Raw genomic sequence first — 57,671 nt, forward strand, 5'->3', positions numbered from 1 at the left:
GCACCCCCCTCCATGCCGCTCTCCCCTGGCGGGCCGCCCGCCGTATCGCCGAGCGGGCCGGGTGGACCCGGGCCGTGCACGTCGAGCGGGTGGGGCTCGGGGGTGCGCTCGGGCGGGTGCTCGGTGCACCGCTGGCCGCGCTCACGGACCTGCCGCCCTTCGACACCTCGGCCATGGACGGCTGGGCCGTCGCCGGACCGGGGCCCTGGAACATCCGCGGGGACGACGGCATCCTCGCCGGGCACGGCGCCTGCGCCCCGCTGCCCGACGGTGCGGCCGTCCGTATCGCCACGGGCGCCCGCGTTCCGGCCGAGGTCACCGCCGTCATCCGCAGCGAACACGCGCACGCCGACGAGACCAAGGGGCTGCTGTACGCGCAGCGGCCCGTGAGCCAGGGGCAGGACATCCGGCCGCGCGGCCAGGAATGCCGGTCGGGGGAGCAACTGCTTCCGGCCGGAACGGTCGTGACCCCCGCCGTGCTCGGGCTGGCCGCCGCTGCCGGGTACGACGAGCTGCCTGTCCGCCCCCGGCCGCGCGTCGACATCCTGGTGCTGGGCGACGAGCTGCTGACCGCCGGGCTGCCGCGCGACGGGCTGATCCGTGACGCGCTGGGGCCCATGGTCGGGCCCTGGCTGCACGCGCTGGGCGCCGAGGTCTCGCCACCGCGCCGGCTCGGCGACGACGCGGAGGCGCTGTGGAAGGCGCTCACCGGCTCCGAGGCCGACCTGATCATCACGACCGGCGGCACCGCGGCGGGGCCCGTCGACCATGTCCACCGCGTTCTGGACCGGATCGGGGCGGAGCTGCTGGTCGACGGTGTCGCCGTACGCCCCGGCCATCCGATGCTGCTGGCCCGGCTCGGTTCCGCCGGGCCCTGTCTCGTCGGGCTGCCCGGAAACCCGCTGGCCGCCGTCTCCGGACTGCTCACGCTGGCCGGGCCGCTCCTCGGCGGGCTGGCCGGGCGCACCCCCGACGACCCGTACCGGGTAGCCGTGCGCGACGATGTGCAGGGGCATCCGCATGACACCCGGCTGGTGCCCGTGGTCCATCGCGCGGCCGGAGAACCCGGAACCGCAGGCGGGGCGGAGCACGTCGTACCACTGCATTACAACGGTCCCGCCATGCTGCGCGGGATCGCCGCCGCAGACGGGTTGGCCGTCGTGGAGCCGGGCGGGGTACGGTCCGGCACCGAGGTGGAGATCCTCGATCTACCGTGGGCCTCGGCGACGCCGTGGACTGAAGGGTGTTTCACGTGAAACTTCCCGGCCATGACGCGATGGCCAGGCGAGCCGATGAACAGGTCGTCCCCACCCGGGTGATGCTTCCGCGCCGGGTCGTGGACGGACCGGCGCGCCAGGTGGCCAAGAGGCTGATGATGGCTCTGATGGTGCTGGCCATCACCGTGTTCATCGTCTGGATCGACCGCGACGGCTACCACGACGCGGCGGACGGCAAGGTCGATCTGCTGGACGCGGTGTACTACGCGACGGTCACCCTCTCCACCACCGGGTACGGCGACATCACCCCGTACAGCGACGGGGCCCGGCTCATCAATGTGGTGCTCGTGACACCGCTGCGCGTGCTCTTCCTCATCATCCTGGTCGGCACCACCCTTGAGGTCCTCACGGAGCGGACCCGGGAGGACTTCCGGCTGAAGCGTTGGAGAACCAACTTGCGTGACCACACTGTCGTCGTCGGCTTCGGTACGAAGGGCCGCTCGGCCATCCAGACCCTGTGCGCCACCGGGCTGAGCAAGGAACAGATCGTCATCGTCGACCCGGCGTCCAAGGTGATAGAGATCGCCAACGCCGAGGGCTTCACCGGAGTGGTCGGGGACGCCACGCGCAGCGATGTGCTCCTGCGCGCCGAGCTCCAGAAGGCACGTCAGGTCATCATCGCCACCCAGCGCGACGACACCGCGGTGCTGGTCGCGCTGACCGCCCGCCAGCTCAACCGGGGCGCGAAGATCGTGGCCGCGGTGCGCGAGGAGGAGAACGCCCCGCTGCTGCGGCAGTCCGGTGCGGACGCCGTCATCACCAGCGCCAGCGCGGCGGGCCGGCTGCTCGGTCTCTCGGTGCTGAGCCCCAGCGCGGGCACGGTCATGGAAGACCTCATCCAGCAGGGCAGCGGCCTCGACCTCATCGAACGGCCGGTCATAAAGAGCGAGGTCGGAAAGAACGTACGGGAGACCGAGGACCTTGTCGTCAACGTGCTGCGGGGCCACCGGCTCCTCGGTTACGACGACCCGGCGGCGAGCCCCCTGCAGCTGACGGACCGCCTGATCACCATCGTCCGTGCCTCCAACGAGCCGCCCGCGTACCCGCCGCACCAGGGCATCCCGCGTTCCTGAGACCGCCCGGCCCACGGAGTAGCCTCGCGGCCATGCATGCGATCACGATCCCCGAACCCGGTGGCCCCGAGGCGCTCGTCTGGGCCGAGGTGCCCGATCCCGTACCCGGCGAAGGCGAGGTCCTCGTCGACGTCGTGTCCAGCGCGGTCAACCGGGCCGATGTGCTCCAGCGGCAGGGCTTCTACAACCCGCCGCCGGGAGCGTCCCCGTACCCGGGCCTGGAGTGCGCGGGCCGGATCTCGGCGCTCGGCCCCGGGGTCACGGGCTGGGCCGTGGGCGACGAGGTGTGCGCGCTGCTCGCGGGCGGCGGGTACGCGGAGAAGGTCGCCGTCCCGTCGGGCCAGCTGCTGCCCGTACCCAAGGGGCTGGACCTCACCCTGGCGGCGGCGCTGCCCGAGGTGACGGCCACGGTCTGGTCCAACGTGTTCATGGTGGCCCATCTGCGGCCCGCCGAGACCCTGTTGGTGCACGGCGGATCCAGCGGCATCGGCACGATGGCGATCCAGCTCGCCAAGGCCGTCGGCGCGCGGGTCGCCGTGACGGCCGGCAGCCCCGAGAAGCTGGCGCGCTGCGCGGAGCTGGGCGCGGACATCCTGATCGACTACCGCGAGCAGGACTTCGTCGAGGAGATCCGCGAGACCACGGCCGGGGCGGGCGCCGACGTCATCCTCGACCTCATGGGCGCGAAGTACGTCGACCGGAACGTGCAGGCGCTCGCCGTCAACGGCCGGCTCGCGATCATCGGTCTCCAGGGCGGCGCCAAGGGTGAACTCAACCTCGGCATGCTGCTGAACAAGCGGGCCGCCGTCACGGCGACCTCGCTGCGCGGGCGCCCGCTCGCGGAGAAGGCGGCGATCGTCGCGGCCGTCCGCGAGCACGTCTGGCCGCTGATCGCCGAGGGCGTCGTGAAGCCGGTCGTCGACCGCACGGTGCCCATGCAGGACGCGGCTGAGGGCCATCGCGTCATGGAGTCCAGCACCCACATCGGCAAGGTGCTGCTCCAGCCGCCCACGGCCGCCTGAGCCACGACGTCCGGACACCCCGGGCCCCGCACACGAACATCCGGCCACCGCGAGGCCCCTCGCACGCGAACGCCCGGACACCCCGAGGGCCCCGCACACGACGGTGTGCGGGGCCCTCGGGCATGTCGGATGGGCCGTGCGGGGTCCTACAGGTACGGGCCCGAGCGGACCGGGCCGTGCGGGTCGATTCCGCCGTCCTCGTCCGGGCCGCTGCCGGGCGGCAGGGCACGGCGCATCTGCTCCAGCTGGGCGCGGGCCGCCATCTGCTGGGCGAACAGAGCGGTCTGGATGCCGTGGAAGAGGCCCTCCAGCCAGCCCACGAGCTGCGCCTGCGCGATCCGCAGCTCCGCCTCGGAGGGGACGGACTCCTCGGTGAACGGCAGGGAGAGCCGCTCCAGCTCCTCCACCAGCTCCGGCGCGAGGCCGTCCTCCAGCTCCTTGACCGAACTCGCGTGGATCTCCTTGAGACGCACCCGGCTGGCCTCGTCGAGAGGAGCGGCCCTGACCTCCTCCAGGAGCTGCTTGATCATGCTGCCGATGCGCATGACCTTCGCGGGCTGCTCGACCATCTCCGTCACCGGGACCTCCCGCGACTCGTCGTCCGTGCCACCGCCGCCGATCGCCATGCCGTCCTGTCCCACTACGAGGACCTGGGGGTGCTCCTGCGACCGTTCATTCCTCGGCATCTCCATGCGGCCATTGTCTCGCACACACGGCGTTCACCACTGTGGTGCCCCCGGTAACGGTTGATCCACCGTCCCGAGGGCACCGAACAGCCCAGCCGCTCAGCCCGCGCGCCGGGCCAGGGCCAGCCGCGAGCGGGTGAACGCCGCCGCCAGGACGCCCGCCAGCAGCGGAACCACCACGGCCAGCAGCCCGATGGTCGCCCAGGGCAGCACGATCGGCGTGTAGGCCGACTCCATGGGATCGATCCGCATCTGCTCCATCGCCTGACGCAGATCGACGAGGCGCAGGGCCACCGCGGGCACCAGTCCCGCCGCCGTCCCGAGCAGGACCCCGGTCAGCGCCACCACCAGGCACTGGAAGCCGGAGAGCGTCCGCCGCACGCGCGGGGGCGCGCCCACCGCGCTCAGCGTGGTGAGGTCGGCCTCCGCGTCCGCCTTGGCCAGGCCGGTCGTGATCGCGGCGGCGCCCACGGTCACCACCCCGGCGAACAGGGTGAGGATCAGCAGGATGGTGCTGCCGCGGTCGTTGGACCCCTGGTTGCTCTGCACCCAGAGACCGCCGCCGGCCTGGTCGATCGCGGCGGAGGTCCGCTGTTCCTCGGCGTCCGTGGGCCGGCGGTCGACGGCGTACACACTGCCCTGCGGCTGGGTGTGCAGGCCGAGGCGCTCGGCGGTCCGCTGCGGAAGGATCATGCGGATGCCGGGTGTGGTGGCGTACTCGGGCTTCGCCACGTACACCTTCAGCCGGTCCGTGGTCTTCCGCGCCGGGCCGGGGTGCGCCTTGCGGTTCTGCTTGTCCTTGGGGCTGTACGTGTGGACGGCCTTGAGGGTGACCTCGCCGTGCTGCGCATACGCCTCGTTGAGCAGGACCGGCGTTCCGGCCTTCAGGGCGGCGGCAGCCGCCGGGTCGTCGAGCTTCACATACGTGTCGAGCAGGGCGGCGTCGCCGACGACGATGTTGTTGGAGTCCATGCTGAACGTGCCCGTGGAGGTGTGCACGTCCACGCATGCGGGGGTCCGCATCATCGCGCGGTGCTCATCGGCGGACAGCCGGGCCGCGAGCTCCTTGGCGCCGTCGGTGTCGAGCGGGCAGGTGTGGCCCTTGCCGGCGGGCTTGACCAGCTCCAGGGTGCCGCAGTCGTTCTCCTCCTCGTAGTAGACGTTGCAGTCGCTGCCCGCCCAGGCCCGGGAGATGTCGGCGCGGCCACCGGTCACCGCCATGTTGTGCTCGACGGCGGACCGGGCCGCCGGCAGCCGTCCGGCGGCCTCGGCGTCACTGGCCGACAGGAAGATCGTGCCTGTGGTCAGCGAGGGCATGTAGGCGTAGTCGGACTCCGCCAGGCTGCTGGACATGTACGTGGCGATGGCGACCGAGCCCGCGACGGCGGCCATCACGGCGGCCACCGCCGGGGCGGTGCGGCCCCGGTTGCGGGCCGCGTCGCGCAGCGCCATCCGGGGCGAGAGCGGCAGCCTGCGGCCGAGCCGGCCCAGCAGCCCGACGATCACCGGGATGCAGGCGAGCAGGCCCAGTTCGGCGACGACCGAGCCACCGGCGACCAGGACGGAGCTGCCGCTGGTGCCCCCGTAGACGGCGATGAGGACGCCGAGCGCGAGCACGCAGGCGCCCGTGACGGGCAGCACTCGGGAGCTGCGGCGCACCCCGCGCCGGCCGGTGAGCGATTCCAGCACCGACTGCCGGCCGGCCACGATCGCCGGGGCGAACGCCGCCAGCAGCCCGGTGACCAGGCCGAGCACGGCGATGACCAGGAGTTCGGCGGGGCGCAGCGCCAGGGAACCGAAGCGGTGCCCGGCCCAGTTCTCGATCATCGGGCGGAACGCCACCGTCAGCAGCAGCCCGACCGTGACACCGGCGACCGCTCCGACGCCGCCGAGGACGAGACCGCCCCCGAGGACGACCGCGCGGACCTGGCCGCGGTCGCCGCCGCACGTGCCCAGCAGGCCCAGCTGACGCCGCGAACGGCGGGCACCGACGGCGAACGCGGGTCCGGCCAGCAGCACGACCTCCAGGAGCGCCATCGCGACGACGGTGATCAGGGCGGTGCTGGTCTCGCCGGATTCGTAGGTCCTGGACTCGGCGTACTGCGGGTTCGTCCGGAGCAGCGGGACTTCGGAGTCCGGCGGCGGGTTCTCGAAGACCTGGCGCGAGTCGACGACGGCGCCGGCCTTGTTGGCCGCCAGCACGTCCTTCCAGACGATGCCGCCCTGCCCCGCCGCCTCGACCAGCCACCGCGCCGGGCCCGGATGGGGCGCCGGCACCTTCTTGTCGCGCGCGGCCAGGGCCTGCCAGGGGGCGATCACCGCACCCGGGTCGGCGTACAGCTGCTTCGCCTCCAGATCGGCGGGCAGTTCCACGGCACCGGAGATCGTGTACTTCCTGCCCGAGGTCGTCACCGTGATCCCGGAGCCCACGTGCAGGCCCGCCGACTTCAGGAACGGCTCGGTCGCCACCAGCTCGTCCGTGCCGCGCGGGAACGCGCCCTCGACGAGGTCGATCCGCTTCCGGGCCATCCGGTCCGAGGTCTTGAACTCCACGATCTCGGTGCTCGCGATCCCGTACGAGGTCGAGACGGTGGCCGACACGGACTGCTCGCTGATCGCCCGCGCGCCCCGGGGAAAGACGGGGCGCATGTCGATCGGCGGTACCTCGCCGGTGGGCTGCTTCACGCTGTCGTACATGTCGCCGCCGGGCATCTGCCGGACCGGCCCCATGCCCGCGTCGGTGTACAGCGCGTCGGCCGAGCCGATCCGGGCCGTCAGCTGCTCCGCCGGTGTCATGTCCGCACTGCGGTACGTGATGTCGGCGGCCGTCACCCCGAGGACGGGCAGTGCGATCATCGCTACCACCAGGGCGCTGCGGCCCTTGGCCCGCAGGGCGTCGCGGCGGGCTATCCGGAGGGCGGCGCGCCACCCCGTGAAGACGCTCACTCGGCTCCCCCGGCGGCCAGCAGCGAGTCGGCCCCGGCCGTCAGCGTCTGGTCGACGATCGAACCGTCCCGGAGGAAGACGACCCGGTCCGCCCAGGCCGCGTACCGCGGTTCGTGCGTGACCATGACGCCGGCCGCGCCCTGGTCGCAGCGGTTGCGCAGGAGCGCGAGGACGGCCTCGCCGGTCTCGGAGTCGAGCGCCCCGGTCGGTTCGTCGGCGAGGACCAGGCGCCGGTCCCCGACCAGCGCGCGGGCGATGGCGACGCGCTGCTGCTGGCCGCCGGACATCTCGTCCGGGAAGCGGTCCGCGATCTCCAGGAGGTTCATCTCCTCCAGCGCGGCACGGGCCTCCTTGCGGGCCTTGCGGACCGAGACGCCGTCGAGCTCGCGCGGCAGGGCGATGTTCTCGGCGGCGGTCAGCGCGGGGATCAGGTTGTAGTCCTGGAAGACGTAGCCCACGCTGCGGCGGCGCAGGGCGGCGAGGCCCTTGCGGCCGAGCACGGAGATGTCCTGGCCCTCGATGATCACCTGGCCGCCGCTCGCGGTGTCGAGGCCGCCGGCGAGGGTCAGCAGGGTGGACTTGCCGGAGCCGGACGGGCCCATCACGGCGACGAGTTCACCGGCGTGCACCGACAGGCTGATGCCGCGCAGCGCGTGCACCTCGGCGATGCCGGTGCCGTGGGTGCGGGTGAGCGCGCGGAGTTCGAGGACCGGTGCGTCCACCGTCAGGGGCGGTGCGGCTGGGGACGGGACGTGCAGGGACATGGTTCCCCCTCGGAACGGGTGGATGTTCGGGGCGCCGGAGTCAGCGGCGCGTGCGGGTCCGGCCGGTGGGCCGGGTGGCGGTGCGGGAGGCGGGGCCCGGGGACGGGCTCTGCTCCGGCTCCGTGGCGGCGGCCTCGGCGAGGCGGGTCAGCCGGGCCTCGCAGTGGTCCAGCCAGCGGGCCTCGGCCTCGGCCTGGAAGATCAGCTGCTCCACGACGAGCAGCCAGGCCACCTCGTCGCGGTTGGCGGGGGCCTGGGCGAGGGACTGCGCCTTGAGGCGGGTGTAGTCCTGCATCGCCTTCACGGTGTGGTGGCGCTGGGCCTGGATGACGGCCCGGATGTCGACGCCGGGCGCCCCCACCGCCATGGCGAGCTTGATGGCCAGCTCGTCACGGGGCGGGCTGCTGCGGTCGACCGGCGTCTCGAACCAGGAGCGCAGCTCGGTGCGCCCGGCGTCGCTGATCGAGTAGAGGGCGTGGCCCTGGTCGTCCTCGCCGTCCTGGGCGACCAGGCCGTCACGCTCCAGCCTGCTCAGCGTCGTGTACACCTGCCCGACGTTGAGCGGCCAGGTGGAGCCGGTGCGCGACTCGAATTCGGTGCGGAGCTGGGAGCCGTAACGCGGCCCGCGCTCCAGGAGGGCGAGGAGCCCGTGACGGATCGACATACTGAGTATGTATACCGAGTATGTTGATCACCGCAAGTCTTCGAGGAGGCGTTTCGGAAGGGCGCCGTACGGTCAGCGGGCGCGGCGCATCCGCAGCGCGAGGAAGCCGAGACCCATCCCGACCAGGGCGATGCCCGCACCGAGGGACACCTGCTGCACCCGCTCGACGGTCGCCCCGTTCAGCGCCTGGCGCCCCATGGGCAGAGGATCGTGGAAGTCGTCCGGGTCCGGCGTGAAGGAGGGCACGGCGGCCGGCTCGGACGCCTCGGGGCGCTGTTCGCGGTCCTCCAGCGCGTCCTGCCGGGCCACCTCGGCGGCCGACCGGCCGGGCCGCTGCCGCCCGGCCCCGGCGGGCCACCCGGCGAAGGGCGACTGCATGTCCCCGGCGTGCGGCGAACCGCTGGAGGAGGCCGAGGGAGAGGGGGAGGACGCCCCGGAGGCATCTGCAGCCGCCGCCCCCAGGGCCGCGGCCGCCGTCAGCGACAGGCAGACCACGCCCCGGGAGCAGCGCGCGCGGAGCGGTCCCGAAGCCATGCGGCCACCGTCACACGCACCGGCGCGACCGGCACCTCGGGTGCGGCGTACGGATGGCTGCCGCCCGCCCGGGGAGAGAACTACGCGGGGTCGCCCGTGGCGATCTCCAGCTCGAAGTGGGCGCCGGTCTTCGGGATCGCGGCCCCGGACGACGGGAACTGGTTGATGACCTGGTCCTCCGCGTACGCGTTGCCCGGGACCTTCTTCACCTTGAGCGTCCAGCCCGCCGCGTCCGCGCAGGCGCGTACCGAGAGGATGTCCTTGTACATGAAGCTCGGGGCGTCGACCTTCTGCGGGTCGTCGGTGTCCTCGTATGCGTCCGTGCACTTCTCGGAGTCGATCGTCCGGTTGCGTTCCGGATCACGGTGCTCGCCGGACGCGGGGGACTCGCTGGCCTTGCCCTCTGCGCCGCCCTTGTCGTCGCCGTTGAGCGCGATGACCGTGATCAGGCCGCCGATCGCGACCAGCGCGACGACGATCGAGCCGATGATCACCGGCATGTTCCGCTTGGAGCCGCCGCCCGACGCCGGGCTCGACGTCGTCTGAGGGGAGATCGTGTACGGCGCCGGCGTCTGGTGGTGCAGCGGCGCGGGGTTCGCGTAGGCCGGGGCCGCCGTCTGCGGGTAGCCGTAGGACGGGTTGGTGGCCGGGGCCGGAGTGGCCGGACCGTAAGGGCCGTGCTGGGACTGGTACGGCCCCGGCTGGTACGGCGTCTGGACGCTCTGCGGGGAGGGCGCGGACTGGTCGACCGGCGGGAAGACCGCCGAACCGACACCGGAGCCGCTGTTCGCCGGGGCACCGGCGTTCCCGACGATCACCGGGGCACCGGTGTGGCCACTGGCGCTCAGCACACGAGCGATCTCGTCCTGCATGGCCGCCGCGCTCGGGAAGCGCTCGTTCGGGTTCTTCTTCAGCGCGCGGGCGACGAGGGCGTCCATCGCCGGGGTCAGCGAGCGGTTGATCGTCGACGGGGCGACGGGCTCCTCCTGCACATGCGCGTACGCGATGGCGAGCGGGGAGTCCGCGTCGAAGGGGATGCGGCCGGTCAGCAGCTGGAAGAGCATGATGCCGACCGAGTACAGGTCGGAGCGCGCGTCCACCCCGCGGCCCAGGGCCTGTTCGGGGGAGAGGTACTGCGGGGTGCCGACGACCATGCCGGTCTGCGTCATCGACGTGACGCCCGACTGCATGGCGCGGGCGATGCCGAAGTCCATGACCTTCACGACGCCGCGCTTGGTCACCATGACGTTGCCCGGCTTGATGTCGCGGTGCACCAGGCCCATTTCGTGGCTGGTGTCCAGCGCGGCCAGCACGTCCGAGGTGACCTTGAGCGCCTTGTCGGCCGGCATCGCGCCCTGGGCGCGGATGTCCGCCGCCAGGACGGAGCCGAGCGGCTGGCCCTCGACGTACTCCATGACGATGTACGGCATCAGCGCGCCGCCGAGCTCGTCCTCGCCCGTGTCGAACACCGAGACGATGTTGGTGTGCTGGAGCTTGGCGACGGCCTGCGCCTCGCGGCGGAAGCGCTCGCGGAAGGACTGCTCACGGCCCAGCTCGGTGTGCAGGGTCTTGATCGCGACCTGCCGGTCGAGCGCGGAGTCGTACGCCAGATATACGGACGCCATTCCGCCTTCGCCGAGCAGATCACGCAGCTGGTAGCGGCCGCCGGCGACCGAACCGCCCGCGTAGCGACCCTGTGTACCGTGTGCGCCGTCCTGGCTCATGACTTGCTTCCCCCTCGGCGCGCGACTCACGCGAACTCGGCGCGCGACTCACGCGATGATCCGTATTACTGGCCAAGTCTGCCCGAGGGGTACGACACGTCAAGCCGGGTGCCCGTTCCGTGACCGTACGCGCTGGAAGCGTCTCGGAAGCGTTACAGGATCAGCATGGAATTTGCGCCGGTGGCGCGCCAGCCGATTGGATGGCCGGTCCGGCGCCGGATCGGCCTGTCCGACAGAGGCTGTAGCGTGACGGGGCAATGCGACCGGCAGCGCGGCCGGCACCGCAGCAAGGCACCGTGAGACCCCCGCGGACGCGCGCGTACACGCGGATCGAGCGGACAGAAACGACGGCGAGGACTGATGGCACCCGAACCCGAAGCAAACGGCGGCGGCGTTCCGGATGGCACCGAATCCTGGGGCATCGGCGGCGTCGTCGGAGACGGACGCTACCGGCTGACCCACCGGCTCGGCCGGGGCGGTATGGCCGAGGTGTTCGCGGCGGAGGACGTCCGGCTGGGACGCACCGTCGCGGTGAAGCTGCTGCGCTCCGATCTCGCCGAGGACCCCGTCTCCAAGGCGCGGTTCACGCGTGAGGCGCAGTCGGTCGCCGGGCTCAACCACCACGCGGTGGTGGCGGTGTACGACTCCGGCGAGGACACCGTCGCCGGCCAGACCGTCCCGTACATCGTGATGGAGCTGGTCGAGGGCCGCACGATCCGCGATCTGCTGATCAACGCCGAGGCCCCGCCGCCGGAGCAGGCCCTGATCATCGTCTCCGGGGTGCTGGAGGCGCTCGCCTACTCGCACCAGCACGGCATCGTGCACCGTGACATCAAGCCCGCCAACGTGATCATCACCCACTCCGGCGCGGTCAAGGTGATGGACTTCGGCATCGCCCGCGCGCTGCACGGCGCGCAGTCCACGATGACGCAGACCGGCATGGTCATGGGCACGCCGCAGTACCTCTCCCCCGAGCAGGCGCTGGGCAAGGCCGTCGACCACCGCTCCGACCTGTACGCCACCGGCTGCCTGCTGTACGAACTGCTGGCGCTGCGGCCCCCGTTCACGGGTGAGACGCCGCTGTCCGTGGTGTACCAGCACGTGCAGGACACCCCGGTCCCGCCGTCGCAGATCCTGGAGTCGGTGCCGCCGGAGCTGGACGGGCTCGTCATGCGCTCGCTGGCGAAGGACCCGGACGACCGCTTCCAGAGCGCCGAGGAGATGCGCGGGCTGGTCCAGTACGGCCTGCAGATGCTCCAGGTGCAGGGCGGCCACACCGGTACGTGGAACACCGGCCCGGTCCTCCTGAACGAGGGCGCCGGCACCCCGCCCCGGGGCATGACCGGCGCCACCCGCGCCATGGGCGGCTACCCGCAGCACGGGGACACCTCGCAGGCCCCGATCCTGCCGCCGATGAACCCGGACGACGGCGGCTACGACGGCGGCAGCACCCGGCAGGGCGGCGGCGGTCGCGGCAAGCTGTGGCTGTTCGTCGTGCTCGCCCTGATCGCGATCGGCGCGGGCGTGGCCATCGCGCTCAACGCGGCGGGCGACGGCGGGCAGAAGCACGAGAAGCAGCCGACGGAGACCTCCAGTTCGCCGAAGCCGACGGAGGAGTCGCCCACGCCGACGCCGGAGGACACCGAGGACACCGAGCAGCCGGGCGGCAACACGGGCGGCGGCTGGGACGACGACACCCCGGAGCCGTCGGACACGCCGAGCCAGACGTCCGAGTCCCCCTCGGCCACCACGCCCGACCCGGGCACGGGAGGCACGGAGGACGGCGGCACCGACACCGGCGGCAACAGCAGCACGGGGACCAACGGGAACAGCAGCAACGGCTCCGGCAACGGCAGCACGGGGACCAACGGCAACACCGGTACCAGCGAGGGCGGCAACACCGGTACCAGCGACGGCGGCAACACGGGGACCACCGACGGCGGCAACACCGGTACCACCGAGGGCACGACCGAGGGCACGGACGGAGCCGCCGGGGGTGCCGCCGAAGGCGCGTCCGCGGGAACGGCAGCGGGCGCGGCGGGCTCGGCCACCGGCTGACCCTCCGCTCACCCCGTGAACGCCGCGCGCACCGCCTCGTACTCGCGCGTCCACCAGACCGCCAGGGCCGACACCGCGGGGAACTGCGGGTCGGCCCTCCGGTCGTCCAGGCAGTAGCGCCAGCGCAGTATCCAGAAGTCGTTGAGCCGTTCCCACCACACCCGGTGCACGGCCGCCGCCAGTTCGGCGGCGTCCGCCCCGGCCGCCCGCCGGTAGGCCCGCGCGTAGACGCGCACCTTCGCCAGGTCCAGCGCGCCGGCCGGCTGGACGAAGAAGATCGCCGCCGCCCGTACCGCCTCCTCCGCCCGGGGCTGGACGGCCAGCCGGTCCCAGTCGAGGATCGCGACCGGGTCCGCGCCCCGGTAGAGCACGTTCAGCGGGTGGAAGTCGCCGTGCACCCAGCCGGTGGCGGGCGCCCCCGGATCGGGCGGCCGGCGGTCGGCGTACCGTTCCAGCAGAACGCGCCGCTCCCGCAGCCGGTGCTCGGCCAGCTCGTCGAAGGCGTCCCGGCGCCCGCGCCCGCGCGCGGCGGCGAGCAGGTCGCCGATCAGCGCGAAGGTGTCGGCCGCCTCCGGACTCGCGTAACCGGGCGGACGCCCGCCGCAGGACTCCGTCGCCGTGTCCCGCTCGGCCCCCATGACCTGTGCGAGACCCGTGTGTACGGCTCCGAGGAGCGTCCCGAGACGCGTGGACTGGGCGAGGGTGAGCTGCGCGCCGCCCCGGTGCAGCCCGTCGACCCAGGGGTGCAGCGCGTAGCGGCGGCCGGCGATCTCGGTGACGGTCTCGCCGTCGCGGGCCCCCAGCGGCGGGGCGACGGGCACTCCGAGTGACTGGAGGCGCCGGGTCGCGCGGTGCTGGCGGTCGATGGTGGCGCGGTCGCGGGTGGCATCGTCCGAGTGGTGCTTGAGGAAGTACGAGCCCCGGGTGGTGGACACGCGGTAACCGTGGTTGAGCAGGCCCTGGGAGAGCGGGGTGCAGGTGAGCGGCTCACCGGCGTCCGGGTAACGGCGAAGCACCTCGCCGACCGGCGGAACCGGTGGGGAGGCAACAGATGAGCGCGACACGCGTCAGATGTTAGATCACGCTGCGTTGCGGATCTGCCGGCTTGCGTGGAAGTCCAGAGTGTGCACCGTGACGAAGTGCGGTTCGAGCCGGAGGTACGAGGGGGCGAACGGCTCGCCGTTGACCTCGACGGGGGCGGGCCCGAAGCGCTCGCGCTGGGCCGGGGTCGGCTCGACGATCCGGGCGGGCCCGGTGAACTGCACGGACCACAGGTCCTCGGTGCCGACGGGGGCCGTGTTGAAGTTGTCCGCGCCGTAGGCCACGACCGCGCCGTCGCAGGCGCCGTGATGGCCGAGACCGCTGTGCATGCGCAGCACGACGCGGCCGTCGATCACGATGTGCCGGGCCACCGTCAGCATCGGGAGGGCCCGCATGCTGGTCGCCAGCCGGCCGTAGGGGACCCGGCCGAGCAGGTCGATCGCGTGGAGTTCCTCGTGGGACATGCCTTCCACTGTCGGCCACGGTGTGAGGGCCGGATAAGAGGCCGGGGCCCCCGTTTCGCCGGGACCAAAGTCCCTCCCGGCTCCCTCTCAGCGCTTCTCCGCCTGGAGCCGTGCCACGTACGCGGCGGCCTGCGAGCGGCGCTCCATGCCCAGCTTGGACAGCAGACTGGAGACATAGTTCTTGATGGTCTTCTCGGCGAGGTGCAGCCGTTCGCCGATCACCCGGTTGGTCAGGCCCTCGCCGATCAGGTCGAGGATCTTGCGCTCCTGGTCCGTGAGGCTCTCCAGCTTCTCGTCGTTCTGCCCCCGCTTCCCCTCGCGCAGCCGCTCCAGCACGCGGGCGGTGGCGACCGGGTCGAGCAGCGACTTGCCGGCCGCCACGTCCCGTACGGCCGTCAGCAGCTCGTTGCCGCGGATGGCCTTGAGCACATAGCCGGCGGCGCCCGCCATGATCGCGTCGAACAGCGCCTCGTCATCGGCGTACGAGGTCAGCATCAGGCAGTTGATGGAGTCGTCCTGGGAGCGGATCTCGCGGCAGACCTCCACCCCGCTGCCGTCCGGCAGCCGCACGTCGAGCACGGCCACATCGGGGCGGACCGCCGGAATCCGCGCCAGCGCGTCCGCCGCCGTCCCGGCCTCGCCGACCACCTCGATGTCGTCCTCCATCGAGAGCAGCTCGTGGACCCCGCGCCGGACGACTTCATGATCGTCGAGCAGAAATACGGTGATTTTTCCTTCTTCGCGCACAATCGCAGTCTCACACACTCACCCCTTCCCTGCCGCTGCCGCGCGGGATAACGTGCCGTTGTTCCGGCGGCCTGCGAGGCTGTGATCAGTGCTGTGACCAGCGAGACTCCCCGAATTCTTCGATTTACTTGGATATCCAAGCAAAATCGCAGGTCAGGAAGGGTTTCGCAGTTACGGGACCCACTGGGTAACGTGCCTTGGACAGGGCGCTCGCCGGGGCACCTGTCACGCCTGTTTCCCGGACCGAGCGGCACCCACCCCGTGCACGGGTACGGACACAGGCGAGCCGCACTGGTCTCCCGGCAGACCCCGGGGGCCGGACCGACGGAGGAGCACGCACGTGACCGTGGAGAGCACTGCTGCCGCGCGTAAACCGCGACGCAGCAGCAAGCGGACCAGCGCCGCGAAAACGCCCGCGAAGACGCCGGAGGGTTCCACGCCCGAGCTCGTACAGCTGCTGACGCCCGAGGGCGAGCGGGTCGAGCACCCGGACTACTCGATCGACCTGAGCGCGGACGAGCTGCGCGCCCTGTACCGGGACATGGTCCTCACCCGCCGCTTCGACGCCGAGGCCACCGCCCTCCAGCGCCAGGGCGAGCTGGGGCTGTGGGCCTCGCTGCTGGGCCAGGAGGCCGCCCAGATCGGCTCCGGCCGGGCCCTGCGCGACGACGACTACGTCTTCCCGACCTACCGTGAGCACGGTGTGGCCTGGTGCCGGGGCGTCGACCCGACGAACCTGCTCGGGATGTTCCGCGGTGTGAACCACGGCGGCTGGGACCCGAACACCAACAACTTCCACCTGTACACGATCGTCATCGGCTCGCAGACCCTGCACGCCACCGGTTACGCCATGGGCGTGGCCAAGGACGGCGCGGACTCGGCCGTGATCGCGTACTTCGGGGACGGCGCCTCCAGCCAGGGCGACGTCGCGGAGGCCTTCACCTTCTCCGCCGTCTACAACGCCCCGGTCGTGTTCTTCTGCCAGAACAACCAGTGGGCGATCTCCGAGCCCACCGAGAAGCAGACCCGGGTGCCGCTCTACCAGCGCGCCCAGGGCTTCGGCTTCCCCGGCGTCCGGGTCGACGGCAACGACGTCCTGGCCTGCCTGGCCGTCACCCGCTCCGCCCTGGAGCGCGCCCGGCGCGGCGAGGGCCCGACCCTGGTCGAGGCGTTCACGTACCGCATGGGCGCGCACACCACCTCCGACGACCCGACGAAGTACCGGGCCGACGAGGAGCGCGCGTCCTGGGAGGCCAAGGACCCGATCCTGCGCCTGCGCACGTATCTGGAGCGGGAGGGTGCGGCCGACGAGGCGTTCTTCACCGCCCTCGACGAGGAGAGCGAGGCCCTCGGCAAGCGCGTCCGCGAGGCCGTACGGGCGATGCCCGACCCGGACCGGATGGCGATCTTCGACCACGCCTACGCCGACGGCAACCCGCTCGTCGACGAGGAGCGCGCCGAATTCGCCGCCTACCAGGCTTCGTTCGCCGAGGAGGGCAAGTAACCATGGCCGTGGAAAAGATGTCCCTCGCCAAGGCGCTCAACGAGTCCCTGCGCAAGGCCCTCGACACCGACCCCAAGGTCCTCATCATGGGTGAGGACGTCGGCAAGCTCGGCGGCGTCTTCCGGATCACCGACGGCCTGCAGAAGGACTTCGGCGAGGACCGCGTCATCGACACCCCGCTCGCCGAGTCGGGCATCGTCGGTACGGCGATCGGCCTGGCCCTGCGCGGCTACCGGCCCGTCGTCGAGATCCAGTTCGACGGCTTCGTCTTCCCCGCGTACGACCAGATCGTCACGCAGCTCGCGAAGATGCACGCCCGCGCGCTCGGCAAGATCAAGCTCCCCGTCGTCGTGCGGATTCCGTACGGCGGTGGCATCGGCGCCGTCGAGCACCACAGCGAGTCGCCCGAGGCTCTGTTCGCGCACGTCGCGGGCCTCAAGGTGGTCTCCCCGTCCAACGCGTCCGACGCGTACTGGATGATGCAGCAGGCCGTCCAGAGCGACGACCCGGTCATCTTCTTCGAGCCGAAGCGGCGCTACTGGGACAAGGGCGAGGTCGACACCGAGTCCATCCCCGGCGCTCTGCACGCCGCAGCCGTCGCCCGCACGGGCACGGACCTCACACTCGCCGCGTACGGCCCGATGGTGAAGGTCTGCCTGGAGGCCGCCGCGGCCGCCCAGGAGGAGGGCAAGTCGATCGAGGTCGTGGACCTGCGCTCGATGTCCCCCATCGACTTCGACACCATCCAGGCGTCCGTCGAAAAGACCCGCCGCCTGGTCGTCGTCCACGAGGCGCCGGTCTTCTACGGCTCCGGGGCCGAGATCGCCGCCCGCATCACGGAGCGGTGCTTCTACCACCTGGAGGCGCCCGTGCTGCGGGTCGGCGGCTACCACGCCCCGTACCCGCCGGCGCGCCTGGAGGAGGAGTACCTGCCGGGCCTGGACCGGGTGCTCGACGCCGTCGACCGCTCGCTGGCGTACTGAGGAGAGGAGCGTGACCACGATGACCGACACTTCCAACGCTGCTCGCTTCCGTGAGTTCAAGATGCCCGACGTGGGCGAGGGACTGACCGAGGCCGAGATCCTCAAGTGGTACGTCCAGCCCGGCGACACCGTCACCGACGGCCAGGTCGTCTGCGAGGTCGAGACCGCCAAGGCCGCCGTCGAGCTGCCGATCCCCTTCGACGGCGTCGTCCACGAACTGCGCTTCCCCGAGGGCACCACGGTCGACGTGGGCCAGGTGATCATCGCGGTGGACGTGGCGCCGGGTTCGGGCCCCGCCGCCGCGGAGCCCGAGGCCCCCGCTCCGACCCCCGAGGCCGAGGCACCGAAGGGCCGCCAGCCCGTGCTGGTGGGCTACGGCGTGGCCGAGTCCTCCACGAAGCGCCGGGCCCGCAAGGGCGCCGAGACCGCGCCCCCGGCCGCCGCCCCCGCGGCGGTCCAGGCCGAGCTGAACGGCCAGGGCACGGCAGCGGTTCCGGAGGCCCGTCCGCTGGCCAAGCCGCCGGTCCGCAAGCTCGCGAAGGACCTGGGCATCGACCTGGCGACGGTCACCCCGACCGGCGCGGGCGGTGTGATCACGCGCGAGGACGTGCACGCGGCGGCGACGCCGTCGGAGCCGGTGGCTCCTGCGGCGCCCGCGGTGGAGCCCGTGGTTCCGGTCGCCGAGCCCGTTCCGGCCGGCGCCCGCGAGACGCGTATCCCGGTCAAGGGTGTGCGCAAGGCCATCGCCCAGGCGATGGTCGGCAGCGCGTTCACGGCTCCGCACGTCACCGAGTTCGTGACCGTCGACGTCACGCGCACGATGAAGCTGGTCGCGGAGCTGAAGGAGGACAAGGACATGGCGGGGGTGCGGGTCAATCCGCTCCTCGTCATCGCCAAGGCCCTCCTCGTCGCGATCAAGCGGAACCCCGGGGTCAACGCCGTCTGGGACGAGGCGAACCAGGAGATCGTCCAGAAGCACTACGTGAACCTGGGCATCGCCGCCGCCACCCCGCGCGGGCTGATCGTCCCGAACATCAAGGACGCCCAGGAGCAGACGCTGCCGCAGCTGGCCGCGTCCCTGGGCGAGCTGGTCGCCACGGCACGGGACGGCAGGACGTCCCCGGCCGCGATGGCGGGCGGCACGGTGACCATCACCAACGTGGGCGTCTTCGGCGTCGACACCGGTACGCCGATCCTCAACCCGGGCGAGTCCGCGATCCTCGCGGTCGGCGCGATCAAGCTCCAGCCGTGGGTCCACAAGGGCAAGGTGAAGCCCCGTCAGGTGACCACGCTGGCGCTGTCGTTCGACCACCGTCTCATCGACGGTGAGCTGGGCTCCAAGTTCCTGGCGGACATCGCCGCGGTCCTGGAGCAGCCCAAGCGGCTGATCACCTGGGCGTAACTGCCGTACGAGGGGCCCGCGCGAGGTTCGCGCGGGCCCCTTTTTCATGCCCCTCGGAGCCCACGCCGAGGGACATGGCACGGTCCTCCTCCGGCTGTGTAACAGGGGTGTATTAGCGACCGGTTGGGCGCAACGCGCCCCCGGCCCGGACGGTTCTTGCTGATCACAAGCGTTCGCTCAACGGATACCGAGGACGAAACGATGCGCGCTCACAAGATCACCTTCGCCGCCCTGGCCGTCGCCGCGGGCCTCTCGCTCACGGCCTGCCAGAACGACGACGACGCAGCGGCGCAGACCGATCCGTCGTCCGTGGCGACCGCCTCCCCGTCCGGCGACGCTCCGGGCTCCGGCGGCTCGGACCCGGCGTCCGCAGGGGCGAGTTCCGGTGGGAAGGACTCCACCGGCGGGGCGAGTTCTGGTGAAAAGGGCTCCGCCGCCGGGGCCGGGTCCGACCAGCAGGCCAAGACCGCCAAGTGCCGTACCGACGGCCTGAAGATCACGGCGATCGACAACTTCATCGACGGCGACCCGCAGGGGACCGTCGCGGTGGAGATGAAGAACACCAGCGGCCAGGACTGCGTGATCGCGGGGTTCGCGGGCGTCGACCTGAAGACCAATGCGGGCACGCTGTCCGCCGAGCGCAAGGGGGAGCCCGGAGACCCGTACGTCCTCAAGGCCGGGAAGTCGATCGCCTTCTCCGTCACCTACCCGCTCAACGAGACGGGCGGCACCGGCGTCCGCATCACCGGCCTGGTGGTGACCCCGCCCAACGAGACGAAGTCGGTCACGCTCGCCTGGCCGGGCAAGCCCTCGCTGCCCGTCACGGACGGGTCCGGCGAGCCGGTGAGGGTCGGTCCGATCGGCACTTGGCGGTCTTGGCCTGCTGGTCGGACCCGGCCCCGGCGGCGGAGCCCTTTTCACCAGAACTCGCCCCGTCCCCCCGCCCGCGAAGCAGCCCCCGGCCGCCGAGCGCGTCTACACCCACGTCAAGGACGCGGTCCTGGACCGCCGCTACGAAGGCGGCACGCTGCTGACCGAAGGCGGCCTCGCCGAGGCCGTGGGGGTCTCGCGCACACCCGTGCGCGAGGCGCTGCTGCGCCTGGAGGTCGAGGGGCTGCTCAAGCTCTACCCCAAGAAGGGCGCCCTGGTGCTCGCCGTCTCCGCCCAGGAGATCGCGGACGTGGTGGAGACCCGGCTGCTCGTCGAGGAGTTCGCCGCCCGCAAGGCCGTGCCCGCGTCCCCGCAGCTGATCAGCCGGCTGGAAGCGCTCCTGGAGGAGCAGCGCCGGTTCTCCGAGGCCGGTGACCTGGCCACCGTCTCCGTGAAGGACCGCTGCTTCCACGCGGAGATCGTCCGCCACGCGGGCAACGAGATCCTGTCCCGCCTCTACGACCAGCTCCGCGACCGACAGCTGCGCATGGGCGTCGCCGTGATGGAGGCCCACCCCGACCGGATCGCCGCCAACATCACGGAGCACGGCGAGCTGCTGGAGGCGATCAGGGCCGGTGACGCGGAAGGCGCCGCGCAGGTCGTGCGCCGCCACGTCGGCCGGGTCAAGGTGCTGGTCCGGGGTGAGGACCGGTGAGTTCCGCCGCCGCGCCCACCCTGTCCCTGCCCGGTGACCCGCCCGGCGGCCGGCGTGCCGTATGGGTCTGGGGGATCGGCGTCGCCGTCTACTTCGTCGCCATCATCTTCCGCACCAGCCTCGGCGTCGCCGGACTCGACGCCGCCGACCGGTTCGACGTCAACGCCTCGGCGCTCTCCACCTTCTCCATCCTCCAGCTGCTCGTCTACGCGGGCATGCAGATACCCGTCGGCCTGATGGTCGACCGGCTCGGCACCAAGCGCGTCCTCACCCTCGGGGCCGTCCTGTTCACGCTCGGCCAGCTAGGCTTCGCGCTCTCCCCCTCGTACGGCACGGCGCTCGCCTCCCGCGCGCTGCTGGGCTGCGGCGACGCGATGACGTTCATCAGCGTGCTGCGGCTGGGCACGCGCTGGTTCCCCGCCCGGCGCGGCCCGCTCATCAGCCAGATCGCCGCCCTCTTCGGCATGGCGGGCAACCTGATCTCCACGCTCGTCATCGCCCGCGCCCTGCACGGCTTCGGCTGGACGACCACCTTCGTCGGCAGCTCCCTGGCCGGGGTCGTGGTGCTGGTGCTGCTCCTGCTCTTCCTGAAGGACCACCCGGAGGGGTACGAGCCGCCGCCCGCGCAGCACGCGGGCGGGGCGTACGTACGCAAGCAGATCGCCGCCTCCTGGCGGGAGCCCGGCACCCGGCTCGGGATGTGGGTGCACTTCACGACGCAGTTCCCGGCCATGGTGTTCCTGCTGCTGTGGGGCATGCCGTTCCTGGTCGAGGACCAGGGGCTCGGCCGGGGGACCGCCGGTGAGCTGCTGACCCTGGTGGTCCTCTCCAACATGACGCTGGGGCTCGTCTACGGGCAGGTGATCGCCCGTCACCACGCGGCCCGCGTCCCGCTCGCGCTCGGCACCGTCGGCACGACGGCCACGCTGTGGGCGGCGGCGATCTTCCACCCCGGGGACCACGCGCCCATGTGGCTGCTGGTCGTCCTGTGCGTGGTGCTCGGCGCGTGCGGACCCGCCTCGATGATCGGCTTCGACTTCTCCCGCCCGGCCAACCCGCCGGAGCGCCAGGGCACCGCCTCCGGCATCGTCAACATGGGCGGCTTCATCGCCTCGATGACCACGCTGCTGGCCGTCGGTGTGCTGCTGGACGCGACCGGCGACAACTACCGCGTCGCGTTCTCCTCCGTGTTCTTCCTGGAGGCGCTGGGGATCGCGCAGATCCTGCGGCTGCGTGCGAAGGCGGCGCGCCGCGAGCGCGAATACCACGTGGTCAGCCGGGTGGAGGCCGTGCACGTGCCCGTGTGACCGGCCCGGCAACGGCGGCGCGCCCGTCCCCCTCGGTGGGGGCGGGCGCCGCTGTGTGCCGGGGTGCCGTCCCCGCTACGGGGTGACGGCGAAGTGCTGGAGGATCGCGTCGGCCAGCTCCTGGTCGCCCTCGGTCTTGATCCGGTCGGCGACCGCGGCGGGCCGCACCCGGCCGCAGGCCAGCCGTACGTACGTCTCCCAGTCCATCGACAGCGTCGCGGCCGGGCCCAGCGACGGGGCGACGTCCAGCGAACCCCGGCCCTCGGCGTCGACCCGTACGGTGCGCATGAACTCCAGCGGCCCGTGCACGTCCAGTACCACCGCCGAGTTGGCCGGCGCGCCCGCGCTCTTGGCCACCACCTTCGGCAGGCCCAGCAGCAGGATGTCGCGGGCCACCACGGCACCGGGGGAGTCCAGGTTGCCGGGCTTGCCCAGGGTCGTCCGCAGATCCTGCTCATGCACCCAGACGTCGAACGCGCGCATCCGCAGCGCGGTCTCCAGGGTCTGTTCGGCGCCCAGCGGCGCCCGCACCATCGTCTCCGGGGCGCGCGTCTCGTTGCGCAGCTGCCGGGAGCGGCGAATGATCGTGTACTCCAGCTCGGAGGTCATCTCCGGTGCGGTGTGGTGGCGCCGGACGTCGACCTGCATCTCCATGTAGCGGGCGAAGTCGCTCTGTACGTGGAAGAGATCGCGCGGCAGGGTGTGGATCGGACGCGGGTCGCCGAGCTGTTCGCACTCCATACCGATGATGTGCGACACGATGTCGCGCACGGACCAGTTGGGGCAGGGCGTGCGGCCGTTCCACTCCCCCTCGGCGAGCGGGCTCACCAGCTCGGCTATCGACTCGATGGAGTGGGTCCAGGCATCGGCGTAGGTCTGGAGGCTGGGATGGACGGTCACGGGACCCCTCGTGCAGTTCTGCGGTGCATGGGCAACTGGGCGCGGACGGTCGGGCTGCGGGCTGCGGGCGGCGATGAGGTTCGGTGGCTAAGTTACGCTGCGAGCAGGCACCCCGGCAGTGCTTTCGTGTGACGATCGTAGGCCCGTGTTGACGGCTCGAATGCCAGGACGGTGGTAGTGTGCGCGCCTCCCTCATCCAGATCGCAGTAGACCCGGACGAACCCGTCGATTCCCGCAGGGAGCGTGCCGCTTCCCTGGTCGTGGCCCAGCGGGGCGCGGATCTGGTGGTGCTCCCGGAGCTGTGGCCGGTGGGAGCCTTCGCGTACAAGGCGTTCGAGGACGAGGCCGAGCCGCTGACGGGCCCGACGCACGAGGTGATGGCCAAGGCCGCGGCGGAGGCAGGGGTCTGGCTGCACGCCGGCTCCTTCGTCGAGCGGGCCGCCGACGGCACCCTCTACAACACGACGCTCGTCTTCTCGCCCGAGGGCGAACGGGCCGCCGCCTACCGCAAGATCCACCGCTTCGGCTTCGACCAGGGCGAGGCGGTCATGATGGGCGCCGGCGAGGACCTGGTGACCGTTTCCCTCCCGGAGAGCACGCTCGGCCTCGCCACCTGCTACGACCTGCGCTTCCCCGAGCTGTTCCGGGGCCTGGTCGACGCCGGTGCCGAGACCCTGGTCGTCGCCGCCGGCTGGCCGGAGCGCCGCCGCGCCCACTGGACCCTGCTCGCGCAGGCCCGCGCCGTCGAGAACCAGGCGTATGTGCTGGCCGTCGGTTCCGCCGGTACCCATGCGGGCATCCAGCAGGCCGGGCACTCCCTCGTCGTCGACCCCTGGGGCGAGGTGCTCGCGGAGGCGGGCGCGGACGAGGAGGTGCTGACCGTGGAGTTCGACCCGGCCAAGGTCCCCGCGACACGGGAGCAGTTCCCGGCGCTGAAGGACCGGCGACTGGGACTGGCCGCACCGAAGATCTGAAGCGTGAAGGGCCCCTCGTCTCACGGTTTCACGTGAAACAAGGGGCCCTTTGTACTGCGGGGCGCGGTCAGTCGTCGTGGTCCTTCTCCGCCAGCACGATCACGCACACCGCGACCGCGATCAGCAGTGAGGCGTCCGCATCGTCCCGCACGATGTCGATGCCGTACGTGTCCCGGATGGACAGCCAGCGACGGGAGATCTGGGCCAGCAGCTCGCCGTCGTAGTCCACGGCGAACTCGCGGTCCAGGATCTTGCCGCTGACGTCCAGCTCGGTGCCGTCCGCCAGGGTCACGCGGTAGTGGTTGCGCAGCAGCGAGAAGTGCTTCTTCTTGACCTTGGCGAGCTGCTCGCCGTCCCGCTCGATCAGCATGGTGTCGCGCAGGCTGATCAGTTTCTGGCGGATCTCGACGAGAATCCGGCCCTGCGCGTCCTTCAGCTCGAAGGTGTCGCGCACTCGCATGGCCTTGCCGTCGACCAGGAAGACCTTGCGGCCGTCCGTGTCCTCGATCCAGTAGTCGTCGCCGATGCTGAACAGGCGCTCACGCACGAGAAGTCTCATGGCTCACAGGTTCCCCGAGCCTCCTGTGGAATGCGGGGAGGTCGCGGTGATGTTGACTGGTCTCATGGCAACACGTGCGCGCGTCAGGGCCCCCGAACTCATCGGCAAGGGCGGCTGGCTCAATACAGGCGACCGGCAGTACACCCTCGCTGAGCTGCGAGGACGCATTGTGATCCTCGATTTCTGGACCTTCTGCTGTGTGAACTGCCTGCATGTCCTCGACGAGCTGCGCGAGCTGGAGGAGAAACACCGCGACACCGTCGTGATCATCGGCGTGCACTCGCCGAAGTTCGTCCACGAGGCCGAGCACCAGGCCGTCGTCGACGCGGTGGAGCGGTACGAGGTCCACCACCCGGTGCTCGACGACCCCGAGCTGGCCACCTGGAAGCAGTACGCCGTACGCGCCTGGCCCACGCTCGTCGTCATCGACCCCGAGGGCTATGTCGTCGCCCAGCACGCCGGTGAGGGGCACGCCCACGCCATCGAGAAGCTGGTCGAGGAGCTGGAGGCGGAGCACGCGGCGAAGGGCACCCTGCGGCGCGGGGACGGGCCGTACGTGGCGCCGGATCCGGTGGCCACGCATCTGCGGTTCCCCGGCAAGGCGCTGCTCCTCGCCGACGGCGGCTTCCTGGTCTCCGACACCACCCGGCACCGGCTGGTCGAGCTGGACCCGGACGGCGAGACCGTGCGCCGGCACTTCGGGACGGGCGAGCGCGGGTTCGCCGACGGAGGGCCCGACGAGGTCCGGTTCAGCGAGCCCCAGGGGCTCGCCCCACTGCCCGACGGGCGGATCGCGGTCGCCGACACGGTCAACCACGCCCTGCGCGCGCTCGACCTCACGACCGGGACCACGACCACCCTCGCCGGTACCGGCAGCCAGTGGTGGCAGGGGGCGCCCACGAGCGGCCCGGCCCGCGAGGTGGACCTGTCCTCGCCGTGGGACGTCGCCTGGTTCGACGGCCGGCTCTGGATCGCCATGGCCGGGGTGCACCAGCTGTGGACGTACGACCCCGAGGACGACGCCGTACGGGTCGCGGCCGGGACCACGAACGAGGGCCTGGTCGACGGGCCCGGCGAGGAGGCGTGGTTCGCCCAGCCGTCCGGCCTCGCGGCGACCGAGGACCGCCTCTGGGTCGCGGACTCCGAGACGTCCGCGCTCCGCTGGGTCGACCGTGAGGGCGCCGTGCACACCGCCGTCGGCACCGGCCTCTTCGACTTCGGACACCGGGACGGGGCCGCGGAGCAGGCCCTGCTCCAGCACCCGTTGGGCGTCACCGCCCTGCCCGACGGCTCCGTCGCCGTCTGCGACACCTACAACCACGCCCTGCGCCGCTACGACCCGGCGAGCGGCGAGGTCAGCACGCTGGCCACGGATCTGCGGGAGCCCAGCGACGCCGTGCTGGTGGACGGCGACCTCGTCGTCATCGAGTCCGCCCGGCACCGGCTGACCCGGCTGCGGCTGCCCGAGGAGGCGGTGCGCGTCGCGGAGCAGGCCCACCGCACCCAGCGGGCGGCCACCGAGGTCGCCCCCGGAGCCCTCCGGCTCGACGTCGTCTTCCAGGCCCCGGCCGGGCAGAAGCTCGACACCCGCTACGGGCCCTCGACCCGCCTGCTGGTCTCCTCGACCCCGCCCGAGCTGCTGGCCGAGGGCGAGGGTGCGGGCACCGACCTCTTCCGCGACCTGGTCCTCGCGGACGGCGTCACCGAGGGCGTCCTGCACGTCTCCGCGATGGCCGCGTCCTGCGACGACGACCCGGCGAACGAGTACCCGGCCTGCCACGTGCACCAGCAGGACTGGGGCGTCCCGGTCCGCGTCACCGCGGACGGAGCGGCCCGGCTGCCGCTGGTGCTCGCGGGCATGGACGAGGGCGGAAACGACGCGGCGAGCACGGAGGGCTGAGCCGGCGGGGGCGCCGCAAGGGCGCCCCGGCGGGCCGGGTCAGGTGTCGGCTGCCGGGCCGGGACCTGATCCGGACGGGCGTCAGGTGTCGGCTGCCAGGCGGCGGGCCGCCTCGTCGCGGCGGCGTACGTAGTCCGTGCCCGCCGTCACCCGGAGCAGCGCCTCCAGGGCCCGCACCGTGCCCTCGTCGTATCCGGCCCGCTCCGCCTCCGCCGCCGCCTGGTCCAGGAGGCGGATGCCCTCCTCCTCCGCACCCAGGGCGAGACGGGCCTCGCCGCTGACGGACAGCAGCAGCACCCGGCGGGGCGCCTCCTCGTGTTCGGGGCCCAGGTCGAACGCGGTCCGGGCGGAGTCCAGGGCGTCCTGGGGGCGGCCCGCCGTGAGCTGCATCCGGGCCAGGTGCTGGAGCGCGAGCATCTCGGTGTGGGCGTCGGGCTCCTTCCGCGCCAGTTCGAGGGCCCGCTCGCAGCCCTCCATCGCCTCGTCCAGCCCGCCCTGTTCGGCCTGCACGATGGCCAGGTTGATCAGCGCGGTCGCCTCACCGAGCCGGTCCCCGGCCCGCCGGGCGAGACCGGGCGAGGCATCGAGCAGCGCGACGGCCTCGCTCGTCCTGCCCTCCTCCGTCAGCACCCAGCCGAGCAGATTGCGGACCCGGGACTCGGCGTACGGGTCGTCGAGGGCGACCGCCGCCGCCAGGGCCAGTTCGAGCATCGGGGCCCAGCCGTCCCGCACCCGCCACACCACGTGCGGCCACTGGAGCAGGATGATCCGCCAGGCCCGGTCGTCGAGTCCCGCGCTCCGGGCGGCCGCAGCAGCCAGGGTCAGGTCCTCCCGCTCGGCGGCCAGCCAGCTCATGGCCGTTTCGCGGTCCGTGAAGTCGCGGGTCGCGGCCGGCCTGCGGAAGTCGTCGGGCAGCACGAAGCAGGGCTCGCCGCCCGGTTCGGCCGTGTCGGCGGCGGCGAGAGCGGTGGCGATGTAGTGGTCGAGCACCCCGATGAGCGCGTCCGGCCCGGCCGCCGGGTCGAGCCCTCGCGCGTACAGCCGCACCAGATCGTGCAGTATCCAGCGCCCCGGCCCGGCCTCGGTGACCAGATGGGCGGCGGCGAGCCGTTCCAGCGCGGCCCCGGCGGTGACCGGGTCGCTGCCGGCGAGCGCCGCCGCCGTGTACGGGTCGAAGTGGCTGCCCGGGTGGTGGCCGAGCCGGCCGAGGTGGTGGACGGCGTCCGGCGGCAGCTGCTGCACGGTGAGCCGCAGCGCGGCGGAGACGCCGGTGTCCTCCACGTCCAGATAGGACAGCCGGCTGCGCTCGTCCGCGAGTTCGTCGGCCGTGGCGGCCAGCGTCCGCTGCGGACGGCCCGCCAGCCGGGCCGCCGTGACCCGCAGGGCGAGCGGCAGCCCTCCGCAGAGTTCGGCGAGCCGCCGCGCCGCCACCGGTTCGGCGAGGACCCGTTCCTCGCCCAGGACTCCGGCCAGCAGCGCGGTGCCGTCCGGCGGTTCGAGTATGTCCAGCGGGACCGGGACGGCGGCGTCCGAGGCGATGAGCCCTTCGAGCCGGCGCCGGCTGGTCACCAGCGTGACGCAGTCGGCGCCGCCCGGCAGCAGCGGCCTGACCTGCGCGGAGTCGCGGGCGTTGTCGAGGACGACGAGAAGGCTGCGCCGGTCGGTCAGCGAGCGGAACAGGGCCGCCGCGCCGGCCACGGACTCCGGCACCCGGCGGGGCGCGACGCCCAGCGCGAGCAGGAACTCCCGCAGCACTTCGAGCGGGGTCGGCTCGGCCGTGTCCCCGAACCCGCGCAGATCCGCGAAGAGCCGCCCGTCCGGAAAGGCGGCGGGGGACCGGCGCGCCCAGTGCAGGGCCAGCGCGGTCTTCCCGACCCCCGCCGGTCCGGTGACCAGGCAGACCGGGGCCTCTCCGGCCGCCGCCCGGGAGAGCGCGGTCAACTCGGCCCCGCGCCCGTGGAAGCCGCGCGGCGCCCGCGGCAGCAGATCGACGGCGTGCGGGGCGCTTCCGGCGTACGGTGCGCTTCCGGCGTACGGGGAGAGCGAGGCGTCCGTCGGCACGGCGGCCGTCCGGGGCGGCGCGGCGGGGCCGCCGTGCGGCGGCCAGTCGCTCTGCGCCCGGCCGGAGGTGTCGGTCGCCGCGTCGGCCCCGGCGTGCGGCGGGTGGCCGGTCCGAGAGGCGCCGGCCCCGACTGCGGGGAGCGGTGCACCGGGGGTGTCGGACGTGTGCGGGTTGCCTGCGCCGTCGGCCGGCGCCCTTCCGGGCGCATCCGCGTACCCACGCGGCGCGTCCGCGTACGCACCGGTCGCGCCGACCGACTGCGGCCCGCCGGCTGACTGCGATCCGCCGACCGGCGACGGCGCCCCGGCTCGCCCGCCGGTGTCTCCGTGCGTCCGGCCCGTCGCGCCGCCCGGCGCTCCCGGGACGTGGGCGGGGCCGCCCGCACCAACCGGCGCGCCAGGCGCGCCCGCGCCCCCGTCCCCGCGCAGGATGCGCGCATACGCGTCGGCCAGTTCCCGTCCCGGGTCGATGCCCAGTTCGTCCGCCAGCAGGCGGCGGGTGCGGTGGAAGCAGTCCAGGGCCTCGGACTGGCGGCCCGAGAGGTACAGGGCCGTCATCAGGCCCGCGGCCAGGGATTCCCGCAGGGGATGGGCGACGGCGTCGGCACGGAGCACCGCCGCCGCCCGGTGGTGTTCGCCCAGCTCCCCGTAGGCGCGTGCCAGCTGTTCGACCGTCGAGAGGCGGGACTCCTCCAGCGCGTGGGCGGCCGCCTGCAGCGGGGCGCTCGCGTAGGTGCCGGTGAGCGCGGGGCCCTGCCACAGCGACAGGGCCTCCTTCAGCATCAGCACCGTGTCGGCGGGGCCCCGCTGCTCGCGGGCCAGCATCAGCAGTTCCTCGAACCGCTGGGAGTCCAGCAGGGTCTCGGGCGCCCGGAGCACGTACGCGTCGCCGAGCGTCGCAAGCTCGACCCCGTACGCCTCGGCGTCCGCGCCCATCAGGAGGGCGCGGAGCCGGGAGACATGGCCCTGGATGACCGTGCGGGCGTGCAGCGGGGGCTCGTCGTCCCACAGGCAGTCCGTCAGCCGCGCCATGGACACCGGAGTGTTGGCGTGCAGCAGCAGGGCCGCGAGCAGGCTGCGGCGCTTGGCGGGGCCGAGTGGCAGCGGTCCGGTCAGCGTGTCGACGCAGACGGTACCGAGCAGCCGGAACTCCACGAGCGGCTCCCCTTCCGGGTCTGACGCGCCCGGTGCCGGGTCACGGACAAGTACCCAGAATATCGGGGATTCCGCCGCGGTGGTTCAGGGGTGTGGCCGGATCGCCCCCGGTCACAGGTGCCGTTCGTCGTCGGCCACGACCGTCGTGGTGGGCGGCACGACCATGCGGCGGCGCCGGATGACGCTCGCGTAGACGAAGACGCCGATGATGCCGACGATCATCATGATCCAGCCGACCAGGTCGACGTTGACGGTATCGAGTTCCCAGTCGGTCGCGAAGGCGAGGATCGCCCCCGCGCCGATGAGGATGATGCATCCGCCGAGTCCCATGAGTTCCGCCTCCTAGGCGGCCCGGGACCTCCGGGCCGTGTACGGAGCGCGTACCCGGCCCGGCAACGAGCATGCCTGGGCGGGAGGTTGGACACCCCCCCCGCCCGGGGCGTCAGCCGGTCAGGAAGGCCACCATCGCGTTCGCCAGCAGGTAGGGGTCGTCGGCGCCGCACAGCTCGCGGGCGCTGTGCATGGACAGGATGGCGACACCGATGTCGACGGTCTTGATGCCGTGCCGGGCGGCGGTGATCGGGCCGATCGTCGTGCCGCAGGGCATCGCGTTGTTGGAGACGAACGACTGCCACGGCACGCCCGCCTTCTCGCAGGCGGCGGCGAACACGGAGCGGCCGCCACCGTCCGTCGCGTACCGCATGTTGACGTTGACCTTGAGGATCGGTCCGCCGTTGACGACCGGGTGGTGCGTGGGGTCGTGGCGCTCCGCGTAGTTCGGGTGGATCGCGTGGCCGGTGTCGGAGGAGAGGCAGACGGTGCCGGCGAAGGCGCGGGCACGGTCCTCGTACCCGCCGCCGCGGGCGAAGACCGAGCGCTCCAGGACCGTGCCGAGCAGTGGCCCGTCCGCGCCGGTGTCCGACTGCGAGCCGTTCTCCTCGTGGTCGAAGGCGGCCATGACCGGGATGTACGGCAGCTCGGCGTCGGGCTGCCCGGCGACGGCGGCCAGCGCGGCGGTCGCCGCGTGCACCGAGAGCAGGTTGTCCATGCGCGGACCGGCCACGAGCTCGCGGTCCCGGCCCAGGTAGGACGGCGGCTCGACGGGGTGCGGCATCAGGTCCCAGCCGGTGATGTCCTCGGCGTCGACCCCCGCCTCCTCGGCGACGAACCGGATGAGGTCGCCCTCCTCGACGTCCCCGAGCCCCCAGATGGGCTGCATGTGCTTCTGCCGGTCCAGCTTGAGCCCGTCGGGGTTGGCCGACCGGTCCAGGTGCACGGCGAGCTGCGGGACGCGCAGCAGCGGGCGGTCGATCGAGACGAGCCGGTCGCTGCCGTCACGGAGCGAGATCCGGCCGGCGAGACCGAGGTCGCGATCCAGCCAGGTGTTGAGCAGGGTGCCGCCGTAGATCTCGACGGCGATCTGGCGCCAGCCGTACGCGCCGGTGTCGGGCAGCGGCTTGACCCGCAGGTTCGGCGAGTCGGTGTGCGCGCCGACGATCCGGAACGGGGTGTGCGCCTCCGCGCCCTCCGGCACGTACCAGGCGACGATCGCGCCGCCGCGCAGCACGTACTTGCCACCGGCGGTCCCGTCCCAGGCCGCGGTCTCCTCCACCTGCCGGAACCCGGCCTTCTCCAGGCGGGCGGCGGCGGTCGCCACGGCGTGGTACGGGGAGGGGGAGGCCATCAGGAAGGCCATCAGATCGTCGGTGTGGCCGCGGTCGAAGCGGGCGGAGGAACTCATGTTCTTCACTGTAGCCAGACCTGGCCGAAAGGATTCACCGCCGGATGCCCGCCCCGGCGGGCCATTGTCCGGCTGCCCCGTGAATTCGGGGCCGCAGCCGGTGACCGGCCCGCGAACGGGGTCGGTTTCACGCCATTCACAGGGCGGCCCAACCGCGTGCCCCGGCACACACCACAGCGCCGCCGCCCGGAACCGTGTCCGGGCGGCGGCGCTGTCGGCGATCGTGCGGCTGCGTCCTAGAACGCGGCCTCGTCCAGCTCCATCAGGGAGTTGTCGACGGCCTCGGCGAGGGCGCGCTCGGCGCCGACGCCCGGGAGGACGTTCGCGGCGAAGAACTTCGCGGCGGCGATCTTGCCCTGGTAGAAGGGGACGTCCTTCGCGGAGGCCGTCGGCAGCTTCTCGGCGGCCACGGCCGCACCCTTGAGCAGCAGGTAACCGACGACGACGTCACCGGAGGCCAGCAGCAGGCGGGTGGTGTTGAGGCCCACCTTGTAGATGTTCTTGACGTCCTCGCCGGTCGCGGTGAGGTCGGTGATCATCGTGCCGACGATCGCCTCCAGATCCACCGCGGCCTTCGCGAGGCTGTCCAGCGCGCCGGACAGCTCCTCGTGGTCCTGGGCGCCCGCGAGGAACTTCTTGATCTCCTCGGAGAGCGCGTTGAGCGAGGCGCCCTGGTCGCGGACGATCTTCCGGAAGAAGAAGTCCTGGCCCTGGATGGCCGTCGTGCCCTCGTACAGCGTGTCGATCTTGGCGTCACGGATGTACTGCTCGACCGGGTACTCCTGGAGGTACCCGGAGCCGCCGAACGTCTGGAGCGACTGCGCCAGCTGCTCGTACGACTTCTCGGAGCCGTAGCCCTTGACGATCGGGAGGAGCAGGTCGTTGAGGCCGTGCAGCGCCTTGGCGTCCTCGCCCGCGGCCTCCTTCTCCTGGATCGCGTCCTGCACGGAGGCGGTGTAGAGGACGAGGGCGCGCATGCCCTCGGCGTACGCCTTCTGCGTCATCAGCGAGCGGCGCACGTCGGGGTGGTGCGTGATGGTGACCTTGGGCGCCGTCTTGTTCATGAACTCGGACAGGTCCGTGCCCTGGACGCGCTCCTTGGCGTACTCCAGCGCGTTGAGGTAGCCCGTGGAGAGCGTGGCGATGGCCTTCGTGCCGACCATCATGCGGGCGAACTCGATGATGCGGAACATCTGGCGGATGCCGTCGTGCTTGTCGCCGATGAGCCAGCCCTTGGCGGGGTGGCGGTCGCCGAACGTCATCTCGCAGGTGTTGGACGCCTTGAGGCCCATCTTGTGCTCGACGTTCGTCGCGTACACGCCGTTGCGCTCGCCCAGCTCGCCGGTGGTCCAGTCGAAGTGGAACTTCGGGACCATGAAGAGCGAGAGGCCCTTGGTGCCCGGTCCGGCGCCCTCGGGGCGGGCCAGCACGTAGTGGAGGATGTTCTCGGACATGTCGTGCTCGCCCGAGGTGATGAAGCGCTTCACACCCTCGATGTGCCAGGAGCCGTCCTCCTGCTCGACGGCCTTCGTGCGGCCGGCGCCGACGTCGGAGCCGGCGTCCGGCTCGGTCAGCACCATCGTCGAGCCCCACTGCTTCTCGACGGCGATCTCGGCGATCTTCTTCTGCGCCTCGTTGCCCTCCTCGAAGAGGATGCCGGCGAACGCCGGGCCGGAGGAGTACATCCACACGGCCGGGTTCGAGCCGAGCAGCAGCTCCGCGTAGCCCCAGATCAGGGAGCGGGGCGAGGTGGTGCCGCCGATCTCCTCGGGCAGGCCCAGGCGCCAGTACTCGGAGTCCATGAACGCCTGGTACGACTTCTTGAAGGTGTCGGGGACCGGGGCCGTGTTGGTCTCCGGGTCGAAGACCGGCGGGTTGCGGTCGGCGTCGGCGTAGGAGTCGGCGAGCTCGTTCTCCGCGAGGCGCGCGACCTCGTCGAGGATGCTCTTCGCGGTGTCGACGTCCATCTCCGCGAACGGTCCGGTGCCGTACAGCTTGTCGCGCCCGAGCACCTCGAAGAGGTTGAACTCGATGTCGCGGAGATTCGACTTGTAGTGCCCCATGGGAAGGCTCCGTAATCAATAGCAGTGGCGCGCAGCGCCCCGTGGAGGGGTGGCCCGGACGTATCAGCTGACCTCTACGATGATGCTACCCGTCAGTAATAAGGCGCAACCCCCCGAGCCATACATGTGGCCGATTACTCTTTGCCCCATGTACGGCTACGACCAGCATCAGGGCGCGCAGCAGCCGATGGGGGGCGGCTACGGCGAGCAGCCGCTGTACCCGGAACCCTCGCCGCCCTCGCTGGGCGACGCGGTACGGGCCTTCACGACCGGCTCGCTGGCCGCCGAGGACTTCCAGCAGATCTTCGCGACCTCGAAGGTCTACTGCCCGCGCGGCGACAATCCCGGCTTCCTCGCGCTGCACAACACCCAGCAGCCCGTGATCCCGATGTTCACCACGCTCAAGGAGCTGCGGCTGTACGCGGGCAAGGAGTCCAAGTACTTCGTGATCACCGGCGCCGAGGTGATCGACCTGCTGCCCACCGGCTACGGCTTCGTCCTGGACATGGAGGGGGAGCACCGGATGGTCTTCGACGCGAAGGCCGTCGAACAGATGGTCGACTTCGCGATGCGCCGCATGTACGGCTAGACGCCGTTGCCGCGCAGACGGCTGATCCGTCGATCCCAGGCTTCCGGAAGGGGCCCGTACCGCCGCCGGTACGGGCCCCTTCCGGCTGTCCGGGCCGTGCGGGAATGGACGGCACCTTGCAGGATGTTCACCATTCAACTAAATTGGTTCCAGAACAGTCCCCCGGAGGTGGCTCCCATGCCCGCAGTGACCGTCGAGAACCCGCTGACCCTGCCCAAGGTGGCCGCTTCCGGCGACGCCGCGGCCCGTCCCGTGCTCGCCGTGACCACGGCGCCGAGCGGCTTCGAGGGCGAAGGCTTCCCGGTCCGCCGCGCCTTCGCGGGGATCAACTACAAGTACCTCGACCCGTTCATCATGATGGACCAGATGGGTGAGGTGGAGTACGCGGCGGGCGAGCCGAAGGGCACGCCCTGGCACCCCCACCGCGGCTTCGAGACCGTGACGTACCTGATCGACGGCTCCTTCATCCACCAGGACTCCAACGGGGGCGGCGGCACCATCGGCAACGGCGACACCCAGTGGATGACCGCCGGGTCCGGGCTGCTGCACATCGAGGCGCCGCCGGAGTCCCTGGTCATGTCGGGCGGCCTCTTCCACGGCCTCCAGCTCTGGGTGAACCTGCCGAAGGCCGACAAGATGATGGCCCCGCGCTACCAGGACATCCGCGGCGGCCAGGTCCAGCTGCTCGCGTCCCCGGACGGCGGCGCGCTGCTCCGCGTCATCGCCGGTGAGCTCGACGGTCACGAGGGCCCCGGCATCACCCACACCCCGATCACGATGATCCACGCCACCGTGCGCCCCGGCGCCGAGGTGACGCTGCCCTGGCGCGAGGACTTCAACGGCCTCGCGTACGTGCTCGCCGGGCGCGGGTCCGTCGGTGCCGAGCGCAGGCCGGTCCACCTGGGCCAGACCGCCGTCTTCGGCGCCGGTTCCTCGCTGACCGTGCGCGCGGACGAGAAGCAGGACGGGAACACCCCCGACCTGGAGGTCGTCCTGCTCGGCGGCCGTCCCATCCGCGAGCCGATGGCGCACTACGGGCCGTTCGTGATGAACAGCCAGGCCGAACTGAAGCAGGCCTTCGAGGACTTCCAGGCCGGCCGCCTCGGCACCGTGCCCGCCGTCCACGGCATGTGACCCCCGGCCGGGCCCGTGCCGCCGTCGTGCGGCACGCACCCGGCTCCGCCGCCCGCGCCACTGTGTGACGCCCCGTCACTCGTACGGCGGCGCGGGCGGGACACCGCTCCCGCGCCGTGTTCGGCTGGGCGGGTGCAGACCCAGAAGCCACTCCTGCCCGACGGCGCCCGGCGGACGGCCGCCTGGTGCGGTGTCGTCCTGCTGGTCGCCGGTGTCGCCGCCGTCGGCGTCTGGCTGTGCGTCATCTTCAAGACCGCCGTCACGCCGGTGCTGCTCGCCCTGCTCGGTACGGCGCTGCTCGGCCCGGCCCACCGCCGGATGACCGCCCACGGCGTGAACCGCTCGGTGGCCGCCGGGCTCACCTGCGCCCTGCTCCTCGCCGTGGTCGGCGGCGCCGGCTACATCGTCGTGGCCGCGCTCGTCGACACCGGCGACCAGATCGTCCGGTCGCTGAAGGACGCCGGGCAGTGGGTCGTCGACCACTTCCAGGTCGCGGACGACCTGAGCGTGGACGACCTGGAGGCCAACGCCCGCAAGCTCGTCGAGAAGTTCGGCGCGAGCGCCGCGGGCGGGCTGCTCACGGGCATCAGCCTCGTCGGCTCCCTCATCGCCACCAGCGTCCTCGCGCTGCTGCTGACCTTCTTCTTCCTGCGCGACTCCGACCGGGCCGCGAAGCTCGCCCACACCATCGCCCCGCGCGGCACCGGGGACATGGTCGAGGCCATGGGCCGGCGGGCCTTCGAGGCGATCCAGGGTTTCATGCGCGGGACGACGCTCATCGCGCTGATCGACGCCGTCTGCATCACGGTCGGGCTGCTGATCCTGCGGGTGCCGGGCGCGGTGGGGCTCGGCGCGCTGGTGCTCGTCGGCGCCTACATCCCGTACCTCGGCGCGTTCATCTCCGGGGCCGTCGCGGTCCTGGTGGCGCTCGCCGACCGGGGGTTCGTGATCGCGCTCTGGGCGCTCGGCGTGGTGCTCGCCGTCCAGGTGCTGGAGGGCCATGTCCTCCAGCCGATGATCCAGAGCCGTACGGTCCAGATGCACCCCGCGATGATCCTGATCGCCCTCACGGCCGGGGCGAGCGTGGCCGGCATCCTCGGCATGCTGCTGGCGGTCCCGCTGTGCGCGGCGGCCTTCGGCATCCTCGGCGAACTGCGCAAGGGCGGCGGGGCCGAGCCCCGGCCGCCGGAGGAGCCCGCCTAGCGGCCGTGCGGAGGGGCGTTACGGGCGGGGGCCCCACGCGGGCTTCTCAGAGGTCGTCGAAGGCGTCCAGGTCCGGCACGGCCGGTTCCGGCTGCTCGGCCTCGTTCAGCTCGAACCAGATCGACTTGCCCGCACCGCGCGGATCGACCCCCCACTGGTGCGCGAGCATCTCCATCAGCACCAGGCCCCGGCCGCTGGAGGCCATCTCCCCGGGCCGCCGCTTGTGCGGCAGCTCGTCGCTGGCGTCGGCCACGTCCACCCGCAGGCACCGCTCCCCCGGCGGTCCGGTCGCCTGGGCGACCATCAGCGCGTCGCCGTCCGTGTGCACCAGGACGTTCGTGGCCACCTCGGAGAGCAGCAGCACCGCCGCGTCGACCTGGTCGGGGTCCGCCCAGTCGTGCAGCAGCTCCCGCAGCAGCTGCCGGGCCGCCGAGATCCGCTCGGGTTCGGCCTGGGCGATGGTCAGCGCGGTCCGCCGGGCCACGGACGGGGGCGTGACGGACCCCTCGCGGCGCAGCAGCAGCACCGCCACGTCGTCCTCGCGCCGGTCGGCGAGCGGCCCGGTCGTGTAGTGCGAACCCGGCCCGTGCACGGCCTGCACCAGCGCGTCCGCGAGCTTCTCCAGGTCGCCGGTGTGCCGTTCCAGGATCGGCCGGAGCCGGACCCAGCCGGTGGCCAGGTCGTGGCCGCCGGTCTCGATCAGCCCGTCCGTGCACAGCATGATCGTTTCACCGGCTCCGAGGACGATCCGGGTCGTCGGATAGTCCGCGTCCGCCTCGACGCCCAGCGGCAGCCCGCCCTCGGTCTGCCGGATGACGGCGGTGCCGTCGGCGGTCATCACCACGGGGTCGGGATGGCCGGCCCGTGCGATCTCCAGCACCCCGGTCTCCGGGTCGGCCTCCGCGTACAGGCAGGTCGCGAAGCGGGCGGCCGTGCCGTCGTCGTCCTCGTGGGGCTCGGTGAGACCGGAGAGGAAGCGCGAGGCGCGCGCGAGCACCGCGTCGGGGCGGTGCCCCTCGGAGGCGTACGCGCGCAGGGCGATCCTGAGCTGGCCCATGAGCCCGGCCGCCCGTACGTCGTGCCCCTGGACGTCGCCGATGACGAGGGCGATGCGGCCGCTGGGCAGCGGGATCAGGTCGTACCAGTCGCCGCCGACCTGGAGGCCGCCGCCGGTCGGCACATAGCGCGCGGCCACGGTCATACCCGGGATGCCGGGGCCGAGCGAGGGCATCATCGTGCGCTGGAGGCCCAGCGACAGCTCCCGTTCGGTGTCGGCGGCACCCGCGCGGGCCAGCGCCTGGGCGAGCATGCGGGCCACGGTCGTCAGCACGGACCGCTCGTCCGGCGAGAACGACACCGGGTGCCGGAATCCCGCCATCCAGGTGCCCATCGTGCGCCCGGACACGATCAGCGGCAGGAAGGCCCAGGAGCGGCGCCCGAACCGGCGGGCCAGCGGCCAGGTGGCGGGGTAGCGGCTGCGGTAGTCGTCCGGTGTGGGCAGATAGATCGCCCGGCCCGTCCGGACGACCTCGGTGGCGGGGTAGTCCGTGTCCAGCGGCATATGGGTGAACGGACCCTCTTCGCCCACGCCGTGCCCGTGCTGCCCGACGATGGTCAGCCGCTCGCCCTCGACGCCGAAGACCGCGAGGCCGTCCGGCGAGAACCCGGGCATGGAGAGGGAGTACGCGACCCGCAGCACCTCCGTGGTGGACCCGGCCTCGGCCAGCGCCCGCCCCGCGTCCAGCAGGAACGCCTCCCGGGAGCGCCGCCAGTCGCCGGTGATCGCGGTGCGCGTCCCGGCGGCGCCGGGCGGGGGCTCGGCGACCTCCTGAAGGGTGCCGACGAGCACGTAGTCCCTGTTGCCCTCGCCGCCCGGTGCGGGCCGGGAGCGGCTGCGCACGGTGCGCAGGACCCGGCCGTTTCCGTCCACGATGCGCAGCCGCGCCTCGGCGAGGGTGCCCTCGGCCACGGCCAGGCCGACCACCCCGGCGATCTCGTTCCAGTCGACGGGGTGGAAGCGGGAGCGGACCTCCGACTCGCGGAATACACCGGGCTTCGGGGGCAGCTCCAGCAGACGGGCGGCCTCCGCGTCGAGCGTGACCGTCCCGGCTCCGTTGTCCCAGCGCCACAGCCCGGTCGCGGTCGCGGCCAGCACGTCCTCGGTGCGCATTGCCCCACTTTAAACCGCCCTGTGCGAGGACGGCAGCGATGCGGAGCCGCGGACGATCTTGGTGCGGGCAAAGACAATGAAACGCCCCGGTCGCGGGCGGTAGCCTGGGAGGGCTGATTTCTCCCCCAACCGCGAAGACTGGATGAACGACGATGCATCGGTACAGGTCCCACACCTGCGGCGAGCTCCGCGCCTCTGACGTCGGCACCGACGTCCGGCTGAGCGGCTGGCTGCACAATCGCCGAGACCTGGGCGGCATCCTCTTCATCGATCTGCGCGACCACTACGGTCTGGTGCAGCTCGTCGCCCGCCCCGGCACCCCGGGCAACGAGGCGCTGGCCAAGCTCACCAAGGAGACCGTCGTACGGATCGACGGCAAGGTCTCCGCGCGCGGCACCGAGAACGTCAACCCGGACCTGCCGACCGGCGAGATCGAGATCGAGGTCTCCGAGGTCGAGGTGCTGGGCGAGGCCGGCCCGCTGCCCTTCACGATCAACGCCGAGGACGGCGTGAACGAGGAGCGGCGCCTGGAGTACCGCTTCCTGGACCTGCGCCGCGAGCGCATGCACCGCAACATCATGCTGCGCTCCGCCGTGATCGCCTCGATCCGCTCCAAGATGGTGGCCCTCGGCTTCAACGAGATGGCGACGCCGATCCTCACCGCGACCTCGCCCGAGGGCGCCCGCGACTTCGTCGTCCCGTCCCGGCTGAACCCCGGCAAGTTCTACGCGCTGCCGCAGGCCCCGCAGCAGTTCAAGCAGCTGCTGATGATCTCCGGCTTCGACCGCTACTTCCAGATCGCGCCCTGCTTCCGCGACGAGGACGCCCGCGCCGACCGTTCGCCGGGCGAGTTCTACCAGCTCGACGTCGAGATGTCCTTCGTCGAGCAGGAGGACGTCTTCCAGCCGATCGAGAAGCTGATGACCGAGCTGTTCGAGGAGTTCGGCAACGGCCGTCACGTCACCTCGCCGTTCCCGCGCATCCCGTTCCGCGAGTCGATGCTGAAGTACGGCAACGACAAGCCGGACCTGCGCGCGAAGCTGGAGCTCGTCGACATCTCCGACGTCTTCGCGGACTCGGGGTTCAAGGCGTTCGCCGGCAAGCACGTCCGCGCCCTTCCGGTGCCGGACACGGCGGGCCAGTCCCGCAAGTTCTTCGACGGCCTCGGCGACTACGCCGTGCAGCACGGCGCCAAGGGCCTGGCCTGGGTCCGCGTCGGCGAGGACGGCACGCTGGCCGGCCCGATCGCCAAGTTCCTCACCGAGACCGACGTCAAGACCCTCACCGAGCGCCTCTCGCTCGTCCCGGGCCACGCCGTCTTCTTCGGCGCCGGCGAGTTCGACGAGGTCTCCAAGATCATGTCCGCCGTCCGCGTCGAGGCCGCCAAGCGGGCCGGCCACTTCGAGGAGGGCGTCTTCCGGTTCTGCTGGGTCGTCGACTTCCCGATGTACGAGAAGGACGAGGAGACCGGCAAGATCGACTTCTCCCACAACCCCTTCTCGATGCCCCAGGGCGGCCTGAAGGACCTGGAGGAGAAGGACCCGCTGGACATCCTCGCCTGGCAGTACGACATCGTCTGCAACGGCATCGAGCTGTCCTCCGGCGCCATCCGTAACCACGAGCCCGAGCTGATGATCAAGGCCTTCGAGATCGCCGGCTACGACCGCGAGACCGTGGAGCACGAGTTCGCGGGCATGCTCAAGGCCTTCCGCCTCGGCGCCCCGCCGCACGGCGGCATCGCCCCGGGCGTGGACCGCATCGTGATGCTGCTGGCCGACGAGCCCAACATCCGGGAGACGATCGCCTTCCCGCTGAACGGCAACGCCCAGGACCTGATGATGGGCGCCCCGACCGTGCTGGACGAGACGCGGCTGCGCGAGCTGAACATCCAGCTCCGCAAGCCGGCCACCTCGGCGAAGGACGCGCAGAAGTAGCGCTGTCCGACCCGCGCGCCCCGCACCGGGGTTTCACGTGAAACAGCCCTCGGCCACCTCCGGCCGGGGGCTGTTCCGCGCTCGCGGGGCCGTCCACAGGAACGCACAGCCCGCTCCCACGCCCCTGCCAGCTCGGCTCCCTAACGTTCCCCGCATGACAGAGACTCAGGGACCAGCACACAAGCAGGACCTGACCCGTCGCCGGGTGATTCTCGCCGGTGGCGCGGCCGTCGCCGCCGCCGGAATCGGGGCCGGAGCCGTCGCGAACGCCTCGGCCGGAGAGGGCCGGAGCAGCGGTGCGAAGAAGCCCTCCGGAAAGGCCGGGACGTGCTACCGCCTGACCTCGGAGACCACCGAGGGCCCGTACTACATCGACGCGGACAAGATCCGGAAGGACATCACCGAGGACAGGGAGGGCATCCCGATGACCCTCCGCCTCAAGGTGATCGACACCGACACCTGCAAGCCGCTGAAGCACGCGGCCGTCGACATCTGGCACTGCGACGCGCTGGGCATCTACTCCGGGTACGAGAGCGTCAGCTCCGGCGGACCGGGCGGCGGCACCCCGCCGAGCGACGCCCCCACGGACGCACCGACCGGCACCCCGACCGACGCCCCCACCGGCACCCCGCCGACCGGTACGCCTCCGTCGGGCGGCCCCGGCGGGGGCGGCGGCCACACCGAACCGACCGACGACGAGCGCTATCTGCGCGGCACCCAGCTCACCGACAAGAACGGGTACGTGGAGTTCCGCACGGTCTTCCCGGGCTGGTACCAGGGCCGCGCGGTCCACATCCACACCAAGGTGCACGTCGGCGGCAAGCTGACCGAGGACGGGTACGAGGGCGGGCACACCTGCCACACCGGCCAGTTCTTCTTCGCGGAGTCCGCGGTCCTCGACTCGGCGAAGGTCGCGCCGTACTCCACCAGCACCACCACGCGCACGACGCTGACCGAGGACACCATTTACGACCGGAGCGGTGTCACGGGCGGGCTGCTGAAGCTCTCCTACCGGAAGAACCACATCGCGCGCGGCGTCGTCGGCTCGATCACCATGGGCGTGGACCCCGACGAGACGCACGACGGAACGGACCTCTGACCGCGCGCACCCGACGCGGTCGCACCGGCCGCCCCGCAGAGCCTCCTCAGGCCTCCGTCCCCCCGCGGAGTCGAAGGGCCCGGAACCCGTATACGGCAGGGTTCAGGGCCCTTCGTGCGCTCCCGGCCGCGAGGGCCGCCACGGACGGCAGGGACGGGCGGCCGGATCCATGCACATGGGCGAATCACCTGAACAGCTACGGCCGGATGGGCTGCGGCGCGGATTGGGCGGTGACGCGGGCGGCAATGACTGGGTGGGCCGACCCCGGCGCATTGACTGCTGAGGAGCCCTCCGTGCCCGTGCCCCCTTCGCGCGCACCCCTGCGCCTGCCGCACGTCGTCTGCTCCCTGGTCCTGCTGGTGCTGCTCGCGGGGTGCGGAGCGGGCGGTCTCGCCGGTACGGAACTGAGCGGGCCCACTACGGAACACACGCCGGTCCGGGGCGTACCGGGTCCGCCCGGGGCCGCCGCGTCCGCAGCCGGGGCACCGTCGCGCGAGGTGCCGTCCGTGCCCGCGGCCTCGCCGCGGCCCACGGAGATCCCGGGACTCGGGCCGAGGACCCGGGCGGCGATCCCGGCCGGGGCACGGCAGGCCTTCGTGGTGACCGGTGAGGGGCCGGACTCCAACCGTTCGACCGCCGTCCTCTACACCCTGGACGGGCCCACCGGCCCCGGCTGGCGGGCCTCGCTGGGCCCGTGGCCCGCCCACAACGCCCTCAACGGCTGGACCGGCGAGCACTGGGAGGGCGATCTGCGCTCACCCGTCGGCGTCTTCACGCTGACCGCGGCGGGCGGCCGCCTCGAACCCCCGCAGACGGCGCTCCCGTACGAGCTGAGCCCCGACTTCGCCGTGACGGGCGAGGGGTTCCACGGGGAGCCGCTGGAGGGCTCGTTCGACTACGTCGTCGCCATCGACTACAACCGGGTCCCCGGCACCTCCCCGCTCGACCACACCCGTCCCCTCGGCGAGGAGCGCGGCGGCGGCATCTGGGTCCACGTCGACCACGGGGGCCCGACGCAGGGCTGTGTGTCGGTCACCGAGGACCGGATGAAGGAACTCCTCGGAGCGCTCGACCCGGAGCAGAAGCCCGTCATCGTGATGGGCGACGCGGAGTCACTGGGCCGCTGATCCGCCGCCCCGGGCCGGAGAGCTTTGCGAAACGTCCCTTCCCGTATCAAGGACGCATCCTGGGAGGGAGTGGACACGCATGCACGAGGCGAGGGACATCACGATGCGGGTACTGGTCGCCGAGGACGAGGAAATCCTCGCGGAGCTGGTCGCCACCGGACTGCGGCGGGCCGGTTTCGCCGTCGACACGGTGTACAGCGGTGATGCCGCCCAGGCCTACCTGGGGCTGCACGACTACGACGTGGTCGTCCTCGACCGCGATCTGCCCCGGGTGCACGGCGACGACGTGGCACGCGGACTTGTCGCCTCCGGCTCGCGCACCAGGATTCTGATGCTGACCGCCGCCGGGTCCATGGAGGACCGGGTCGCCGGGCTCGACCTGGGCGCCGACGACTACCTGGGCAAGCCCTTCGAGTTCCCCGAACTGGTCTCGCGCGTACGCGCCCTGCGGCGGCGCAGCGCCCGGCCCGTACCGCCGCAGCTGGAGCGGTACGGCATCCGGCTCGACACCGTACGGCGGTCCGCCACCCGGGACGGGCGGGACCTGGACCTGTCGCCGAAGGAGTTCACCGTGCTCCAGCTGCTGCTGGAGGCGGACGGCGGGACGGTCAGCGCGGAGGAGCTGCTGGAGCGGGCCTGGGACGCCAACGCCGACCCGTTCACCGGCGCCGTCCGGGTCTGCATGAGCAAGCTGCGCGGCAAGCTCGGCGAGCCCGCCGTGATCCGTACCGTCCAGGGCGTGGGGTACGCCCTGTGAAGCGACCTGTCTTCCTGCCGCACTCCACGATCAGGACCCGCATCGCCCTCGTCTACGGCGGGGTCTTCCTGGTCCTCGGCACGGCGCTGCTCGCCACCGTCAACCTGGCCTCGCGCGCCGGTACGGACTCGCAGGCCCGCGCCATCGCGGCCACCGCCGTCGTGGTCCAGCCCGGCTACGCGGTCAACGGCCCGCTCGTCAGCCGCCGTCTCGGTCCGCCGACCGTCTACGACCTCACCGACCACGTCAGCGACGCGGCCGGGCACCAGCTGCTCATCTGGTCGGCGGCCGCCCTGCTGGTGATGACCGCGTGCGCGGTGGGCGTCGGCTGGTGGACGGCGGGGCGGGTGTTGCGGCCCGTCCACGCCATGACCGCCAAGGCCCGCAAGCTCTCCGAGCACACGCTCCACGAACGGATCGCCTCCAGTGGCCCCGACGACGAGCTGAAGGAGCTGGGCGACACGCTCGACGCGCTGCTCGGCCGGCTGGAGCGGGCCTTCGACAGCCAGCGGCGGTTCATCGCCAATGCCTCGCACGAACTGCGGACCCCGCTGGCCACCCAGCGCGCGGCGATCCAGGTCGGTCTGGACGATCCGACGCCCGAGGATCTCGTACGGACCCGGGAGACGCTCCTCGACAACAACCGGCGCAGCGAACGGCTCATCGAGGGGCTGCTCGTGCTGGCCCGCAGCGAACGGGGGCTCGCGGCGAGCGAGCGGGAGCCGGTGGACCTGGCCCGGGTGGTGGCGGAGGAGTCGGCCCGCTGTCCGGGCGTCCGGCTCGACGCCCGGCCCGGCCCGGTGCGCGGGAACCGGCTGCTGCTGGCCCAGCTGGTGGCGAACCTGCTGGCCAACGCGGTGACGTACAACGTGCCCGGCGGGAGCGTCGACGTGTCGGTGGTCCCGGCCGGTGGCGGGGTGCTGCTGGAGGTCCGCAACACGGGGCCCGTGGTGGACGCGGCGGACATCCCCGGGCTGTTCGAGCCGTTCCGGCGGGGCGAGGGCAAGGACCGGATGGGGCCGGGCTCGGGGCTCGGCCTGTCGATCGTGCGGTCCATCGCGGTCGCCCACGACGGTACGGTCACGGCGGTGCCGGGCCCGGGGGGCGGGCTCGCCGTGACCGTACGCCTGCCGGCGTCTCAGGAACCGGCGGCCGTCTCGCGCCCGGCGATCCACGCGGGGAGCGCGGCGAGCAGCTCGCGGTAGAACGCGGCGTCCGCCACCTCGCGGGGTGCGGGGCCCGCGTGCAGGAAGCCGGTGTTCGGGGCGTCCAGCTTCCGCAGGAAGTCGAAGCCCTTGGCGTCCTTCTCGCCGAACGCGACGAACTGGAAGAACAGCGGCAGCCGGGCCGCCGCGTCGATCGCCTGGCGGGCGGCCTGCCGGACGTCCGGAGGCCCGTCCGTCTGGAAGACCACCAGCGCCGGGTCGGTCGACCCGGACGCCTCGTAGTGCGCGACGACCTCCTCGACCGCGCGGTGGTAGTTCGTCCGGCCGAGGCGGCCGAGGCCTGCGTTCAGCTCGTCGATCCGGCCCTCGTGGCCGTCCAGCTCCAGCGTGCCGGTGCCGTCGATGTCGGTCGAGAAGAACACGACCCGCACGGTGGCGCTCTCGTCGAGGTGCGCGGCGAGCGCGAGCGTGCGGTCGCCCAGGTGCTGGGCGCTGCCGTCCTTGTAGAACGGGCGCATGGAGCCGGAGCGGTCCAGGACCAGGTAGACGGTGGCGCGCAGCCCGGTCAGCCCGTGCGCCTTCAGCCCGGCCTGCGCGGCCTTGTACGCCCCGGCCAGCTCGGGCGCGCGCGCCTTGACCTTGGCGAGGGGGAGTGCGGGCCTGCCCGGCGCGGCGGGGGCGGCCGCGGCCGCCTCGGGGGCCCGGAGGGGTTCCGGGTCGGGCTCCGGGTCCATGTCGATGATGATCGCGGCGGGCGCGGCGGCCTCGGGAGCGGGGGCCGCGACGGGCTCCGGCTCGACGGCGGCCTGCGGCTCGGGGGCCGCGACCGGCTCGGGCTCGACTGCGGCCTGCGGCTCGGGCGTTGCCACGGACTCGGGCTCGGCGACCGGCGCGGGCTCCGGGGTCTCGCTCGCGATGACCGGCTCGGGCTCGGGGGTCTCCGACGCGGCGACCGGCTCGGGGGCTGCTACGGGCTCGGGTGCCGGCTCGGCGGCGGGGGCGACCGGCTCGGGCTCTGCGATGGGCGCCGCGGGCTCCGCGACCGGCGTCTCGCTCTCCGCGATCGGCGCGACCGGTTCGGGGGCCGTTTCCGGCTCGGCGGGGGCCGCCTCGCGCGGCCCCTTGCCCTGGGCCGGGACCGTCGGCGTGGCAGGGTTGTCGAAGGCGGCCGCCACCAGGTCCGCCGCCTTGGTGTCCTCGTCCGACGACGCGGGCGCCGGCACCGGGATCCTGACGGGCGACTCGTCCTCGGCCGCCGGCTCGTCCACCGCCACCGACTCCGACTCCGCGGTCCGGGAGCGCTCGCCCTGGGGCGGGACCGTGGCCGTCGTCGGCTCGTCCTGTTCCGTGCGGTCACGGCCGAACACCTTGCGCAGCAAGCTCCGAATGCCCATGGGCGAGGCCTTTCGCATGAGTTGGGTGCGATGAATTTCCGTACTGCGGGAATTGATCCCTGGCCAGGGCGGATACGTAAGGTTAGCGGCCGGATCAGGCCTCCCGGCTGCACGGCCCGCATGTGGGACAACCGAGCCGCAACCGAGTCCCGACCGAGTCCTGGGCGCCCGCACGGGCGTTCCTCGCACCGGTGCTTCACCTGCGCCGCAGGGGCGCCGAGTTGACGTGAGGACATGCCGTCCGGCCGTACGGCTTACAGTCGGACGCATGGTTTCCGGTGAGGCTCCGCAGACGGAGGGCAGCGTTCGGATCGATGTCTGGATCTGGTCGGTCCGGCTCACGAAGACCCGTGCGCAGGCGGCCGCCGCCTGCCGTGCGGGTCATGTGAAGGTCGCCGGTGAACGCGCCAAGCCCGCGCAGCCGGTGCGCGTCGGTGACGAGGTGCGGCTGCGGCACGCGGGCCGGGACCGGATCGTCGTCGTGTCGAAGCTGGTGAAGAAGCGGGTCGGGCCGCCCGTGGCCGCCGAGTGCTTCGTCGACAACAGCCCGCCTCCGCCGCCGCGCGAGGCCGCGATCCAGGTGCCGGTACGGGACCGGGGCGCGGGCCGGCCGACGAAGCGGGACCGGCGCGAGATGGACCGGCTGCGCGGCTGGGGGCCCGGTCCGGAGGAGTGAGTCGGGCGCCCGCCTCAGCAGTGCCCGGGTGCGCGCAGCACGATCACGGTCTTGCCGCGCGCCCCGCCCGCCCGGTTGCGCTCCAGGGCCTGCGGGGCCTGCTCCAGCGGGAACTCGGCGTCGATGAGCACCCGCAGCACCCCGTCCGCCGCGCCCGCCGCCAGCACGTCCAGCAGGACCGGGTTCGGGTCGATCCGGAAGTCGACGCCCCTGACGCCCGCGGGCAGCCGGGCCCCGGCGGCGGTGCCCCGCGTGGAGAGCGCGATGCCGCCCGGCCGGACCGCCGCGGCGTGGACGGCGAACGCCTCCGGTGTCGCCGACGCCAGGTCCGCCAGCGCGTCGATGCCGTCCGGGCAGACGCTCCGCAGCGCTTCGGCGGGCGGACCGGCCGTCAGATCGACCGTGGCGGCGGCGCCCAACGACCCCATCGCGGACCGCTCGTCACCGCGCACCGCCGCGATCACCCGGATGTCGCGGGCGCGGGCGAGCTGGGTCAGACAGCAGCCGATCCCGCCCGCCGCCCCGACGACCAGCAGGGTCTCGTGGCCCCGTAGCGCCACCGCCTCCAGGATCTGGGCGGCGGCCGTCCCGGCGGACGGCAGCGCGGCGGCCGCCCGGGGATCGAGACCGCGCGGCACGAGGGTGATCGCGGAGTCCTGCGGCACACAGACGTACTCCCCGTAGGTCCCGCACGCGTCCGGCACACCCGCGCCGCCCGTCGCGCCCGCGTCACCCGGAGCCGCACCCACCGCCCCCGCCCGCCCGAACACCACGTCGCCCACGCGGAAGCGGTTCTCGCCGCCGCCGATCATGTCGACCCGGCCCGCGTAGTCGACGCCGACGACGAACGGGAAGGAGCGAGGGGCCGGGGCGAGGTCCCCCGCCGATCCGTCCACGACCTGCCAGTCCAGCGGGTTCAGCGAGGCGTACTCGATCCGTACCCGCACCTCACCGGGCCGGGGCTCCGGCTTGGGCAGCTCGACCAGCACCGGGTCGGCCCCGGGCCCGCTGACGGCGATGGCTCGCATCCGTACACCTCCCAGTCGTACCGCTCGGTGGGAACGTCCCCGTCAGTCCGCGGTCGGCGCCGGCAGCACCCGCTGGGCCCAGATCCGCGCCGCCACCGCGCACACCGCGATGCCCAGGCCGAGGCCGAAGACGATCCACACCGTGGTGCGCAGTGAGGAGGTCAGCGCGTCGTAGACGGCCGCGGCGGCGCCGGTGTCGCTGTCGGGGACCTCGTCCAGCACCCGGTCGCGGGCCAGCGCGAGCACTCCGCGCAGCACCAGCGCGCCGAGTGCGAAGCCGGCGGCGGTCACGGCGGTGGCGGACAGCGCGGCCAGGGACCGCAGCCGGCGGCCGGGGCCGCCGCGCACCCAGGCGAGCACGATCGCGAGCAGCGCGAACACCAGGGTGCCGACGGCCGGCCACACGCTCGCGGCGCGCAGCCACCGGAAGCTCTGCCGCAGCTGGTCCGCGCGGTCGGCGGAGACCAGCTGGATGTCGGTGTGCTGGACGGGGATCCGGTCGGCGAACGGCACCCCGTTGTCCACCAGGTTCTGCTTCACCTGCTCCGTGACGGGCGCCAGGTCGATCGTGACGCTCTCGCCGCTCTGCCCGTCCAGCGCGGCGGTGACCGTCTCGTGCGCGGTGCGGTTGGCGGCGGTCCAGGCGTCCTGGAAGGCCTCGGTGGTGGTGAACGACCCCACCGCCTGGTGCAGGAATTCGCGCACGGTGCTCTGGAGCGGTCCGACGTCGATCTGCTTCATCGCGTTGTCGGTGATGAGGTCGGCGACGGTGCTCTGCACGGCGGGGTCGTCGGCGAGCGGGGCGACGGCGGCCACGTAACGGTCCGTGTCGTCGATCTCCAGGTCGACCCAGGCGGACAGCGCGCTCAGCGGCACCAGGACGGCCAGCAGCACCACCAGCGCTGCCGAGAGAGCCACCGAGAGATACGTCCGCACCCCTCCAGGGAATCCCGGATGGCGGCGGCGCGCCCCGGGCCGTGGGCCATCCGAGTTGCCGGGCGGCCCGACCAGGTGTGCTCTGGAGGGAAAGCGGGGGCGACGGAAGGAGCTCTCTGCCATGGCCGCACACGCTTCGGTGCCGGCACGCGGGAGGCACGCGATTCCCGCCCGGCACCGCCCGGTCCTCAGCTGGGCGATCCCGGTCACGCTCGGCGTGATCATGGGCTGCTACGCGACCGCCATCGTCCGCGGCGGCGGGGTGCTCACCGGCACCAGGCTGGCCCTCGGCCTTGTCTCCGGCGCCGTGCTCGCGGTGCTCTGCTTCGGGCTCGGCCGCATCCAGAACCGGCTGCCGCGCGAGCTGCGGGCCGCCGCGTACGGGGTGCTGACCGGCGGTTCGATCGGCTTCCTCTACAGCCTGTCCGGCGCGAGCATCCTGTCGGCGTCGGTGCTCGGCCTGATCCTCGGAATCGGCGGACTGCTCGCCGCGTACTACTACTTCTACACGCGGGAGTGACCCCCGCACCCACCCGCGCGTCGTCGATCCTTGACCTTCTCCATGGGGGAAGGCCAAGGATCGAGTGTGCCGGGGCGGGAAGTCCGCCCGGTATGAGGAGGAGCGCGGTGACGACGGACGACGGGCGGGGTCCCGGCGCGGCACTGGTGACGATCGGGACGTTCGCCCGGCTGTCCCGGCTGTCCGCCAAGGCGCTGCGCCGCTACGACGAGCTCGGCCTGCTCCCGCCGGCCCTGGTCGACCCGGTGAACGGCTACCGGTACTACGACCCGGCGCAGGTGCGGGCGGCCCGGCTGGTGGCCTGGCTGCGCCGGATCGGGATGCCGCTCGCCCGGATCAGGGAGGTGATCGCGCTGGAACCCGGCGCGGCCGCCGCGGCGATCCGGGCGTACTGGGCGCGCGTCGAGGCGGAGACGGCGGCCCGCCGTGACCTCGCGGCCTTCCTCATCGACCAGCTGTCGACGGAGGACGTCATGACATCGGTGGGCACACTCGGAATCCGCTACGCGGCCGGCACCGACACGGGAGCGGTGCGGGAGACCAACCAGGACGCGGTCTACGCCGGTGCCCGGCTGCTCGCGGTCGCCGACGGGTTCGGCGCGGGCGGCGCGGGGGCCAGCACGGCGGCGATCGAGGCGTTGAAGCCGCTGGGCGCGGTCCCCGCGGCGGAGTTGCTGAACAGCCTGCACGACGCGGCGGAGCGGGCCGCGCTCGCGGTACGGGACGCGGTCGCGGGGAGCGCGGCGCCGGAGGAGTCCGGCACAACGCTGACGGCGATGGTGTGGACCGGCTCCCAGCTGGGGCTGGTGCACATCGGGGACTCGCGGGCGTATCTGCTGCGCGGGGGCGAGCTGTTCCGGATCACGCACGACCACAGCCTGGTCCAGTCGATGATCGACGACGGTTCGCTGACGGAGGAGGAGGCGTTCTCGCACCCGCAGCGCGCCATGCTCCTCAAGGTGCTGTCCGCTGACGGCCCGCAGGGCTCGGGGCCCGATCTGGCCGTCCGGGACGCCCTGCCCGGTGACCGCTATCTGCTCTGCTCGGACGGGCTCTCGGCGGTCGTCGACGGCGGCGATCTGGCGCGGGTGCTGGCCGGGGCGGACGGGCCCGGCACCGCCGTGCGCGAGCTGATCGCCCTGGCGGAGGCGGCCGGCGCCCCCGACAACGTGGCCTGCGCGGTGGCGGACGTCGTGGAGCTGTGAGTACGCCGGAGGGCCCCACGCTGTGAGTACGCGGGAGGGCCCCGCACCACGCGTGGTGCGGGGCCCTCCCGGCTGCCCGGGGTGGTCAGGCGCGGACGACGGTCACCGGGCACGAGGCGTGCTGGGTGACGTGCAGGCTGACCGAGCCGAGCAGGGTCGCCTTGAAGCCGCTGTACCCGCGCGCGCCCACGACCAGCAGGTTCGCGCCCTCGGCCCGGTCGAGCAGGGCCTGCGCCGGGTTGCCGATCACCACGACCTTGCTGACGGCGGCGGCGCCCTGGGCGCCCAGCGCCTCCTCCAGCGTCTCGGTGAGCGACACCGTGGCCATGGCCTGCGGGTCGAAGTCCTCCGGCAGGCCCGGCATCATCGACGCCCAGCTGGTCGCGGGGTACTCCCAGCTGTTGACGGCCTCCACCGTGTCACCGGTCAGCTCCGCCTGGCGCACGGCCCAGTGCAGTGCCTTGACCGACGACTCGGAGCCGTCCACGCCCACCACGATCCTGCCCATCTCTTCCTCCAGCTGGGTTCTGCGGTTGTGCTCGGTCCGTGCTCGCGTCACGCCTTCCCGTACGACTCTAGTCAAAACGGTCGAAACGGCGATTCCCGCGGGTCCGGTCAGGCCGGGCGCAGGGCGGCGAGCTGCTGCTCGAACGGGACCACCTCGTCGTCGAGGCCGGGGGTCCGGGCCGCTCCGGAGACCGCACGGCCACCCGTGACGGCCTCGGCCAGCTCCCCGCCCGCACGCCGGATGCGGGCCGGCAGGCCGTCGGCGTACGCGTCGCCCGCCGCGCCCCAGTCCTCCGACGCCGCGTACACCGAGGTCGGCAGCGTGATGGCGCGCAGGTAGGCGAAGAGCGGGCGCATCGCGTGCTCCAGTACCAGAGAGTGCCGGGGGGTGCCGCCGGTCGCGGCGACGAGCACCGGCTTGCCGGTCAGGGCGGTGTTCTCGACCAGGTCGAAGAACGACTTGAACAGGCCGCTGTACGAGGCGGTGAAGACCGGCGTGACCGCGATCAGCCCGTCTGCGCCGGTCACCGCCGCGAGCGCGTCCTCCAGGGCGGCCGACGGGAAGCCGGACACCAGGTGGCCCGCGATGTCCACGGCCAGGTCGCGCAGTTCGATCACCCGGACGTCGACCGGGCGGTCCTGCGCGTCCTCCAGCCGCTCCCGGGCGGCGGCGGCCAGCCGGTCGGCCAGCAGCCGGGTCGACGAGGGGTTGCTGAGCCCGGCCGATACGGCGACGATCCTCAGCGGTTCGGTGGCGAACACGGTCAGCTCTCCTTCGTGAGGGTGGCGGCGAAGGCGGGGTGCAGCGGCGCGGTCTCGGGGACGCCGGCCGGGCGCAGGGCGGCGAACTCCTTGCGCAGGACGGGGACGACCTCCTCGCCAAGGATGTCGAGCTGCTCCAGGACCGTCTTCAGCGGCAGTCCCGCGTGGTCCATCAGGAACAGCTGGCGCTGGTAGTCGCCCACGGCGTCCCGGAAGGACAGCGTCCGTTCGATGACCTCCTGGGGCGAGCCCACGGTCAGCGGCGTCTGCCGGGTGAAGTCCTCCATCGAGGGCCCGTGCCCGTAGACCGGCGCGTTGTCGAAGTACGGACGGAACTCCCGTACCGCGTCCTGCGAGTTCTTCCGCATGAACACCTGGCCGCCGAGACCCACGATCGCCTGCTCGGCGGTGCCGTGGCCGTAGTGGGCGTACCGCTGCCGGTACAGGTTCACCATCTTCTGCGTGTGCTCGATGGGCCAGAAGATGTTGTTGTGGAAGAAGCCGTCGCCGTAGTACGCGGCCTGCTCGGCGATCTCCGGCGAGCGGATGGAGCCGTGCCAGACGAACGGCGGCACGCCGTCCAGCGGGCGCGGGGTGGCCGTGAACGACTGGAGCGGCGTACGGAACTTGCCCTCCCAGTCCACGACGTCCTCCCGCCACAGCCGGTGCAGCAGGGCGTAGTTCTCGATGGCGAGCGGGATGCCCTGGCGGATGTCCTTGCCGAACCACGGGTAGACCGGGCCGGTGTTCCCGCGCCCCATCATCAGGTCCACGCGGCCGTCCGCGAGGTGCTGGAGCGTCGCGTAGTCCTCGGCGATCTTCACCGGGTCGTTGGTGGTGATCAGCGTGGTCGAGGTCGACAGGAGGAGGTTCTCGGTCTGCGCCGCGATGTAGCCGAGCGTGGTGGTGGGCGACGAGGGGACGAACGGCGGGTTGTGGTGCTCACCCGTCGCGAAGACGTCGAGCCCGACCTCCTCGGCCTTCCGTGCGATGGCGACGGTGGCCTTGATCCGCTCGTGCTCGCTCGGCGTCGTCCCGGTGGTGGGGTCGGTGGTGACGTCCCCGACGGTGAAGATCCCGAACTGCATGGCGTCCGCCTCCTGGACTTGTTGTTGAACGTTGAACTAAGTGGACGCACCGTACAACGGGGGGCGGGGCCGGGGTATTCCTTCCCGGCCCCGGTCACCCCGGACCGGGCGGAGGCAGGGCAGCCCCGGCTCAGCGGCGCGTCAGCGCCCGGCGGCCCATGAGTTCCGCGAGGCCCCGTCGTGTCGCCGCGATGATCACGCGGTCCGTCGGGCGGAGCACGTAGCCGGGGTGGATGTTCCAGACGAGAGCGCCCTCGCCGGTGGAGGCGGGCCCGGTCGGGGCCACGTCCAGGGCCAGGACGCGCCACGCGCCCGCGCGGAACGCCTGTTCCACCGTACGGCCCTCCAGCTGGGGATGCCCGGCGACCTCGATCGCGGCGAACAGGAGCACCTTCCGCTCGACCGGGATCGCCCCCAGGATCTGCCGGCCCATCATCGCGACCGCGAAGGAGGGCCCGGCCAGATGGGACACCGAGCGGGACCGGGTGATCGCCTGCGGGTGCGCCGTGCGCAGCGTCCGGTAGACCGCCGTGGCGAACTCGTCGTCGAACAGCCGCACCGTCACCCGCAGATTCGGCTTCAGCGAGCGGGCGTACAGCGCGGCCTCCAGGTTCGTCGTGTCGGCGCTGGTCAGCGCGAGGAGCCCGCGCGAGCGGCTGATCTTGGCGGCCTCCAGCACCCCTTCGTCCGTGACGTCACCGAGGACCACCGGCACGTGGAGCCGCCGGGCGACGGGGATGCCCCGCGCCTCCGGGTCCTCCTCCACGCAGACCACCGGGATGCCCAGCTCCCGCAGGTGCACCAGGACCCGGGTGCCGATCTTGCCGAGGCCGAGCAGCACCACGTGCCCGGACAGGCCGCGCGGCGGACGCCGCAGCGAGGAGGCGGTGCGCAGCGAGCCGAACGCCTCCAGCACACCGGCCACCAGCAGCGGCAGCAGCATCAGGCCCGCGATACCGGAGAGGATCTGGATGATCTGGCGGGCGGTCGGGTCACCGATGGCCGGGTCGCCCATGGCGAACAGGTCGAGCAGGGTGAGGTAGGTGGCGTGCAGGGCGTTGTCGCCCGTGGTGACCGTGGAGGCCACCGCCAGCCCGAGGACCGCCAGCCCGACGCCGAGGGCCGACCACCGCAGCCGGCGCGAGAAGAACTGGCTCAGCGGCGCGCTCCGGCCGCTCATCCGGACCTTGGGAGCGGCCGGTCCCGACTGGGTGACGGCCTCCAGGACGACCGTGCCGCGGCCGGTCGCGGAGGCGATCTCCGTCGGGTCCGGCAGCAGCTGCGGCCCCTCCGCGCCGCTGCTGTCGGAGCCCTCCGCGCCGGCCGGGTCGTGCGTGGTGGAGGAGAGCAGGGCCAGCGTGCACAGGCCGGGGTCGGCGACCTGGCCGCCCCGGGGCGGGGTGCGCTCGGCGGCCCGCAGGAACAGGCCCTCCGCCCGGATCACCCGGGTCGACCCGGCGAGCGCGGTGGCGGCGAGGGCGGGCGCGGCGGTGTCGGCGTCGGACAGGACCGTGGTGGAGGCGTCGATCGCGGCCTGGTCGAGCCCGGGGGACGCGACGGCGGCGGCCTGGTCGAGCAGGGTCTCCAGATGCTGGCCGAGCTTGCGGTTGTAGAGCCGGATCACCAGCCGGACACGGGGGTTGAGCCGGCGCGCGGTCAGCGCGGCCCGGATGTTGCGCTCGTCGTCGTCGTAGACCAGGGCGACCGCCGACGCCCTGGAGATCCCCGCCTCCTCCAGCGCCTCGTCGGACGGCTCCGCGGCCTGGAGGATGCGCACGGCCTCCACCCCGGCGTTGGTGTCCCCGTCCGAACCGTGCGGCAGCCCCCCGCCGTTGCGGTTCATCGCGGACGCCATCCGCCCGAACAGCGCGGCGGCCCGGCCGCGCCCGCTCAGCGGCTCGTCCGGCCTGGCCGCGCCCGGCTCCGGCGGCAGGACGAGGGTGACCCGCTCCCCGTAGACGTACCGCAGTTCCACGGCGAGCCGCTGGGCGAGCGCGTCGTCCCCGCAGACGACCATGTGGCCGGAGAGCGGGGAGGGTTGGGGTTGCTGGGGGAATGAGGAGGACACATGTCCCAGCATGCCTTGCTCCCTTCGGGAGATCGGTACGGTCAGCGGTCCTCGGGGTGCCGCGCCGGCAGGTGCCGGGGATCGGCGGCGCGGCCGATCGCCGTCTCGACGGCCGCGATCCGGTCCGCGAGCAGCCCGAGCGCGGCCACGGCGCGGGTCATCGGATCGCCCTCGGGCCCGCCGAGCGCCTGGGTGCGGACGTACGAGGAGCAGAGCGCGGCCCAGCGCTCGCTCTGTGCCGGCGTGAGCGTGCCCCGCAGGGCGGCCAGCTTCAGCAGGGCCGCCTCGGCCCCGCTGGTGAGGGTCTGCGCCTCGCCCGCGTAGTGGTCCTCGACGACGGCGGACAGCTCCGCGTCGTTCATCACGGGCGCGATCCGCTCCGCGATCCGGTTCATGTTGCGGTACGAGCCCTGGAGCCGGAACGGCGGTTCGGTGCGGGTGGCGTCCGTCTGCGCGGCCGACGCGATGTACGCGGCGTTGACCGCGAGCACCGTGTCCCGGGCGCGCAGCAGATGACGCAGAACGGCGGTGATCCGGTCCACCTCGGCGGGCGCGTAGGGGTGTTCGAGCTGTTCCGGGCGGGCCGTCGGGTCCTCGGCGGCGAGCCGCAGCAGCAGCGCCAGGTCCTCGCGGGAGCGGCCGGCGAGCGGGGCGAGGACCGGGTTGGCGGTCAGCGCGTTCTCGACGAAGCTCAGCGCGAAGACGTCCTCGCGGCCGGCCAGCACCTCGCCCAGGTTCCACACGTCGGCCCGGTTGGCGAGCATGTCGGGCACCTGGAAGCGTGCGCCCGACTCGGTGTACGGGTTGCCCGCCATGCAGACGGCGAACCGCTTGCCCCGCAGGTCGTAGGTGCGCGGCTCGCCGTCCCGTACGCCTTCGACGCGGCGGGTGGCGTCGCAGAGCGGGATGAACTTCTGGAGGAGTTCCGGCGAGGTGTGCTGGATGTCGTCGAGGTAGAGCAGTGTGTTGTTGCCCGCCTCCAGCGCGAAGTTGATCTTCTCGATCTCCTGGCGCGCGGTGGCGCTGCCCGCCTGCGCGGGGTCCAGCGAGGTCACGTCGTGGCCCAGGTTGGGCCCGCTGATCTTGACGAGGACGAGCCCGAGCCGGTCGGCGACGTACTCCATGAGCGTCGTCTTGCCGTAGCCGGGCGGCGAGACGAGCAGCAGCAGGCCCTGCGAGTCGGTGCGGCGGTCGGCGTCGGTGGTGGAGAGCTGCTTGGCGAGGCTGTCGCCGATCAGCGGCAGGTACACCTCGTCGAGCAGCCGGTTGCGCACGAACGCGGACATCACCCGGGGGCGGTGGTCGTCGAGCCGCAGCCGGGTCCGCTCGGCGGCGACCAGGGAGTTCCGCCGCCGCTGGTAGGCGCGGAATCCGGGAACGACGGCGGTGCGGAACTCCTCGGTCCGGGCGAGGAGTTCGTCGATCCGTACGGTGAGCCGGCCGCGCTCGATGCGCGAGTGGACCCCCAGCAGCCCGTCCACGGTCTCGGTGAGCGGGGCGTCGGCCTCGTAGCGGGCGAGCAGCGGCTCCGGGCACAGCTCCACGGCGACGGCCTCCGCGAGGTCGCCCGGGTCGAGGTCCGTGCCGCTCGCCCCGGCGTACGAGGTGAGCCAGCCCTCCACGAGCTGGCGCCGGGCCGGCAGGTCGTCCGCGAGCGCGGTGAGGTCGTCGTCGTACGCCGATGTGCCGGTGGCGTGCCGGAACTTGTCCAGGAACGCCCGGACGGAGGCGCCGGTCACGAAGCCCTCGGGGCCGCCGGTCAGCTCCTCGAAGAGGTACGCGGCGACGGTGCGGGGGCTCTCGCCGCCGATCACCGACGCCCACTCCTCCTGGAGCGCGGCAATCGCCGGGGCGAGGCCGAAGGTCTCCCGGGCGCGGGCCAGCGAGCGGGCGCGGCGCGTCCAGGAGGTGCGGCGGGCCTCGTCCGTGCCGTGGGCCCAGAACAGCTGGGCGGCGGCCCGGACGGCGGGCGGGAAGCGCAGCAGCCCGGCCTCCGCGTGCAGCCGCAGGAGCGCGGCCAGGATCGCGGTCGCGTCCTCGTCGTGGACACCGCGCTGATGGCCCTCGTCGTACGCGGCTGCCGCGGACTCCCGTACGAGCGTCGCGAGCTCGACGTCGTCCAGGGTGGCCAGCCGGTCCGCGCCGTGCTCGTCGAGGAGGCGGGCGGCCAGGTGCTCGCCCCGGTAGACGGACGGCGACTCGGAGGGCAGCGTCTGGTCCCAGTACGGGCGGGTCGCGGCGAAGGCCGGGTCGCTCACCGGCATCCGGTAGTCGGTCCCGGTGACGGCGAACGAGAGCCCGTCGTCCTGGGGAACGAGCGTCAGCTCGAACGGCTGGGTGTTCACGGCGAACCGGTGCCGGCCCAGCCGGATCACGGACCCGCCGTCCGCGTACAGCTCGCTGCGGTCGCGCAGGGCCCGGCCCGCCTCCTGGCGGGCGGCGAGCAGCTGCCCGTCCAGCTCCTCCGCGCGCACGGTGTCCCCGAGCGCCCGCAGCTCCTCGGCGGTACGGCGGATCTTCGCGACCATCGGGTCGGAGGCGAAGTAGGTGTGGACGGCGTCCGCGTCCGGAAGGGCCGCGCTGCGGCGGGCGACCGTCTCCAGCACGCGCGCGGCGGACTCCGCCAGGCGCTCGGTGCGGCGGGCCAGGGCGTCCTGAAGGCTCTGCCTGCGCGCCGAGAACGCCTCGTACACCTCCGTCCGGCGTTCGGCGAGCTCCGCCAGGAAGTCGTCGAACTCCGCGAACCGCGCCTCCAGGTTCTCCAGCTGGAGCAGCAGCCTGGCCAGCTGCTCGTCGCAGGACTCCGGGGTGCCGGCGGCGGCCAGCGCTGCCGTCACGGCCTGCCCGAGCAGCGCGGACTCGGCGGCGAACTCGGCCCGGCCCTCGTGATCCGCCAGGCTGCGGCGACGGGCGTCGAGCACGGCACGGGCGCGGTTGACGGCGCCGAGCACCTCCGCGATGCGCTCCATGATCGACGTACGGACCACACCGTCGCCGATGTCGAGACCGGCGACGACGTCCGTGACCGTGCCCAGGCCGTCCGTCATGCCGGCCAGCCGCTCCCCGAGCGCGGCGGCGTCGGTCACCGAGGGCAGCTCGGCGGCCTCCTCGGTGAGGCGGGCGATGTCCTCGTGGTAGCCGGCGAACGCGTCGTCCCTGGCCAGGAAGGCGACC

At 72.7% G+C, this 57,671-nt stretch carries 46 protein-coding genes and 1 pseudogene (1 of these 47 cut by a window edge); 23 read left to right on the top strand and 24 right to left on the bottom strand.

Annotated elements, in window-relative coordinates; translation table 11 throughout:
* From EAO73_RS34030 to EAO73_RS34040, 3 genes are all read left to right on the top strand, one after another.
* On the top strand, positions 1-1,256 hold a 1,256-nt coding region (locus EAO73_RS34030), incomplete at its 5' end, for a molybdopterin molybdotransferase MoeA (protein WP_147975462.1).
* Between the two features lie 20 nt (positions 1,257-1,276).
* Positions 1,277-2,350, top strand: a complete 1,074-nt coding sequence (locus tag EAO73_RS34035) for a potassium channel family protein (RefSeq protein WP_147975461.1) — start codon at positions 1,277-1,279, stop codon at positions 2,348-2,350.
* A 32-nt stretch (positions 2,351-2,382) separates the two neighbouring features.
* On the top strand, positions 2,383-3,372 hold the full coding sequence (locus EAO73_RS34040; protein ID WP_147975297.1) for an NAD(P)H-quinone oxidoreductase: 990 nt from the start codon (positions 2,383-2,385) through the stop codon (positions 3,370-3,372).
* Positions 3,373-3,518: 146 nt separating this feature from the next.
* Here the strand turns inward: EAO73_RS34040 and EAO73_RS34045 are convergent, their stop codons facing one another.
* The 6 genes from EAO73_RS34045 to EAO73_RS34070 form a co-directional block, all read right to left on the bottom strand.
* A complete protein-coding gene (locus EAO73_RS34045; RefSeq protein WP_147975298.1) occupies positions 3,519-4,064 on the bottom strand; it encodes a bacterial proteasome activator family protein in 546 nt (181 codons plus the stop codon).
* Positions 4,065-4,157: 93 nt separating this feature from the next.
* The gene (locus tag EAO73_RS34050) at positions 4,158-7,004 is read right to left on the bottom strand and encodes an FtsX-like permease family protein (RefSeq protein ID WP_147975299.1); all 2,847 of its coding nucleotides are present in this window, start codon (positions 7,002-7,004) and stop codon (positions 4,158-4,160) included.
* A complete protein-coding gene (locus EAO73_RS34055; protein ID WP_147975300.1) occupies positions 7,001-7,768 on the bottom strand; it encodes an ABC transporter ATP-binding protein in 768 nt (255 codons plus the stop codon). Before EAO73_RS34055 ends, EAO73_RS34050 begins: the two co-directional genes overlap by 4 nt.
* A gap of 40 nt (positions 7,769-7,808) precedes the next feature.
* Positions 7,809-8,432 carry a PadR family transcriptional regulator gene (locus EAO73_RS34060; protein WP_147975301.1) on the bottom strand — a complete coding sequence of 208 codons (624 nt, stop codon included), beginning with the start codon at positions 8,430-8,432 and terminating at the stop codon, positions 7,809-7,811.
* A 72-nt stretch (positions 8,433-8,504) separates the two neighbouring features.
* A complete protein-coding gene (locus EAO73_RS36985) occupies positions 8,505-8,966 on the bottom strand; it encodes a hypothetical protein (protein ID WP_224756558.1) in 462 nt (153 codons plus the stop codon).
* An 80-nt stretch (positions 8,967-9,046) separates the two neighbouring features.
* A complete protein-coding gene (locus tag EAO73_RS34070) occupies positions 9,047-10,690 on the bottom strand; it encodes a protein kinase domain-containing protein (protein WP_147975302.1) in 1,644 nt (547 codons plus the stop codon).
* A gap of 360 nt (positions 10,691-11,050) precedes the next feature.
* Between EAO73_RS34070 and EAO73_RS34075 the strand changes: the two genes are divergently transcribed.
* Entirely contained in the window at positions 11,051-12,748 is a 1,698-nt protein-coding gene (locus tag EAO73_RS34075; protein WP_147975303.1) for a protein kinase domain-containing protein, read from the top strand.
* Positions 12,749-12,756: 8 nt separating this feature from the next.
* Here the strand turns inward: EAO73_RS34075 and EAO73_RS34080 are convergent, their stop codons facing one another.
* From EAO73_RS34080 to EAO73_RS34090, 3 genes are all read right to left on the bottom strand, one after another.
* Entirely contained in the window at positions 12,757-13,764 is a 1,008-nt protein-coding gene (locus EAO73_RS34080) for a phosphotransferase (protein WP_147975464.1), read from the bottom strand.
* Positions 13,765-13,827: 63 nt separating this feature from the next.
* Positions 13,828-14,253: a pyridoxamine 5'-phosphate oxidase family protein gene (locus tag EAO73_RS34085; RefSeq protein ID WP_147975304.1), complete on the bottom strand. Its 426-nt coding sequence runs from the start codon at positions 14,251-14,253 to the stop codon at positions 13,828-13,830.
* Between the two features lie 87 nt (positions 14,254-14,340).
* Positions 14,341-15,000, bottom strand: a complete 660-nt coding sequence (locus tag EAO73_RS34090; RefSeq protein WP_147975305.1) for a response regulator — start codon at positions 14,998-15,000, stop codon at positions 14,341-14,343.
* A gap of 340 nt (positions 15,001-15,340) precedes the next feature.
* Here EAO73_RS34090 and pdhA point away from each other — a divergent pair, with 340 nt between their 5' ends.
* The 6 genes and pseudogenes from pdhA (at position 15,341) to EAO73_RS34120 (ending at position 21,781) form a co-directional block, all read left to right on the top strand.
* Positions 15,341-16,504, top strand: a complete 1,164-nt coding sequence (gene pdhA / locus EAO73_RS34095) for a pyruvate dehydrogenase (acetyl-transferring) E1 component subunit alpha (RefSeq protein ID WP_147975306.1) — start codon at positions 15,341-15,343, stop codon at positions 16,502-16,504.
* A gap of 2 nt (positions 16,505-16,506) precedes the next feature.
* Positions 16,507-17,487, top strand: a complete 981-nt coding sequence (locus EAO73_RS34100; RefSeq protein ID WP_132900577.1) for an alpha-ketoacid dehydrogenase subunit beta — start codon at positions 16,507-16,509, stop codon at positions 17,485-17,487.
* Positions 17,488-17,497: 10 nt separating this feature from the next.
* Complete coding sequence (locus EAO73_RS34105) at positions 17,498-18,889, top strand: dihydrolipoamide acetyltransferase family protein (protein ID WP_147975307.1); 1,392 nt, start codon at positions 17,498-17,500, stop codon at positions 18,887-18,889.
* Between the two features lie 201 nt (positions 18,890-19,090).
* Positions 19,091-19,756 (top strand): annotated as a pseudogene (locus EAO73_RS34110) (DUF4232 domain-containing protein); the annotation flags it as partial.
* Between the two features lie 16 nt (positions 19,757-19,772).
* Complete coding sequence (locus tag EAO73_RS34115) at positions 19,773-20,474, top strand: GntR family transcriptional regulator (RefSeq protein WP_147975308.1); 702 nt, start codon at positions 19,773-19,775, stop codon at positions 20,472-20,474.
* Positions 20,471-21,781: an MFS transporter gene (locus EAO73_RS34120; protein ID WP_147975309.1), complete on the top strand. Its 1,311-nt coding sequence runs from the start codon at positions 20,471-20,473 to the stop codon at positions 21,779-21,781. The genes EAO73_RS34115 and EAO73_RS34120 overlap by 4 nt, the downstream gene beginning before the upstream one ends.
* A gap of 75 nt (positions 21,782-21,856) precedes the next feature.
* Here EAO73_RS34120 and EAO73_RS34125 read toward each other — a convergent pair whose 3' ends face one another.
* On the bottom strand, positions 21,857-22,681 hold the full coding sequence (locus EAO73_RS34125; RefSeq protein WP_147975310.1) for a maleylpyruvate isomerase family mycothiol-dependent enzyme: 825 nt from the start codon (positions 22,679-22,681) through the stop codon (positions 21,857-21,859).
* A gap of 179 nt (positions 22,682-22,860) precedes the next feature.
* Between EAO73_RS34125 and EAO73_RS34130 the strand changes: the two genes are divergently transcribed.
* Positions 22,861-23,655, top strand: coding sequence for a carbon-nitrogen family hydrolase (locus EAO73_RS34130; protein WP_147975311.1), 795 nt, complete (start codon positions 22,861-22,863; stop codon positions 23,653-23,655).
* A gap of 67 nt (positions 23,656-23,722) precedes the next feature.
* Here EAO73_RS34130 and EAO73_RS34135 read toward each other — a convergent pair whose 3' ends face one another.
* Complete coding sequence (locus EAO73_RS34135; protein ID WP_147975312.1) at positions 23,723-24,214, bottom strand: LURP-one-related/scramblase family protein; 492 nt, start codon at positions 24,212-24,214, stop codon at positions 23,723-23,725.
* A gap of 64 nt (positions 24,215-24,278) precedes the next feature.
* Here EAO73_RS34135 and EAO73_RS34140 point away from each other — a divergent pair, with 64 nt between their 5' ends.
* Positions 24,279-26,114 carry an NHL domain-containing thioredoxin family protein gene (locus EAO73_RS34140; RefSeq protein ID WP_147975313.1) on the top strand — a complete coding sequence of 612 codons (1,836 nt, stop codon included), beginning with the start codon at positions 24,279-24,281 and terminating at the stop codon, positions 26,112-26,114.
* An 81-nt stretch (positions 26,115-26,195) separates the two neighbouring features.
* Here EAO73_RS34140 and EAO73_RS34145 read toward each other — a convergent pair whose 3' ends face one another.
* The 4 genes from EAO73_RS34145 to EAO73_RS34160 all read right to left on the bottom strand — a co-directional run bounded on the left by EAO73_RS34145 (position 26,196) and on the right by EAO73_RS34160 (position 33,134).
* Complete coding sequence (locus EAO73_RS34145) at positions 26,196-29,330, bottom strand: BTAD domain-containing putative transcriptional regulator (RefSeq protein ID WP_147975314.1); 3,135 nt, start codon at positions 29,328-29,330, stop codon at positions 26,196-26,198.
* 111 nt (positions 29,331-29,441) lie between these two features.
* The gene (locus EAO73_RS34150) at positions 29,442-29,660 is read right to left on the bottom strand and encodes a DUF6458 family protein (protein WP_147975315.1); all 219 of its coding nucleotides are present in this window, start codon (positions 29,658-29,660) and stop codon (positions 29,442-29,444) included.
* 112 nt (positions 29,661-29,772) lie between these two features.
* Positions 29,773-31,071 (bottom strand): M18 family aminopeptidase, encoded by a 1,299-nt coding sequence (locus EAO73_RS34155; RefSeq protein WP_147975316.1) that lies wholly within the window; start codon positions 31,069-31,071, stop codon positions 29,773-29,775.
* Positions 31,072-31,307: 236 nt separating this feature from the next.
* Positions 31,308-33,134: an acyl-CoA dehydrogenase gene (locus EAO73_RS34160; protein ID WP_147975317.1), complete on the bottom strand. Its 1,827-nt coding sequence runs from the start codon at positions 33,132-33,134 to the stop codon at positions 31,308-31,310.
* Between the two features lie 148 nt (positions 33,135-33,282).
* Here EAO73_RS34160 and EAO73_RS34165 point away from each other — a divergent pair, with 148 nt between their 5' ends.
* The 3 genes from EAO73_RS34165 to EAO73_RS34175 all read left to right on the top strand — a co-directional run bounded on the left by EAO73_RS34165 (position 33,283) and on the right by EAO73_RS34175 (position 36,060).
* Positions 33,283-33,723 carry an SseB family protein gene (locus EAO73_RS34165; RefSeq protein WP_147975318.1) on the top strand — a complete coding sequence of 147 codons (441 nt, stop codon included), beginning with the start codon at positions 33,283-33,285 and terminating at the stop codon, positions 33,721-33,723.
* A 177-nt stretch (positions 33,724-33,900) separates the two neighbouring features.
* Positions 33,901-34,857 (top strand): pirin family protein, encoded by a 957-nt coding sequence (locus EAO73_RS34170; RefSeq protein WP_147975319.1) that lies wholly within the window; start codon positions 33,901-33,903, stop codon positions 34,855-34,857.
* 132 nt (positions 34,858-34,989) lie between these two features.
* On the top strand, positions 34,990-36,060 hold the full coding sequence (locus EAO73_RS34175) for an AI-2E family transporter (protein WP_147975320.1): 1,071 nt from the start codon (positions 34,990-34,992) through the stop codon (positions 36,058-36,060).
* 46 nt (positions 36,061-36,106) lie between these two features.
* On the opposite strand, the gene EAO73_RS34180 is transcribed toward EAO73_RS34175, so the two are convergent.
* The gene (locus EAO73_RS34180; RefSeq protein ID WP_147975321.1) at positions 36,107-38,230 is read right to left on the bottom strand and encodes a SpoIIE family protein phosphatase; all 2,124 of its coding nucleotides are present in this window, start codon (positions 38,228-38,230) and stop codon (positions 36,107-36,109) included.
* 152 nt (positions 38,231-38,382) lie between these two features.
* Here EAO73_RS34180 and aspS point away from each other — a divergent pair, with 152 nt between their 5' ends.
* The 5 genes from aspS to EAO73_RS34205 all read left to right on the top strand — a co-directional run bounded on the left by aspS (position 38,383) and on the right by EAO73_RS34205 (position 44,352).
* The gene (aspS, locus tag EAO73_RS34185; protein WP_147975322.1) at positions 38,383-40,164 is read left to right on the top strand and encodes an aspartate--tRNA ligase; all 1,782 of its coding nucleotides are present in this window, start codon (positions 38,383-38,385) and stop codon (positions 40,162-40,164) included.
* 154 nt (positions 40,165-40,318) lie between these two features.
* Complete coding sequence (locus EAO73_RS34190; RefSeq protein ID WP_147975323.1) at positions 40,319-41,263, top strand: intradiol ring-cleavage dioxygenase; 945 nt, start codon at positions 40,319-40,321, stop codon at positions 41,261-41,263.
* A gap of 293 nt (positions 41,264-41,556) precedes the next feature.
* The gene (locus EAO73_RS34195; protein WP_147975324.1) at positions 41,557-42,390 is read left to right on the top strand and encodes a L,D-transpeptidase family protein; all 834 of its coding nucleotides are present in this window, start codon (positions 41,557-41,559) and stop codon (positions 42,388-42,390) included.
* 103 nt (positions 42,391-42,493) lie between these two features.
* On the top strand, positions 42,494-43,147 hold the full coding sequence (locus EAO73_RS34200) for a response regulator transcription factor (protein ID WP_191134337.1): 654 nt from the start codon (positions 42,494-42,496) through the stop codon (positions 43,145-43,147).
* The gene (locus tag EAO73_RS34205; RefSeq protein ID WP_147975326.1) at positions 43,144-44,352 is read left to right on the top strand and encodes a sensor histidine kinase; all 1,209 of its coding nucleotides are present in this window, start codon (positions 43,144-43,146) and stop codon (positions 44,350-44,352) included. The genes EAO73_RS34200 and EAO73_RS34205 overlap by 4 nt, the downstream gene beginning before the upstream one ends.
* On the opposite strand, the gene EAO73_RS34210 is transcribed toward EAO73_RS34205, so the two are convergent.
* Positions 44,286-45,707: a VWA domain-containing protein gene (locus EAO73_RS34210; RefSeq protein WP_191134318.1), complete on the bottom strand. Its 1,422-nt coding sequence runs from the start codon at positions 45,705-45,707 to the stop codon at positions 44,286-44,288. The two genes, EAO73_RS34205 and EAO73_RS34210, sit on opposite strands and share 67 nt — an antisense overlap.
* A 268-nt stretch (positions 45,708-45,975) precedes the next feature.
* On the opposite strand from EAO73_RS34210, the gene EAO73_RS34215 reads away from it, so the two are divergent.
* Positions 45,976-46,383 carry an RNA-binding S4 domain-containing protein gene (locus tag EAO73_RS34215; RefSeq protein ID WP_147975327.1) on the top strand — a complete coding sequence of 136 codons (408 nt, stop codon included), beginning with the start codon at positions 45,976-45,978 and terminating at the stop codon, positions 46,381-46,383.
* Between the two features lie 14 nt (positions 46,384-46,397).
* Here the strand turns inward: EAO73_RS34215 and EAO73_RS34220 are convergent, their stop codons facing one another.
* Entirely contained in the window at positions 46,398-47,411 is a 1,014-nt protein-coding gene (locus EAO73_RS34220; RefSeq protein WP_147975328.1) for an NADP-dependent oxidoreductase, read from the bottom strand.
* A gap of 42 nt (positions 47,412-47,453) precedes the next feature.
* Positions 47,454-48,347, bottom strand: coding sequence for a hypothetical protein (locus tag EAO73_RS34225; protein WP_147975329.1), 894 nt, complete (start codon positions 48,345-48,347; stop codon positions 47,454-47,456).
* A 121-nt stretch (positions 48,348-48,468) separates the two neighbouring features.
* Here EAO73_RS34225 and EAO73_RS34230 point away from each other — a divergent pair, with 121 nt between their 5' ends.
* On the top strand, positions 48,469-48,867 hold the full coding sequence (locus tag EAO73_RS34230; RefSeq protein ID WP_147975330.1) for a hypothetical protein: 399 nt from the start codon (positions 48,469-48,471) through the stop codon (positions 48,865-48,867).
* A gap of 92 nt (positions 48,868-48,959) precedes the next feature.
* Positions 48,960-50,072 (top strand): MerR family transcriptional regulator, encoded by a 1,113-nt coding sequence (locus tag EAO73_RS34235; protein ID WP_147975331.1) that lies wholly within the window; start codon positions 48,960-48,962, stop codon positions 50,070-50,072.
* Between the two features lie 85 nt (positions 50,073-50,157).
* On the opposite strand, the gene EAO73_RS34240 is transcribed toward EAO73_RS34235, so the two are convergent.
* The 5 genes from EAO73_RS34240 to EAO73_RS34260 all read right to left on the bottom strand — a co-directional run.
* Positions 50,158-50,580, bottom strand: coding sequence for a universal stress protein (locus EAO73_RS34240; RefSeq protein ID WP_093708017.1), 423 nt, complete (start codon positions 50,578-50,580; stop codon positions 50,158-50,160).
* 107 nt (positions 50,581-50,687) lie between these two features.
* Positions 50,688-51,341: a CE1759 family FMN reductase gene (locus EAO73_RS34245; protein ID WP_147975332.1), complete on the bottom strand. Its 654-nt coding sequence runs from the start codon at positions 51,339-51,341 to the stop codon at positions 50,688-50,690.
* Positions 51,342-51,343: 2 nt separating this feature from the next.
* The gene (locus tag EAO73_RS34250; protein ID WP_147975333.1) at positions 51,344-52,429 is read right to left on the bottom strand and encodes an LLM class flavin-dependent oxidoreductase; all 1,086 of its coding nucleotides are present in this window, start codon (positions 52,427-52,429) and stop codon (positions 51,344-51,346) included.
* Positions 52,430-52,559: 130 nt separating this feature from the next.
* Positions 52,560-54,509 (bottom strand): NAD-binding protein, encoded by a 1,950-nt coding sequence (locus tag EAO73_RS34255; protein WP_147975334.1) that lies wholly within the window; start codon positions 54,507-54,509, stop codon positions 52,560-52,562.
* Between the two features lie 29 nt (positions 54,510-54,538).
* Positions 54,539-57,671 carry the 3' portion of a DNA repair ATPase gene (locus EAO73_RS34260; protein WP_147975335.1) on the bottom strand. Its footprint extends 1,754 nt past the window's final position, so the window shows 3,133 of its 4,887 coding nt (coding positions 1,755-4,887); its start codon lies beyond the right edge, outside the window; the stop codon is at positions 54,539-54,541.

This window comes from Streptomyces sp. col6, from assembly GCF_008042035.1.
GTDB lineage: Bacteria > Actinomycetota > Actinomycetes > Streptomycetales > Streptomycetaceae > Streptomyces.

Coding starts and splice junctions, on each gene's coding strand:
- EAO73_RS34035 (WP_147975461.1), top strand. CDS start 1,277: ATGGCCAGGCGAGCCGATGAACAGGTCGTCCCCACCCGGGTGATGCTT.
- EAO73_RS34040 (WP_147975297.1), top strand. CDS start 2,383: ATGCATGCGATCACGATCCCCGAACCCGGTGGCCCCGAGGCGCTCGTC.
- EAO73_RS34045 (WP_147975298.1), bottom strand. CDS start 4,064: ATGGAGATGCCGAGGAATGAACGGTCGCAGGAGCACCCCCAGGTCCTC.
- EAO73_RS34055 (WP_147975300.1), bottom strand. CDS start 7,768: ATGTCCCTGCACGTCCCGTCCCCAGCCGCACCGCCCCTGACGGTGGAC.
- EAO73_RS34060 (WP_147975301.1), bottom strand. CDS start 8,432: ATGTCGATCCGTCACGGGCTCCTCGCCCTCCTGGAGCGCGGGCCGCGT.
- EAO73_RS36985 (WP_224756558.1), bottom strand. CDS start 8,966: ATGGCTTCGGGACCGCTCCGCGCGCGCTGCTCCCGGGGCGTGGTCTGC.
- EAO73_RS34070 (WP_147975302.1), bottom strand. CDS start 10,690: ATGAGCCAGGACGGCGCACACGGTACACAGGGTCGCTACGCGGGCGGT.
- EAO73_RS34075 (WP_147975303.1), top strand. CDS start 11,051: ATGGCACCCGAACCCGAAGCAAACGGCGGCGGCGTTCCGGATGGCACC.
- EAO73_RS34085 (WP_147975304.1), bottom strand. CDS start 14,253: ATGTCCCACGAGGAACTCCACGCGATCGACCTGCTCGGCCGGGTCCCC.
- EAO73_RS34100 (WP_132900577.1), top strand. CDS start 16,507: ATGGCCGTGGAAAAGATGTCCCTCGCCAAGGCGCTCAACGAGTCCCTG.
- EAO73_RS34135 (WP_147975312.1), bottom strand. CDS start 24,214: ATGAGACTTCTCGTGCGTGAGCGCCTGTTCAGCATCGGCGACGACTAC.
- EAO73_RS34140 (WP_147975313.1), top strand. CDS start 24,279: ATGGCAACACGTGCGCGCGTCAGGGCCCCCGAACTCATCGGCAAGGGC.
- EAO73_RS34150 (WP_147975315.1), bottom strand. CDS start 29,660: ATGGGACTCGGCGGATGCATCATCCTCATCGGCGCGGGGGCGATCCTC.
- EAO73_RS34155 (WP_147975316.1), bottom strand. CDS start 31,071: ATGAGTTCCTCCGCCCGCTTCGACCGCGGCCACACCGACGATCTGATG.
- EAO73_RS34160 (WP_147975317.1), bottom strand. CDS start 33,134: ATGGGGCACTACAAGTCGAATCTCCGCGACATCGAGTTCAACCTCTTC.
- EAO73_RS34165 (WP_147975318.1), top strand. CDS start 33,283: ATGTACGGCTACGACCAGCATCAGGGCGCGCAGCAGCCGATGGGGGGC.
- EAO73_RS34170 (WP_147975319.1), top strand. CDS start 33,901: ATGCCCGCAGTGACCGTCGAGAACCCGCTGACCCTGCCCAAGGTGGCC.
- EAO73_RS34180 (WP_147975321.1), bottom strand. CDS start 38,230: ATGCGCACCGAGGACGTGCTGGCCGCGACCGCGACCGGGCTGTGGCGC.
- aspS (WP_147975322.1), top strand. CDS start 38,383: ATGCATCGGTACAGGTCCCACACCTGCGGCGAGCTCCGCGCCTCTGAC.
- EAO73_RS34190 (WP_147975323.1), top strand. CDS start 40,319: ATGACAGAGACTCAGGGACCAGCACACAAGCAGGACCTGACCCGTCGC.
- EAO73_RS34200 (WP_191134337.1), top strand. CDS start 42,494: ATGCGGGTACTGGTCGCCGAGGACGAGGAAATCCTCGCGGAGCTGGTC.
- EAO73_RS34210 (WP_191134318.1), bottom strand. CDS start 45,707: ATGGGCATTCGGAGCTTGCTGCGCAAGGTGTTCGGCCGTGACCGCACG.
- EAO73_RS34215 (WP_147975327.1), top strand. CDS start 45,976: ATGGTTTCCGGTGAGGCTCCGCAGACGGAGGGCAGCGTTCGGATCGAT.
- EAO73_RS34220 (WP_147975328.1), bottom strand. CDS start 47,411: ATGCGAGCCATCGCCGTCAGCGGGCCCGGGGCCGACCCGGTGCTGGTC.
- EAO73_RS34230 (WP_147975330.1), top strand. CDS start 48,469: ATGGCCGCACACGCTTCGGTGCCGGCACGCGGGAGGCACGCGATTCCC.
- EAO73_RS34235 (WP_147975331.1), top strand. CDS start 48,960: ATGAGGAGGAGCGCGGTGACGACGGACGACGGGCGGGGTCCCGGCGCG.
- EAO73_RS34240 (WP_093708017.1), bottom strand. CDS start 50,580: ATGGGCAGGATCGTGGTGGGCGTGGACGGCTCCGAGTCGTCGGTCAAG.
- EAO73_RS34250 (WP_147975333.1), bottom strand. CDS start 52,429: ATGCAGTTCGGGATCTTCACCGTCGGGGACGTCACCACCGACCCCACC.
- EAO73_RS34255 (WP_147975334.1), bottom strand. CDS start 54,509: ATGCTGGGACATGTGTCCTCCTCATTCCCCCAGCAACCCCAACCCTCC.